At 44.4% G+C, this 41177-nt stretch carries 30 protein-coding genes and 4 pseudogenes; 11 read left to right on the forward strand and 23 right to left on the reverse strand.

Going from position 1 to position 41177, the window contains the following annotated elements; all coding sequences use genetic code 11:
• The 4 genes and pseudogenes from F6K37_RS45375 to F6K37_RS04550 form a co-directional block, all read left to right on the forward strand.
• Positions 1-127 (forward strand): annotated as a pseudogene (locus F6K37_RS45375) (SpoIID/LytB domain-containing protein); the annotation flags it as partial.
• Between the two features lie 952 nt (positions 128-1079).
• The gene (locus F6K37_RS04540; RefSeq protein ID WP_287248466.1) at positions 1080-3869 is read left to right on the forward strand and encodes an SLBB domain-containing protein; all 2790 of its coding nucleotides are present in this window, start codon (positions 1080-1082) and stop codon (positions 3867-3869) included.
• Between the two features lie 204 nt (positions 3870-4073).
• Complete coding sequence (locus tag F6K37_RS04545) at positions 4074-6326, forward strand: GumC family protein (RefSeq protein ID WP_287248468.1); 2253 nt, start codon at positions 4074-4076, stop codon at positions 6324-6326.
• Positions 6289-6417: a hypothetical protein gene (locus tag F6K37_RS04550; RefSeq protein WP_287248471.1), complete on the forward strand. Its 129-nt coding sequence runs from the start codon at positions 6289-6291 to the stop codon at positions 6415-6417. The genes F6K37_RS04545 and F6K37_RS04550 overlap by 38 nt, the downstream gene beginning before the upstream one ends.
• Positions 6418-6556: 139 nt before the next feature.
• Here F6K37_RS04550 and F6K37_RS04555 read toward each other — a convergent pair whose 3' ends face one another.
• Positions 6557-6742 (reverse strand): hypothetical protein, encoded by a 186-nt coding sequence (locus F6K37_RS04555; RefSeq protein ID WP_287248473.1) that lies wholly within the window; start codon positions 6740-6742, stop codon positions 6557-6559.
• Positions 6743-6805: 63 nt separating this feature from the next.
• Here F6K37_RS04555 and F6K37_RS04560 point away from each other — a divergent pair, with 63 nt between their 5' ends.
• The 4 genes and pseudogenes from F6K37_RS04560 (at position 6806) to F6K37_RS04575 (ending at position 11089) form a co-directional block, all read left to right on the forward strand.
• Positions 6806-8173 carry a metallophosphoesterase family protein gene (locus F6K37_RS04560; protein WP_287248475.1) on the forward strand — a complete coding sequence of 456 codons (1368 nt, stop codon included), beginning with the start codon at positions 6806-6808 and terminating at the stop codon, positions 8171-8173.
• 146 nt (positions 8174-8319) lie between these two features.
• Positions 8320-8500: pseudogene (locus F6K37_RS45380) on the forward strand (hypothetical protein); the annotation flags it as partial.
• A gap of 716 nt (positions 8501-9216) precedes the next feature.
• On the forward strand, positions 9217-9912 hold the full coding sequence (locus F6K37_RS04570; RefSeq protein WP_202799246.1) for a DUF4365 domain-containing protein: 696 nt from the start codon (positions 9217-9219) through the stop codon (positions 9910-9912).
• 622 nt (positions 9913-10534) lie between these two features.
• A complete protein-coding gene (locus F6K37_RS04575; protein ID WP_009149789.1) occupies positions 10535-11089 on the forward strand; it encodes a CAP domain-containing protein in 555 nt (184 codons plus the stop codon).
• Between the two features lie 269 nt (positions 11090-11358).
• Here the strand turns inward: F6K37_RS04575 and gcvP are convergent, their stop codons facing one another.
• From gcvP to F6K37_RS04645, 14 genes are all read right to left on the reverse strand, one after another.
• Entirely contained in the window at positions 11359-14328 is a 2970-nt protein-coding gene (gene gcvP / locus F6K37_RS04580; protein WP_009149788.1) for an aminomethyl-transferring glycine dehydrogenase, read from the reverse strand.
• Positions 14329-14807: 479 nt separating this feature from the next.
• The gene (locus F6K37_RS04585; RefSeq protein ID WP_287248481.1) at positions 14808-14978 is read right to left on the reverse strand and encodes a hypothetical protein; all 171 of its coding nucleotides are present in this window, start codon (positions 14976-14978) and stop codon (positions 14808-14810) included.
• Between the two features lie 3 nt (positions 14979-14981).
• Positions 14982-15389, reverse strand: coding sequence for a glycine cleavage system protein GcvH (gcvH, locus tag F6K37_RS04590; RefSeq protein WP_009149787.1), 408 nt, complete (start codon positions 15387-15389; stop codon positions 14982-14984).
• A 330-nt stretch (positions 15390-15719) separates the two neighbouring features.
• Positions 15720-15923, reverse strand: coding sequence for a hypothetical protein (locus F6K37_RS04595; RefSeq protein ID WP_044494522.1), 204 nt, complete (start codon positions 15921-15923; stop codon positions 15720-15722).
• Between the two features lie 451 nt (positions 15924-16374).
• Positions 16375-19614: a translation initiation factor IF-2 gene (gene infB / locus F6K37_RS04600; RefSeq protein ID WP_287248486.1), complete on the reverse strand. Its 3240-nt coding sequence runs from the start codon at positions 19612-19614 to the stop codon at positions 16375-16377.
• A 419-nt stretch (positions 19615-20033) separates the two neighbouring features.
• Complete coding sequence (locus F6K37_RS04605; RefSeq protein WP_044492698.1) at positions 20034-20309, reverse strand: YlxR family protein; 276 nt, start codon at positions 20307-20309, stop codon at positions 20034-20036.
• Positions 20310-20815: 506 nt separating this feature from the next.
• Positions 20816-22102, reverse strand: coding sequence for a transcription termination factor NusA (nusA, locus tag F6K37_RS04610; RefSeq protein ID WP_287248488.1), 1287 nt, complete (start codon positions 22100-22102; stop codon positions 20816-20818).
• A 170-nt stretch (positions 22103-22272) separates the two neighbouring features.
• The gene (gene rimP, locus F6K37_RS04615) at positions 22273-22734 is read right to left on the reverse strand and encodes a ribosome maturation factor RimP (RefSeq protein WP_008182529.1); all 462 of its coding nucleotides are present in this window, start codon (positions 22732-22734) and stop codon (positions 22273-22275) included.
• Between the two features lie 405 nt (positions 22735-23139).
• Positions 23140-23322, reverse strand: coding sequence for a hypothetical protein (locus F6K37_RS04620; RefSeq protein WP_131827260.1), 183 nt, complete (start codon positions 23320-23322; stop codon positions 23140-23142).
• Positions 23323-23964: 642 nt separating this feature from the next.
• Positions 23965-25479 (reverse strand): hypothetical protein, encoded by a 1515-nt coding sequence (locus tag F6K37_RS04625; RefSeq protein ID WP_008182523.1) that lies wholly within the window; start codon positions 25477-25479, stop codon positions 23965-23967.
• Between the two features lie 304 nt (positions 25480-25783).
• Positions 25784-27130: a glutathione-disulfide reductase gene (gor, locus tag F6K37_RS04630; RefSeq protein ID WP_008182520.1), complete on the reverse strand. Its 1347-nt coding sequence runs from the start codon at positions 27128-27130 to the stop codon at positions 25784-25786.
• A gap of 229 nt (positions 27131-27359) precedes the next feature.
• Positions 27360-27893 carry a peroxiredoxin gene (locus tag F6K37_RS04635; protein WP_287248494.1) on the reverse strand — a complete coding sequence of 178 codons (534 nt, stop codon included), beginning with the start codon at positions 27891-27893 and terminating at the stop codon, positions 27360-27362.
• Positions 27894-28022: 129 nt separating this feature from the next.
• Entirely contained in the window at positions 28023-28352 is a 330-nt protein-coding gene (locus tag F6K37_RS04640) for a YbjQ family protein (protein WP_044494012.1), read from the reverse strand.
• A gap of 85 nt (positions 28353-28437) precedes the next feature.
• Positions 28438-29829, reverse strand: coding sequence for an NAD-dependent malic enzyme (locus tag F6K37_RS04645; RefSeq protein ID WP_008186990.1), 1392 nt, complete (start codon positions 29827-29829; stop codon positions 28438-28440).
• A 187-nt stretch (positions 29830-30016) separates the two neighbouring features.
• Here F6K37_RS04645 and F6K37_RS04650 point away from each other — a divergent pair, with 187 nt between their 5' ends.
• Positions 30017-30751 (forward strand): hypothetical protein, encoded by a 735-nt coding sequence (locus tag F6K37_RS04650; protein ID WP_287248497.1) that lies wholly within the window; start codon positions 30017-30019, stop codon positions 30749-30751.
• Positions 30752-30776: 25 nt separating this feature from the next.
• On the opposite strand, the gene F6K37_RS04655 is transcribed toward F6K37_RS04650, so the two are convergent.
• Positions 30777-33575, reverse strand: coding sequence for a tetratricopeptide repeat protein (locus F6K37_RS04655; RefSeq protein WP_008186985.1), 2799 nt, complete (start codon positions 33573-33575; stop codon positions 30777-30779).
• Positions 33565-33957 (reverse strand): annotated as a pseudogene (locus tag F6K37_RS04660) (zinc ribbon domain-containing protein); the annotation flags it as partial. The pseudogene F6K37_RS04660 and the gene F6K37_RS04655, both read right to left, overlap by 11 nt.
• 35 nt (positions 33958-33992) lie before the next feature.
• Between F6K37_RS04660 and F6K37_RS04665 the strand changes: the two are divergent.
• Positions 33993-34169 carry a hypothetical protein gene (locus F6K37_RS04665; protein ID WP_154659857.1) on the forward strand — a complete coding sequence of 59 codons (177 nt, stop codon included), beginning with the start codon at positions 33993-33995 and terminating at the stop codon, positions 34167-34169.
• Between the two features lie 177 nt (positions 34170-34346).
• On the opposite strand, the gene F6K37_RS04670 is transcribed toward F6K37_RS04665, so the two are convergent.
• From F6K37_RS04670 to ppsA, 5 genes are all read right to left on the reverse strand, one after another.
• Entirely contained in the window at positions 34347-34610 is a 264-nt protein-coding gene (locus F6K37_RS04670; protein WP_131827261.1) for a hypothetical protein, read from the reverse strand.
• Between the two features lie 153 nt (positions 34611-34763).
• Complete coding sequence (locus tag F6K37_RS04675; RefSeq protein WP_287248501.1) at positions 34764-34967, reverse strand: hypothetical protein; 204 nt, start codon at positions 34965-34967, stop codon at positions 34764-34766.
• 299 nt (positions 34968-35266) lie between these two features.
• Positions 35267-35536, reverse strand: coding sequence for a hypothetical protein (locus F6K37_RS04680; RefSeq protein WP_008186977.1), 270 nt, complete (start codon positions 35534-35536; stop codon positions 35267-35269).
• 82 nt (positions 35537-35618) lie between these two features.
• Positions 35619-35876 carry a hypothetical protein gene (locus F6K37_RS04685; RefSeq protein WP_008186976.1) on the reverse strand — a complete coding sequence of 86 codons (258 nt, stop codon included), beginning with the start codon at positions 35874-35876 and terminating at the stop codon, positions 35619-35621.
• Positions 35877-36629: 753 nt separating this feature from the next.
• A complete protein-coding gene (gene ppsA / locus F6K37_RS04690) occupies positions 36630-39146 on the reverse strand; it encodes a phosphoenolpyruvate synthase (RefSeq protein ID WP_008186971.1) in 2517 nt (838 codons plus the stop codon).
• Between ppsA and F6K37_RS04695 the strand changes: the two genes are divergently transcribed.
• Complete coding sequence (locus F6K37_RS04695; RefSeq protein WP_008186969.1) at positions 39147-39284, forward strand: hypothetical protein; 138 nt, start codon at positions 39147-39149, stop codon at positions 39282-39284.
• A gap of 845 nt (positions 39285-40129) precedes the next feature.
• Here the strand turns inward: F6K37_RS04695 and F6K37_RS04700 are convergent.
• Positions 40130-40664: pseudogene (locus F6K37_RS04700) on the reverse strand (adenosine-specific kinase).
• Between the last annotated feature and the right edge of the window lie 513 nt (positions 40665-41177).

The raw sequence follows: 41177 nt of genomic DNA on the forward strand, positions 1-41177 counted from the left end.
TGGAGCTGGAGCACGCTATTCAACCGTAGCTGCTCAGAGCATTATTGCTCGCACCTACGCCTTGCGGAACCGACGCCGATTTAATGTTGACGGTTACGAACTCTGTGCCGATACTCACTGCCAGGTTAAGATGAAATTGATGTGTAGCGGTGTGAGCGCGAAGAATTGGTATTATATTTCTTGGCCAAGATTTAGAGACTATTTTAGAAATATAGCGTTTCTCATAGTAATCAGGTACACATAATTTTTTCCCTATTCCCTATTCCCTGTTCCCTATTCCCTGTTCCCTATTCCCTGTTCCCTATTCCCTGTTCCCTATTCCCTATTCCCATTAACCCAAGACGAAAGTACCTCACCCAAGGTCAAACTGCTATAATCAAGTATAATTACTTATTGACAAAAGAACCGTCACTTTAACGTCTTAGCAATGCTATCATCCGGGCAGGGTTCTCAATAGACTTCGCGGCAGTTGTCGGGAACAGGGAACAGCGGATCACCGGAACAGTGGACAAAAATTGACGCAAAGCGATGCAGAGGTGCGACCCGTGGCGAATTTAATTCGCCTACGGAAAACGCACCATTACGGTCTTGGGAAGGCAGCGCGGTCTTGGGGGTCTCCCCCATGAGCGACTGCCGTGGTTTCCCCCACTCGCTATTGCATCAAGAACACTATCAGAAAAATACTTTTGCAAGAGGTCTAATGATTGCAGCAAAAGAATCCTGTAGGGAATAATCCTGATAACTACACTAAGACCAGTATTAAGGATAGAGGTGCATTAACTTAGGTCCGTGACAGTTACCCTCAGCATCTCCCCGTAGTGACTCTTTAACTATATTTAGTTACTATAAGTAGTATTGAACTTTCAAAAGCTATTGGTAACAGCTCAACATTACTGCCAAGACAAAACTAACCCAAGTTAGATTAACAACGTTAGGTTAACAAATCCATAACTGGTTTTAGATAAATTTTTTTACTGTATAATCAGCAAATTTTCTGTTGCTGGATAAACCTTAGTGATCAAATTTTCGAGGTGCTTATTCCAAAAATTGGAGTTTGTTGAAGTCGATAAAATAATCTTATGCTTAGAGCCTTAGTACTGATTCCGATGTCAGCCGCCGCTAGCTATTCTTTAGGGTTTGGGCTGAGTAACAATTGGAATTACAACGATCATCCTATTGTCCAACTGATTTCTGGTGATCAATCAAGAAAGGTCAGTTACTCCAATCAAGGAAAAAACGATACCAATCTGCCAAAGTCACCAACCGTTACTTTACCACAAACGTTTGCTAAGCCAAAGTTTTCCCTTACCCAATCTCAGTTAAACCAAAGTAATTCACAGCCAACCCTACCAGGGCTCACCCGACAAACCGTTAGCCCAAAAAACTTTGCAAAGATTCAACCATCCCTTCCTCCTACAACCGTTATTCCGCCAGAGATAGTTAAAACACTACCGATTGATCGAATTGTTGCTCGCTCCGTTGGCGGTGATTTGCTCACAATGCGATTTGAAACAGTCGATGCAGCTCCAGTGAAAGTACCGAAAACACCGCAAGCTGAGATGATTTCCCCAATAGCTAAGGTGGAGAAACAAAAGAAATCGGAGTTAGGAGCAAATGCCAACAATACCAATAGACCTCTGGAGAAATTAACCTTTAGCTCAGAGGTGACTTGGGTTAATGGCTCGTTTTACCAGATGTCTAATCAAGCAGAGGATCATCCCGAGATTGTCTTTACAGTCGATGCAGCTCCAGTGAAGGTACCGAAAAAACCCCGAGCTCAGATGATTTCCACGTTTACCCCAGTTAGCCAAAGTTCCCTCCCTTTGCCAGGTGCTCCCACTCCAGAATTAGTGACAGCACAATCTGAAATACCAGCTCCAGGGATAGCTAAGGTGGAGAAACAAACGAAATCGGAGTTGGTAGCAAATGCCAACAATACCAATAGACCTCTGGGGAAATTAAGCTTTAGCTCAGACGTGACTTGGGTTAGTGGTTCATTAGACTTCTTTCAGAAGAGGGAACAGCGGATCTGGGAACAGGCAACAGTGAACAAGAATTCACGAAAAGCGATGCAGTCGGCCAAAGAGGGTTCCCAAGGGGTTTACAAGGTGCGGACGCAGGTGACCCACACAGCTCCTCCCCACTCGCTATTCCATCAAGAACAGTATCAGAAAAATACTTTTGCAAAAGGTCTATTGTCCCAGAGGTCTAATCAAGTAGAGGATCATCCTGAGATTATCCTTGCCGATGCCAACTTAGCTGCTTCTGGGAAGTTAGCTATGGTTACATTCAGGGAATTACTGCCTAATGGTGAACAGCTGAGGGAGATTCTACCTGCTCCGACTCTTGCTCAATCGACTATTGCTCAATCGACTATTGCTCAATCTACACCAACACCGTCCCAAGGTCAGTCGTCCCAAGGTCAGTCGTCCCAAGGTCAGTCCACAGAAACCCTACCTGTGCCCACCTTTGAGCAACCTACCCAGACACTACCATCGTCCCAAGGTCCCACAGAAATCGTACCTCTGCCGACCTTTGGTAAACCTACCCAGACACTACCATCCCCCTATCCTACTGATTTTACCACTCCTGTACCTGCTGTAGAGCCAGTTAGCCCCGTTATAGACCAGACTTATACCCTTGGTGCAGGTGATTTGATTCTAATTACTATTTTCAGGGTTCCGGAGTTTAGTGGCCAACAACAGGTTGGTGTGGATGGCTCTCTGAAGTTGCCCTTAGTTGGGAAACTGACCGTTGACGGCATGACCTTAGAAGAAGCCGAAATCGCGATCGCAGCTAAATATCAATCGGAATTGCGTTCTCCTGCGATCACGGTTAGTTTACTACAACCCCGCCCGTTACAAATCGCTATTTCTGGGGAAATTAAACAACCAGGCTCCTACGTTTTACCTTTAATCAATAATGCTCAGTTTCCCAGTCTCGCTCAAGCGGTGCAGCTTGCTGGAGGTATGACCCAATCGGCGGATTTAGAGCGAGTCGAAATTCGGCGTACTCAACCTTCTGGTATCACCGACACTATTACCGTCAATCTCTCACAACTGCTGCAAGCAGGTGATTTGAGTCAAAACCTGATTTTGCGGGATGGGGATGTAATTATGATTCCAACCACCACTGAGGTGGACTTAGCCAAAACCGCTCAACTCGCAGCGTCTAACCTGGCTAGCACTGAGGAAATATCTGATGTTGCTGTGGTAGGGGAAGTCTTTCGACCAGGCGCTTACCGCCTAGAAGGAGGACAAAACGGCACTAGTCGCCCCACAGTTAGTCAAGCGATTCAAACCGCCGGAGGCATTAAACCCTCAGCTAACGTGCGGGAAATTCAAGTGCGTCGCCCCACTCGCGATGGCACAGAACAGCTGATTAACATTAACCTCTGGAAATTATTACAAGATGGCGACCTCAGTCAAGATTTGGCCTTGCAAAAGGGAGACACAGTGATTATTCCTACTGCCACAGAAATTACCGCCGTAGAAGCTGCTCAAATTGCCTCGACTAACCTTTCTCCAGATGTAATTCGGGTCAATGTTGCTGGAGAAGTGAAACAACCAGGAACAGTCGAAATGCCATCTAATACCACTCTTAATGAAGCGTTGCTTTCTGTGGGTGGATTTAATGAGCGAGCAGAAAAAATTGTGGAGCTAATTCGTTTTAATCCTGATGGTAGCCTAACGCGAAGGGAAATCGAAGTCAATTTTAAACAAGGAATTGATCCCCAAACTAACCCTCTGCTATCCCAGAACGATATTATCATTGCTGGTCGCTCCAGTTATACCCAAATTACTGATACCATATCTAACATTTTAGAACCAATTTTAAAAATTTTTAATCCTTTACGTTCCTTGTTTTAAATTAGATCTATATAAATACCTTAAAAAGTATTGATAATAAAACCATTAAAAATTATTTATTATTAATCCTGAATCATGACTGCTGAATTATAAATTTTAGAGCTTTTAATTGAAGGTGCCATATCTCTGTATAACCGGTACCAACAAACTCTTGTGTAGTCAACTGTTCTAGCATCCCCTTGATTAAATTGGAAGCGAAACTCAATGGTTCATAACTTTTCTCCCTCTCCTCCCTCAGTTCCGAGTAGTAACGGTAGCTTTCCCCCTTTACCTCAAGGGTCACCGTGGTTAGAATCAGAAGACAGTGAGTGGGATTTGGGCCGTTGGTTTGCGGTGGCGCGACGGCGAGGAGTAGTCATTGTAGGGGTAACAGTGACAGGGATATCCTTCGTCATCCCGAGAACTTTAAATGAAGAGCCAAGTTACCAAAGCAAATTTCGGATTTTAGTAGAGCCTGTTAATGCTGAAAATGACTTAGGCAATTTAACGCCTGGTTTAGGGAACCAAAACATTAAATCTAGTTTAGACTACCAAACCCAAATTCAAGTCCTGCGTAGTCCTGAGCTAATGGAAGTAGTGCTCGCAGAAGTACAAAAAACCTATCCCGAAATTAGTTATAATTCCCTAATTGGCAATTTAAAAATTACTCGCTTAGGGAAAACTAAGATCTTGGAAATCAGCTACCAGGGAAACGATCCGGATCTGATCCTCACTATTTTAGAGCAATTAGCCAAAGTCTACCTGAACTACTCCCTGAACGAGCGCCAGACTAACTTACGCCAAGGGATTCAATTCATTGAAAACCAGTTACCATCTTTACAAGCCAGGGTAAATGAACTGCAAAACCAATTACAAGCCTTTCGAGAGCGATATCAGTTTACTAACCCAGACAGCCAAGCTGAACTAATCGCTTCTCAAATTACCGCCTTGAAGCAGGAAAACTTAGCCCTTGAACAACAATTAGCTAAAAGCCGCTTCAATCTTGGTTCTCTACAAGAAGAAACTGGGGCTGTGGCCGCTCTTAGCGAAGCTCGACTATATCAGCAAATTATTGGTCAGTTAAGAGAGGTGGAAACGCAAATTGCTGCGGAATTAACTCGCTTCCAACCACAAAGCACGGCGATTCGACTTCTGCAAAATCAACGGCAAAACCTCCTGCCGATCCTAGAGCAAGAAGCAGAGCGAATTTTAGGATCCAAGTTAGCAGAAGCTGTAACTGAAGTGCAAAGGCTTGAAACCCAACGTCAAACCTTATTAGTTGCCCAAAAACAGCTAAAACAACAGGCTAAACAAATGCCTGCTTTAACCAGACAATATACCGACTTAGAGCTAGAAATACAAATTGCTACTGAGGGGTTAAACCGTTTTCGGGCTACCTGGGAAACCTTGCAAATCGAAGCCGCCCAAACTGAGATTCCTTGGGAAGTAATTGAAGCCCCAGTTCGGCCAGTGGCTCCCATCTCTCCTAATATCCAACGTAGTCTAACCTTGGGAGCTGTAGCTAGTATTGCTGTAGGCATTGGTGTTGCTTTAATATTGGAAAAATTAGATCACGTTTATCACACTGCCCTGGAACTAAAACAGCAAAGCAAACTCCATTTGTTAGGGAATATCCCCATTAATAAACAAATAGCAGCAACGCCAAGTAATAACTCCCTAGCCAAAGTAGGAGGTTTATTGTCTAAACCTTTTACGTGGCTAATACCAGCTTTGAAGCCAAAATCAACGCCTTACATCTATTATGGGGACTCCCAATCCTCACACTTTTTGGAAGCCCTACGAGTACTCTATACCAATATTCAATTACTGAGTTCAGACCGCCCAATCCGTTCTCTGGCAATCAGTTCAGCTCTGCCTGGGGATGGTAAGTCAACCATTGCTATTTACCTGGCTCAAACAGCGGCAGCCATAGGGAAAAAGGTGTTATTAGTTGATGCCGATTTGCGTAAACCCCAAGTTCATCCAAGATTGCAATTATCCAACCAGTTGGGATTAAGTAATTTAATTCTCCAAACCCTATCCCCTGAAGACGTAATTGAGCAAAAGTTACCTGTAGCTGGCTTATCAGTCCTAACCTCAGGTCAACTTGTTCCAGATCCTACCAAGCTGATATATTCCCATAAAATGACACAATTGATGGCAGGTTTCCACGAAACCTTTGACCTCGTAATTTATGATACTCCCTCAGTTTTGGGATTAGCAGACGCTACCTTGCTTACTCCTCACACCGATGGGTTGATTCTGGTAACTCGCGTTGGGAAAACATATCGTTCTGCTCTGACCCAAGCTCTTGAGAATCTGAAACTGTCTCAAATTCAGGTTTTAGGCATTGTTGCTAATGGTGTTAAAGGTGACTCTCTTAGCCCTTACAAGTACTACAAATCCGGTTACAAAGGCAATCCTCAACAACAGGATATGGATGAGGAGGAGAACCTTACCCCGACATTGTTCAAGTAAAAGGGAATCGGGAATCGGGAATCGGGAATCGGGAATCGGGAATCGGGAATCGGGAGCAGTTGGGATTCAAGCTAAGTTATTGATTATTTAAAATGAAAAAATTGATTTTATAGTTGTTGTATATTTTTATTAATTAAATTATATTAAAAATGCTTTAAATAACCTCAAACAAACTATTTTATGTTATTTAAATACCTTTTTAAAACGTATTTTTACTGATACTATTGTCGTTAATTATTATCCACTACTCCCGACTCCCTCGGTGCGCTTTCCGCATTAAGAATTAAATTCGCCACGGGTCGCACCGCTCCCGACTCCCTCGGTGCGCTTTCCGCATTAAGAATTAAATTCGCCACGGGTCGCACCGCTCCCGACTCCCTCGGTGCGCTTTCCGCATTAAGAATTAAATTCGCCACGGGTCGCACCGCTCCCGACTCCCGATTCCCTAAAATCCCAAATCTACCTCACCTATTTTAAACATGCTATATGACCCACCTATTGCTACTAAAATCGCTACAATCAACCAGTGCTTATGCTGGCGTAATCCTGGGATTATCAAGGAGGGAATTGACCAAACTCAGTTAGTCCTTGATGATGGTCAAAATGAACGTCCAGAATTTTCATTTCTAGTCCTTGGGGATACGGATTCAGATACGAAATATGGAGAGAAGCTGCAAGCACAAATTGCTCAACAATTACGTGAGCACATGGATACTTGTTGCTTTACGTTACACACAGGGGATCTCGTTTATCCCTTTGGGTCGGGTGAGTTTTATCTGGAGAAATTTCTTAAATTCTACCGAGAGGTTTTTGGTATTAGGAGTCCTGTCAAAAAAACTGACACTACTCGACTAGTCTTTAATCACCCGATTTTCCCTGTACCAGGAAATCATGATTACTATGACCTGACGTTTCTGCCCAGATTATTTGCTCAGTTAAGTTTACCTCTACGCCGTTGGTTAAAATCTCAGTTAGGGTTGACGCTAGGTTGGGATAGTTCTAACCAAGGCAAAGCCTATGCTCAAGCTTTTCTTGATTGCTTGAGTCAACCTCACAAGCGCAGTAATTTAGCTGAGTACCTCAACCAACACTATACTGCCAAGACCGAAACGGGAAGATGCCTGCGCTACCAACCTGGTCACTTTACCCGTCTACCTAATCGCTACTATACCTTTAGATATGGTGGCATTGACTTTTTTGCCCTTGATTCCAATACGTTTTGTATTTCTGGCTCTTCGTCTAAACCTAAGGCTGATCCTGACCTAGAGCAACTAGACTGGTTACAGCAACGGTTAATTGATTCTTGGCATGATCCTCAGGTACGGGGACGAGTGATCTATCTTCATCACTCTCCCTATTCAACGGAAACAACCCGATGGGAGCAGCCAGATGCGATCGCAGTTCGTGGCCATTTACGCCAAGTATTCGCTCAGGTGGCTGCTGCTCTTGGTTCCCTACCGGAAAAACGCCCACTGGTAGATTTCATCTTAAGTGGACACGCCCATTGTTTTGAGCATTTGCGTACCCTTGATACTAAACATGCTGACTCCAATTTAAATTGGCTGGTCTGTGGCGGCAGTGGTGCTGGTTTGCGGCGTCAGCGCAAAGATGGGGTTGAACTGATGGAAATTAGTCGGGGAGGTTATGTTCAAATGGTGGCGCGATCGCTTTTATTTATCGGACGCAAAGGTAAAGGCAGAACAGTGCGCTCTCCTCATACTTTCCTACGGATTGATGTACATAACGGTGTTCCCCCTAAGTTTGTAATTCGGCCATTTGTAGTTGAGAAACTCCAGAATCAGTGGAGTAGTAGTGCCATCAAACCCTTTGTGATCCAGAATTTATAGTAGTTCTCAATGCTAGCTCCCCATCTCCCCATCTCCCCATCTCCCCACACTTCCCATACTTCCCACACTTCCCACACCTCCCACACCTCCCACACTTACCTGTCTTAATCTGGTACTATTTATATAGTCATAGGTCAAAACAACAAATGAGTAAACTGCGCAACATACTAATGGGTGCTGGTATAGCAGCAGTAGGTGCGGTCGGAACTAAAATGGCTGTGGATTATTTCCGCAACCGTGTTGGCGTTCATCTATACCGATGAGGGTCGTAAGATGGTGGCTAGCGTGGGATATACTCCTGATGCAACGGATTACAATATCAATTTAGCTTGCGGCAAAAGAAGCCCCATAACTGCGATCGTGTTACGTGAGTGTGGGGGACGAAACCTTGTAGACGGGAGCCAAACTAATCGGTAGGTTATGAGTAATAGTTTTAAGTTGTCTGAAATAAGGCTCCCGTCTACTTACGGTAATTCCAGGGATGAATTTTGCACAGGGTATGCATGGAATTGCTATAATATATTTACTGATAAACAAAGCCGTTCGCGTAGCGTGGCCTACGGCCTTAAATGCTGGTTTGTTAGCAAAACAGTCTTAAAAAAAAGACCAAGAAAATAGAGCGGCAGCGATGCAGAGGTGCGACCCGTGGCGAATTTAATTCGACGACTGTAAGCGCACCTAAGCGGTCTTGGGGGTTTCCCCCACTCGCTATTGCATCAAGAGAGGGCAGTCCGTTCTTAAAGCCCAGCGCCTCCTAAGCAATAGCTGGATTGGCGCTTGTTGCCTACACTGATTCTATAGAATCAGTGTAGGAGCTGTCACACAGCACACCCTTCGCTGTTGAAGTGAATGGGGAACAAATTACCTCCGGTCAAGATCAAACTGGCGGAGCTGATGAAGTGGATTTTGTCCTAGCTGGTAGTTAAATCGGATTTTTCATTGGATAATCTCTGAATAATAAAAGCGATCGCTTGTCTACGGTGATAAGCGATCGCTTTTATTTCAAGCTAAACTATGATGATCTATACCAATTGTCATCAGGAGTGAGGTACACAGGATTTTTTTCCACTCCCGACTCCCTCGGTGCGCTTACAGTCGTCGAATTAAATTCGCCACGGGTCGCACCGCTCCCGACTCCCGCGCAACCCAGAACGAAAGTACTGACCCAATTGAAAACTGCTGTAAGCTATAGAGTAAACCATTTTTATTCCTTCCGGTCAATGAATAAAAATAAACGACCGAGAGAACAAATTATTGCTGATCTCAGTATCAATTATGTGGAACGATATATATTCTTATGTGGTTACTCAGTAGAACGAGTTGAGCTTGAGTACACTTATGGTTTTGACCTGATTATCTTTACCTATGATGCCAATTGTGAACTTGAAAATGGTAAAATTTACGTCAAGCTAAAGGCAACGGATTTTCTGAGCATGCTAGCCGCCGACCAAGAAACCATAGGCTTTCCCCTAGGACGCTCAGACATAGAGCAATGGTTAAAAGAACCAATGCCATGTATCCTAATTGTATACGATGCTCAAATCGATCTAGCCTATTGGCTGTACTTGCAAGCCTACTTTGAAAACTGGGAAAACTTTGACCCATGGCAAATGGAAGGAACGATTACGGTTAATCTTCCTAAAAAGAATATTGTCAATCAAGATGCCATTAAAAAGTTCGCTCGATATAAAAATGATGTGCTGCGACAGTTACCGGGAGTAATTCGTCATCGTGCTTAGAAAAGTTATTTTTCAAGAGTGTCAGCAGTCAGCATTCAGCCTTCAGCTATCAGCGGTCAGCTATCAGCGGTCAGCTCTGAGCAGATCAAAAAAATGATTACCTGTTTTCTTGATGCAAAGCGCGAGTGGGGGAAACCCCCGCAGGTCGGCGCTGCATCGCTTGTTCAAAAGCATCTCAAGTAGCGTGGCACAGGCTTCTAGCCTGTGAATTAGCCCATAAGCTGAATGCTGATAACTGATAGATGATAACTGATAACTGATAACTGATAGATGATAACTGATAGATGATAACTGATAGATGATAACTGATAAATAATAGCTGATATAAATTTAACTATTAATAGTTATAAAAAGGCATGATAATCAAGGAATGAAAATGCGATCGCCTTTCGGCCACACTAAGCGATTGGCCTTTCGGCCACGCTACGCGAACGCACAAAACCATCCTCTGGGAAATTCCCATAAACCTCAAAATTAGGGAACCTTTTCAGGGGAGGCTTAGTCGATAGATAGAGCAATCCCCTTGAAAAGCTGAATCGGATTGCTATATATATCTAGCGCCATATTAATGGCTACCGGGTGCAATCAGATCTGTTGCAGATATTGACCCATGAGGTAATTTATGCATAGAATTCAATTTTGGGCAATTGCTCCGCTTAGTTTGCTCGGATTATTTGAAATAGCGCTTCAGTCTAGCTCAGTTCTGGCTAACCCTTACTCCAATAACACTCTCCAGAGAGGTTCTCAGGAGCAGATAACTGTGCTAACCAGTAGCTCATCCTTAGCTAAATTCAATACTGAGTTGCTTGGACTAACCAATGCTGAACGGCGAAAAGCTGGCTTGCCACCATTACAGCTTTCTGCTGAGCTAACTCAAGCCGCACAGCTACACGCTGAAGATATGGTGCGCAATGGTTTTTTCAGCCATACTGGTTCAGATGGTTCTAAAATAAGCGATCGCGCTAAAGCAGCAGGTTACCTCTATTCCTATGTTGGTGAAAACATCGCCGCAGGTTACTCGACTCCTGCTCAAACTATTAGGCAATGGATGAAAAGCACTGGTCATCGCCGTAATATACTCAAGCCTCAGTATCAAGAAATTGGCTTTGGTTATGTCAGCGACCCTTCCAGTCCCTATCGCCACTACTGGGTGCAGGTGTTTGGTTCCCCTCGTTAATACTCAGTCGGGAGTCGGGAGCGGTGCGACCCGTGGCGAATTTAATTCGACGACTGTAAGCGCACCGAGGGAGTCGGGAGCGGTGCGACCCGTGGCGAATTTAATTCGACGACTGTAAGCGCACCGAGGGAGTCGGAATCCTCGTAAACCCCCTTAATAAGTAAGGGAGTTATATCATGTCAGGATAATTACCCTTAATAAAAATCTCCCCATCTCCCCACACCTCCCACACCTCCCACACTCCCCACACTCCCCGCTTGACTCTGGGGTTAGATATATGCCTCCATCCCCTCACAAGAACAAACCAAATTCCTATCCCCAAAGGCATTATCAATGCGCCCTACCACAGGCCAAAACTTGTGTTCCCTTAACCAAGGTGCCGGGTATGCCGCTTCCTCACGGGTATAGGGATGGGACCATTCAATGACCATCAAGGCTTCTGCAGTATGGGGAGCATTCTTCAGCTGATTGTCGGTTTGGTCTACTTGACCCGATTCAATTGCTTCAATTTCCTGGCGGATGGCAATCATGGCATCACAGAAACGGTCGAGTTCCTCCTTCGACTCACTTTCAGTAGGTTCCACCATCATTGTCCCCGCTACAGGCCAGGATACCGTTGGAGCATGGAAACCATAATCCATCAGGCGTTTGGCAATATCATCCACTTCGATGCCCGCAGACTTTTTAAGCGATCGCAAATCCACAATACACTCATGAGCCACTAATCCATTGTTCCCCTTGTACAGAACAGGATAGTAAGGGTCTAACCGCTTAGCCATGTAATTAGCATTAAGAATAGCTACCTTAGTCGCCTCAGTTAACCCCCCACTCCCCATCATGGCAATATACATCCAGGAAATAGGTAGAATGCTGGCACTTCCCCAAGGTGCCGCAGAAATGGCACCAATAGATAAATTTGAAGGTTGAGGCTGTAAGGTTTTGGGCAGGAATGGTACTAAGTGAGGCATCACCCCAATTGGTCCCATACCAGGTCCACCCCCACCGTGGGGAATACAGAAGGTTTTGTGCAGGTTCAAGTGACACACATCTGCCCCAAAGTCCCCCGGACGGCACAGTCCCACTTGGGCATTCATATTCGCCCCATCCATATAAACCTGTCCCCCATGGTTGTGGACAATGGCACAGATCCCTTTAATCTCTTCTTCAAACACACCATGGGTAGAGGGATAAGTCACCATCAGAGCAGCTAGGTTTTGGCTATGGTGCTCGGCCTTATTCCTCAAATCATCTAAATCAATGTTGCCCATCTCATCACAAGCAACAGCCACCACCTTTAAACCAGCCATCACCGCACTGGCGGGATTGGTTCCATGGGCAGAAGTAGGAATTAGACAGATATTGCGATCGCTTTCTCCCCGGTTTTCATGGTACTTACAAATAGTGAGTAATCCTGCATATTCCCCTTGGGAACCAGCATTAGGTTGAAGAGAAATGCCAGCAAAGCCAGTAATTTCTGCTAACCATTCTTCCAGCAGCTGGAATAGAATTTGATATCCCTGAGTTTGGGAGACCGGAGCAAACGGATGAATCTTACCAAATTCCGGCCATGTCACTGGCATCATCTCAGCAGTGGCATTCAGCTTCATGGTACACGAGCCCAGAGGAATCATCGACGTGTTTAGAGCCAAATCCTTACTTTCCAGGCGGTGCAAATAGCGCAGTAACTCCGTTTCTGAGTGATAGCGGTTGAATACTGGGTTGGTTAAGTAGGTACTATGGCGAGCAAACGGTTCATTAAAATCAGCTGCCACCTTACGTGTTACCTCAGCCGCCAACTCTTCCACAGTAAAGAGTAGGGATGCACTGCTTGGTTCCCCTAAACTTGCAAAAATTTCCCACAAGTCTACTAAATCCCTAGCCGTCGTTGTCTCATCCAGGGAAATCCCGATAGTAGTTGAATCAATAATACGTAGATTAATTTGACGTGCTTCAGCTGCTTCGATAATTTCTGACACAGAGCGATCGCTTAATTCTACGCGCAAGGTATCAAAAAACGGTTCTGAGCTAATACTGTAACCTAAGCGTTTCAGTCCCTCCGCTAGGATAACCGTTAATTGATGAATTCTCTCGGCAATACGTTTGATGCCTTGTCGCCCATGATAAACTGCATACATTGAAGCTATCACGGCCAAAAGCACTTGCGCAGTACAAATATTGCTTGTGGCTTTGTCACGACGGATATGTTGTTCACGGGTTTGCAGTGCCAAGCGCAGTGCTGGTTTACCATTAGCATCTTTTGATACACCAACGATACGTCCTGGTACTTGCCGTTTATAAGCTGCCCGAGTAGCAAAATAAGCTGCATGAGGTCCCCCATATCCTAGGGGAACACCGAAGCGCTGGGTGCAACCTATGGCAATATCAGCCCCAAATTCTCCAGGGGGTGTAAGCAGGGCAAGGCTTATAATATCAGCTGCCACAGTTACTAAAGCTTTAGCACCATGAGCCTTATCAATAAATTCCCGATAATCGTATATGGTGCCATCCGTTGCTGGGTACTGAAGCAGAGCTCCAAAAATCTCTTGGTCAAATTCAAAGGTGCGGTGGTCACCAACAATCACCTCAATGCCCAAAGGTCTAGCCCTGGTTTTTACCACTGCGATAGTTTGGGGATGACAGGTTTGGGAAACAAAGAAATGTTTGGCTTTCGTTTTACACAGACCATAGCTCATGCTCATCGCTTCCGCTGCTGCTGTTCCTTCATCCAGCAAGGAAGCATTAGCAATTTCCAGACCAGTCAAGTCTATAATCATAGTCTGGAAGTTGAGTAGTGCTTCGAGTCGTCCCTGAGCAATCTCTGCTTGATAAGGGGTGTAAGCTGTGTACCAACCAGGATTTTCTAGGATATTCCGTTGAATTATAGGTGGGGTAATGCAGTCGGAATATCCCATGCCAATGAAAGACCGGAATACTTGATTCTTAGATGCAATTTCTTTTAGCTGAGCTAGGGCAGCATACTCGCTTTGGGCTGGTGGTAACTGCAGGGGTTGATTAAGCCAAATAGCGGCGGGTACAGTTTGCTCAATCAGGCTGTCTATACTGGATATACCCAGGACGTTGAGCATTTGCTCTATTGAATCTGGATTTGGACCTATGTGTCGATTGACAAAAGCATCGGTAGATGGTAATATTTGCGATGCGGAAAGAATAGGGTCAGATTTCAGCAACGACTGAGTATTTGCTCTATTTTTTTGATCCTGGATATCCAAATTCTGCATAGTAAACCCATTTGTGAATTAAGCAGCGAAGGAGGGGGTCACTTTTGAGGGCTGTGACCCCCTAAGTTGGTAAATCTATAGATACACAAAGCCCGGATGTATAACTAAAGAGATTTAGACCTAAAGCAATTTAGTTCTAAATATACACTATGAAAACCTAGGATACTACAACCTAGAGGTATTGCTAGATTGGTTCTAGATACACAACTTTATACAGCCGGGTTTAGTTATGACAACCCTACTGATCAGATTTTTACCAAAAAATTTGGGTCATTAGCCCCGTCCTTCCAGGACGGCTTTGTGCTAAGATAAAGACATAACAAAAAAATAGTATTCTAGATGAACATGATCTTAAATAAGTAGACAGTGTAAAAAACCTGTTTTGAGATAATCAGGTTGCACAATCAAGTCTAACGATTTGGAAGTCTATGAAAGTCTAAGATCCCTAAGAAAATGTTTATCTTAATATGTTAATTAGTTTAGGTACGGTGGGGCACACCGAAACCTAGGTTATAAACCAAATACGCTTGGGTCGAGGCGACCTCTATTTTTCCTGGCTCCGGCCTGGTTAAATAATTCACCCCATTGTTCGCGCAGCGTGGCCTACGGCCAAGCAAGAATCCCCGTCCTTTCAGGGCGGGGAGTGTCATAGTCTACTCTGCATCGACTTTGGCACGGTACTCCTCAGGAGAAAGGACACCCTCCAGTGGGTTATCAGGGTCATTCAGCCGCACTTTAATTAACCAACCTTCACCATAGGGGTCTTCTGCAATCTGTTCAGGAGCCTCAATCATCTCCTCATTTCGTTCTACCACCGTACCCGATACCGGTGAATATAGATCCGAAACTGCCTTGACAGATTCAATGGTACCAAAGTTTTTGTCATTTTCCTTGTTACCCTTCTCAATGGTGTCGTCAATGTCTGGGAGTTCCAGAAGAACTAAGTCACCCAGTTGGTCAATGGCAAAGGCGGTAATACCAATAGTGGCAATTTCGCCATCAAGCCGGACATATTCGTGGCTATCAAGGTATTTGAGGTCATCAGGATATTCAAAGGCCATGTCAACTCCAAAATCAGCAGCAATGCTAATTATCCTTCCTCATTTGTCTTTCGTCCAGCAGCTCTTTGACCACTGACCGTTGACTATTGACAGGGAACCGTAAGAAGTAGTAATGCACTCATGGTTAACTTATACCTACCTAAATCGTTAAAATACCATTACTAAAATATCACCACTAATTGGCAATCTATGGTATTATTCCTTTTATTCCGTCAAAAGGAATAATTTTAACCAAGACTGGCTATTGCTTTGCCTGTTTATGCCACAAATCACTAATAAATTAAAATCAAAATACATGATGTCAGATCGGAGCTGCTCCGATCTGGAAGTTCAGTAGGCAAGCATTTCTAGAGTTTCTCGTAAGTAACGACGTACGCGGCTATCAAGACTATAGTCCTGAAATTGTTCACCCAAGGGATGTTCCATTTGCCAGCGTTGAAATCCTGAACTAGCTGCTATGGCTTGTTTGAGACTGTCCCAAACTTGAGTGTCGTGATTTAATTGTCCGGATTCGGATTTAACGAAGCTTGCCATATGCACCTTACCAAAATTTAATACAGATGAATCTAGTTGGGTAATGCTTAAGTGGTGACATACTCCCACACTTAATCAAAGATTACAGTGTGGGCTTCTTACCAACTCCACCTAACGGTTTGGATACTCGGTAAGCTTTATTAACGACACGGGATGCCCCTCCGCGCCGGAACAATACAATAATCCGGAACAATACAATAAGTTCTATTTTTTAGGCACGTAGGTGGCGGTTAGCTCTTAATTTATTTTCCCTACTACATCTAGTATAGACGATATTCAATTGTAATTGTTTCCTTATTCCATGCAATAAGAGCGCAAAATTAATCCCACATCTCAATGGGCATTGAGATGTGGGATTAATTTTGCTAGAAGCTAAATAACCTTTAACCTTCAACCTTAAACAAAACAACCTTCCCAGCAAGGGACCCCTGGGTAAGAACACCCCTCAGCCCTACTTCAGGGAGAGAGTCCGTCGCTTGGTTACCATCTGATAGGTTTCAATGATATCTTTTTCCGTCCAGTCGTTGAATTTATCAACACCCATACCACATTCGTAGCCAGCATTGACTTCCTTGACATCATCCTTAACACGCTTGAGGGAATCCAAAACTCCTTCGTAGATAACTTTGCCACCACGCCGCACTCGTAAACGGCAATTGCGCACGGCTTTGCCTGAGAGTACATAGCAACCCGCCACGGCACCACGACCCACTGGGAAGACAGCTCGAACTTCTACTTCACCCAATGGTTCTTCTACCTCTTCTGGCTCTAACAGACCTTCCATCGCACCTTGAACATCATCCAGGAGTTTGTAGATGATGTTGTATTCCCGCACATCTACCCCTTCCTGTTCAGCTGCTGGTCGAGCACCAGGAGCTAAGGTAGTGTTAAAGCCAACAATAACTGCACCACTAGCAGCCGCTAAGTCCACATCCGTTTCGGTGACTTCCCCAGGGGCAGCCAGTAGAACTCGAATTTGCACTTCACTTTGGGGCAGCTGTTCGAGGGATCCCAGAATAGCTTCCACCGAGCCTTGAACGTCTGCCTTCAAAATCAAGTTGAGTTCTTTGAGTTCACCTTCTTGAGCCTGGGCTGATAATTCAGTGAGGGTAACTCGCCGTGATTTCATGCGAGTTTGCAGGCGAGATTGACGTTGCTGTTGAGCTCTTTCACCAGCAACTGCCCGGGCTTCTTTTTCGCTCTCAAAGACTTCAAACTCATCACCAGCAGCTGGAACATCACTCAAGCCAAGGACTTCCACAGCAAACGAGGGAGTCGCTTGTGCGACTCGCTGTCCTCGGTCATCAAGCATGGCTCTGACCTTACCGAAAACTGAACCAACAACCAGGCTATCACCGATCCGCAAAGTACCGTTTTGCACTAAGAAGGTGGCAACAGGACCTCTGGCTTTATCTAGGTGAGCTTCAATCACCGTACCTTTTGCTGGTCGATCCGGATTAGCAGAGAGTTCTTCTAGCTCTGAGACCAATAGAATCATCTCCAGCAGTGAATCCAAGTTTTCCCTTTGGATAGCACTCACTGGTACCATGATCGTTTCACCACCCCATTCTTCTGGAACCAAGCCCCGTTCTGATAATTCTTGCTTAACCCGATCAGGTTGAGATCCGGCTTTATCAATTTTGTTAATAGCAACTACCATGGGAACTTCAGCAGCTCTAGCATGACTAATGGCTTCAAGGGTCTGAGGTTGCACCCCATCATCAGCGGCTACTACTAGCACAGCGATATCAGTTACTTTTGTTCCCCTTGCCCGCATGGCTGTAAAGGCTTCGTGACCGGGGGTGTCTAGGAAGACAACCTGTTGAATTTTATCCTCATGCTCAACATCTACGTGGTATGCGCCAATATGCTGGGTAATTCCACCGGCTTCTCCTTGAGCCACTTTTGCTTCACGAATGGCATCGAGTAGAGTCGTTTTACCGTGGTCAACATGACCCATAATTGTCACCACAGGTGGACGCCGCTCGAGGTTTTCCAGGTCTTGGACATCCAGCATTTCCACCTTAGTCGCAGCAGAGGCTTCTTCTTCCATCTCGACCTTGACTCCCACTTCCTCAGCTACCATTGTGGCAGTAGGAACATCCAAAGTCTGGGTAACACTCACAGCTATGCCTTTGAAGAAGAGCATTTTAACAATGTCAGTTTCTGCAATAGCCAGTTCATTAGCCAGGTCTCTAATGGTGAGTGAGTCTCTCAAAACAATTTGTTCTGGGCGTTTGGGCTGACTTTTCTGTGTACGACGGCGATCGCGATGATCGGACTTGTTGCTACTACTGGTTTTAGCAGGCTTCTTCTTGTGGCTAACACTCGCAGTATTTGCTTGGCTTTGCTGTTTTTGCAGAGACTTTGGTTTGGGAGGACGAGCCAGAGAAAGACTAACTGAAAATGAACCATCGATTTTGTTATCGATTTGATCTGATCCTGTTTCGAGATCATCTTCATCATCCAGAATCATTTTAGGTCGCCGCTTGAGTTTGGCGGATTTAGCCTTCTGGGCTTTGTCTTCGTCTTCTCCATTTTCTGCCTCCCACTCTTTCTTCTTAGCAGGTCGGGGGACAGATGGTCGCCGGAGCTTGACCTCCTTGAGCAGTTCCTCGGATTCATTGACTAAGGTGTTGGTGTCTTGATCAGAGACATCATCTGTCAGACCCGTTGAGTCAGCATCAATTGCTGAATTTTCTTTCTCAAGACCTGGTTTGCTCCTTTTTGGAGGTCGCTGGAGTTCAGGAACGGGTGGTCTTGGTGAACTAGAACGCTTTGGTGGTGATGTTTCCGAGGGCGTTGACTGTTTATTGATAACAGGGGATTTGTTAGGAGTTGGACTCTTTACTGACTTTGAACCGGAAGAACCCTTTTGGTTTGATTTTATCGGTCGCTCAACCTTAGCAGGCTGAGTTTTTGGTTGTGATACTCTTACCGGGGGTCCAGTTAATTTGGGTTTTTGTGTACTCTCCTGTGAAATGTTCTGGACTGGTTTAGTGGCTAGTTCTGGTTTAGCGGCTGGTTCTGGTTTAGCGGCTAGTTCTGGTTTAGCGGCTAGTTCTGGTTTAGCGGCTGGTTCTGGTTTAGCGGCTGGTTCTGGTTTAGCGGCTAGTTCTGGTTTAGCGGCTAGTTCTGGTTTAGCGGCTAGTTCTGATTTAGCGGCTGGTTCTGGTTTAGCGGCTAGTTCTGGTTTAGCGGCTAGTTCTGATTTAGCGGCTGGTTCTGGTTTAGTATCCTGCTTAATCTTGGTCTCCTGTTCAGTGACCTGCTTAGGTCGATTGAGAGTGCTAGGCTGACGTGGGGGTATAGCAGTCGGCTTGATGGGAGGTTGGGGTGGGATTGCCATTTGATTACTTCTCTGGCTAGAAGTATTGCCAGAACTGCGTTTGTGCTTACGAAGCTCCACAATTTGCTGCTTCCGCTCCCCTTTGGGACGTCGAACTAATTTACCAGAGCTTAACTTAGAACCTTTATTTGCCGATGACTCACCTTCGCTATTGCTTACAGCTGCTAGTTGGTCAGAATATTTTTCGGCTGTCGTGCGAATCCGTTGGGCATCCGATTCTGTAATCGTGCTACTGTGACTTTTAACTGCAATATTGAGTCCTTCACAGATGCTCAAAATTTCCTTGTTGTCCAAATTCAATTCCCGTGATAATTCGTAAATTCTGACTTTGCCGCTGTTCATGCACTATTCCCCTGTCGTACCTACTTGTTGTTAAACCATACTCAACTACTCGAATGACTTTTTACTTGATCAAGCTTTATTGGAAAGCTTAAACGATAAGATAAGCGATGCTCAACAGATAATCAACCATCCATGCTTTTTCGTTGGTGTGTTCACCTCAACGGTAGTTTGATAAGTTTATCTATTATCGCGTGCTTCTTTCCTGTGAAAAAAGCCAAGCAGCATTCAACATTGACGGTTCGGTTAAACCGCCTAATCAGCGCGTATGCCTTTAAAGGTAGCTAGCGTATAATCAAAGTAAATTCACCTCCTTAAGAAACCAGAGCATCAATAGAACTAATGACTTCCTTTCTATCCTAACGATTACTTATGTTCGCCGGACGAACATACATGGAAGCTTTTTCGGCTAGATTCACCCTTTAATTACCTAAATTGGGTTTGGTTGGCATGGTAGCTAAACGCTGCCATAAAGTTTCGTACAGATTTTTTGGCACCGATGCACGCAGTGATCGCCCCAGTCGGTTTTTCTTTTGAGCCGCCGCTAGGCAACTCAGTTGAGGACATAAGTAAGCCGAACGACCCATACCCTGATCTAATTGTACCTTTCGTGACGGATAGACTCGGACAATACGCCAAAACTCCTGTTTTGGTGCTACTTTCCGGCAGCTAAGACAACGTCGATAGTTGGGTTTCATACGGGTTTTCGGTTTGGAAAATATCAAAAGTCCTCCTTCTTTAAAGGGTACGGTAGATGGAGGCTTGTAGGGCGTTTGCGATTGGGCAAACACCCTGTTTACGTGATTGACTTACCCAAATGAAACCAAAAATCAATGCCAGAGGGCGGTAAAAAGGGTGTGGGCTAACCGGTGGTGTGAAACCGGTGCTGTGAGCAGAAGATGAAAAACTATAGTAGAGATAGTCACACCCTTGAGAGAAGGAGGAATAACACAAGAAGAAAATCACCACACCCACCGGGAGTAAGGGGTAGAATGGGATAGGGGGTAGAGTAACCCAGCAGAAGTGGAAGGATTGAATAAGTCATTGGTTTGGAAGAAAACTGTCAAAGAATTCTTGACCACAGCCGAGACCCTGCACCCCACTACCATTCTAAACCGACAAGCTTAGGGGTATCATTTTATACCATTCCCATTCTCAACCTTGGCCAAACTTTCCTCACCTCAGGGTTAACCCCTAAAATTACTTATTCTTCTTGAGTACTCAAATCAAGCACTGGCTCAGCATCAAGCACATTTTCTGGTGTTTCTACTCCTTCTTGGTAATCTTCCTGTAACTCACTGCTATCGACATCATCTTCTTCTAGGGTCTCCTGTTTAGAAATGTCTGTAGTGTCTTTTTTGTATTCCGCAGCATCTTTAATGTCAATCTTCCAACCCGTAAGGCGGGCAGCAAGGCGAACATTTTGTCCTTCTTTGCCTATAGCTAAACTCAGCTGGTCTTCTGCTACTAAAACATGAGCTTGACGTTCTTCTGGATTGACTAGTAGCACCTGATCAACTTGGGCTGGGCTAAGAGCGTTAGCAATATAGGTAGATGGGTCAGGAGACCAACGAATTACGTCGATTTTCTCACCTCGTAATTCATTCACCACAACTTGAATGCGGGAACCTCTAGCACCAATGCAAGCTCCCACCGGATCAACATCTCGCTCCAGGGTATCTACAGCAATTTTAGTCCTTGGTCCGACATGACGAGAAGGAGGATTAGCTTCCCGTGCTACTGCAACAATCCTTACCACCTCATCGTCTATTTCTGGGACTTCGTTGCTAAACAGATCGACCACTAATCCAGCCGCCGCTCTGGATACCACCAGCTGAGGACCACGGTGAGGGCCTTCCCGGACTTTTTTGAGATAAACCTTAAAGGTGGAGTTAATCCGATAGTTATCATTGGGTAGCTGTTCCCGTTTGGGCAGTTCGGCTTCTACCTCTGGCCGACCAAAACCACTGCTGAGCGCCATAATCACAGACTGCTGCTCAAACCGTAGCGATCGAGATTGCAGAACGGTTCCTTCTAGGTCTTGAAACTCTTCCTTAATCAGCTTACGCTGCTGGTCTCGGAGTTTTTGAGAGAGCACCTGTTTGGTTTGAATCGCTGCCATGCGACCAAACTCTCCTTGGTCTGGAGTCACATCCAAAACCACTGAGTCTCCCAATTGTGCTTCAGAGGCAACTTCCTGGACTTCTTTGAGAGAAATTTGATGGTCACTATTTTGTACCTGTTCGACAATGGTTTTGGTAGACAAAACGCGGAAGCCTTCTTCTTCAATATCAAGATCGACTTCAAAGTTGTCAAAATATTCTTCGTCAAAATGAAATCGTTGGTCTAGCCGTTGAGAACGGCGATAGCGCTCATACCCTTTTAGCAGTGCTTCTCTTAATGCCTGTTGAACTGCAGACCTAGGTAAATTGTGGCTTTGACTAATTTCTTCTATCATTGCCTTAAGTCCAGGCAAACTAACTATTGACATCAGCAAATCTCCGTCTTAAATCTATCCATGGCAATTGTCTTGGGATTTAAAGTAAATCAAGTTCAACTTCAATCCTGAGCCTTGAAGCTTGTACGGGAGAAGCACTTGTAGATCATAGTCAAGCCATTGTCTTTACAAGTACTGCACGCCTACCAACCTTCAAGCAAAATTTAACCCCCATCATCGAGTTTTACTCTGGACACGAGCTGACGGGGAATGGCAAACGCACGACCCTTGAGATTGAGATAAACTCCGCTCTCATCCCGGCGAATTAACTGCCCACGCCACTCTTGCTGCCCCTGATAGGGTTCAAATGTCTGAACAATCACACCAAACCCTTTGAAAGAAATGAATTCTCGGTCTGTGGTTAAGTCCTGTGTGATCCCAGGACTGGAAATTTCCAAAACGTAGGTGTCTAAAATGATTTCCTTAGCATCTAACTGAGCTTCTAAAGCACGACTCATGCGTTCACAGTCATCCAAGCTAGTGTCACGGATGGGGTTGCGGATATAGACACGCAGCACGGGTGGGCGTCTGTTGGTCTGGAAGAGAGCCTCTACAATCTCTAATCCTAAATCTTGAGCCAATGGCGTTGCCAAATCGATTAGTTGTGGAATCAGGGGATGAGTCATGGCACCAATCCAATAAAAAAAGTGGGGTCAACCCACTTCATGGCAAAATCTTTTCCAAGAAGTCTAACCGCCCAAAAGCTTCTGCACATCTAGTTAGCACAAGCCCAATCTCTAGTTACTGGTCTTGAGCTATTGGTCACAAGGTCATGGGCTCGAAGACTCTAAACCCTAGGACAAACCGGAAACTTCCCGCAGAATCATTGATTAGGAGTTACCAGCTTGCCGTTGCTATGTTTGAGTGTGACAGCTCCCACACTGACTCGTTGAGTTCAGTGTAGGCAACAAGCGCCAATCCAGCTATTGCTTTCGGCAAAGCCGACGCTACGCGAAGGTCGCCGCTGGGCTTTAAGAACGGACTGCCCTCTCTTGATGCAAAGCGCGAGTGGGGGAAACCACGCCAGTTGCTCATGGTGGGAACCCCCAAGACCGCACTGGCTCCCCAAGACCGCTTAGGTGCCCTTGACCTAGGCGAATTAAATTCGCCACGGGTCGCACCTCGGCATCGCTGCCGCTCTGTTTTCTTGGTCTTTTTTTTAAAACTGTTGTGCTGACAAACCAGCATTTTTGGCTTTGTTTATCAGTACCCATATTATAGCAATTCCATGCATACCCTGTGCAAAATTAATCCCACACTCATGGCGTAGCATTGAGATGTGGGGCTTCTTTTGCCGGAAGCTAACGCAATTAGCAGCTCAAATGCTTGCCTGATCAAAACTTGAACATGGGGAGTGTTGACGTCTAATCCCTGCTTGGTGTCTGGTGCGTCGGCACTTTCCCACTCCAGAGCCTTAACCTCAGAGCAAGCTGACCCTAGAAGTCAACTTGGTTTTTGTTGACCCATAAGTATTTTAGCTTATGGGCATTATTCGGTCAAACTGTATGATGATCTCTGACTATTTACAATAATTAAAAAAAATGTTTATTTTTTGAATTTCTATATTTTTTGGCTCTACCGAAATTGCTATCTAAAACTTTTAATAAATAATTATTATAATCCTTATGGGGCTGGAGTTTTATTTGTTGATATAATTTTTTTAAAAAAATACTGCCCAATCATCTTTAATGGTAAATAAGCGCGTTTTTATGCATACTAGGTTCGGTAGAGCATATTTTTTTATTTTTAATTATCCATTTAATGGTTTTACTGTCAAGCAAAATAGTTGATAGATCCGCATAGAATTTAAAAAAAATAATTATTGGACTAATATTAACTTGATTTTAATACTGTTATTACTGAAATCTTTGACGAATTGCTCTGGTTTCATCTAAGATTTTATCTAAGTCTTCTTCAGATAAGCGCCGGACATAATTTATTTTGAATTCCTCTAACCAAGCTGTGATCAAATACTGAATATCCTGTAATCTATCCTTGGTCTTAATTTCTGCCCCTAAGGCTTCCCTTAAATTTTTCAGTAGGTGTTGCAGGAGTTCGTCGGCAACTGGGTCTTCTTGTATGAGAGTATTAATCCCATCATAGAGTGCCTGAAAAATGTTTTTCACCAATTCCTCTGTTAGTTGCTTCTGGAATTGTCCCAGTCCTGGTACATTCTGAAGTCCCTGATAAAGTGTGGACTGTTTAAGCCCCATGTCCACATAGTGTTTCATGAGAGCCTCTAGATCAGGACGAATTTTGGGTAAGACTTGATCAACCGTCATCTTTACCATGATGGTGGTGAGTTCTGACACTTCATCAATGTCATTAAGGTCAATGTAGGGGCGGACTTCCTGTTGAGACAACCATTTGGTAATTTCACCCCGGCTAATGGAGCCCTGAACTTCGTTAATAACTTGAATGACGACCACTTCTGTCATCTCTTGAGCAATACTGGCAACAAATCCGGAGCGGATTTCTCTGCTAATGGCACTCAGGTCTATTAATTTAGCTTGACCTAAGCGAATGGTAACAGGAATAATTCGTAACCACCGCCATAAGGGTATTAGTAAAAATATGTCATACCAGCGCCACAGCATGGCATCTTGCCACTTGAGTCCAGAATGACGGCGACTGATCAACCAGGTACGAGCCAAAAACTCGGTACTAAATAAAATAAAAAATGGGAAGTCAATCAGTCCGAATAGGTCTATAAATTCGCCATTTTCTCCAATTGGACGGTAATAGTTAGTTTCTATTAAGGGTTTAATCTCGGTGTTAAAAAATACCAAACCTTCCTCTTGACTATGACTTGCTAAGTACTTTTGAGTCCAGAACTGCATAAATGACTCTTTTGCTGAATCCTCAGGATTTGGTATCTGCTTACGCATCTTATTTTTAATCTTTTCCAAGTTTCCGGTTTTATTGGCTACTTGAAAAGGATTGGTGCCAATCATTTCTGAGCTAAGTTCGCGCAGCTCCTTGAGTTTTTTTTCTACTTCTATAGATTCTTCTATAGAAGATAATCCTATCTTGTTAATCTGGTTTTCCAGTTGATCAACTTTGTCCAAATATTTTTTGGTATCTCGGTTGTCTTCAATACCTTTAACTGGGTCGTAGAGCGGAGTGATATCAGGAATGGGAATCGAGACGGGAAAGCCTTTGGATTTGAGCGGACCAATGGTAAAGCTAAATACCTGAATTTTCTGATTTAGCCAGAAATCCCTTAAGGGGATATAGCTGAGGTCAAACAACACCAACAGCAGATTAATCAAGGCGATGATCGCCATTAATCTTTCAAACCAAAGAATGCGGCGAGTTTGAGCTTTATTAGGTATTTTGACGAATTTTTCTAATTTTTGTAAAGATGACATCGGGAAACTTGGGCTTTATACCACTAGATGGTGATGTTTAACTCAGATGCATTGAGTTTCTTGGCGCAGCCATTCCTTCCTGATAATACAGTTCTAGCGGCTTTTTTAGGATTTATTCTGATTCAGTAGTGTTGATCTTGAGAACTTAAAGTATTTAAGCACTTAGTAACAATACCGGGTTTGCAGCATTCGTGAATTGAATTGCTATAAATTTTCACATCTGATTTTAAAGCGCTATAGTACGAAACTAGGGCGTGTGTTCACGCCCTAGTTACAACTGTATTTAAAAAACTTTTTGAGTCCCTTAGCGCATTGTGACAAACTCTTCTGCAGAACTGGGATGAATTCCAACAGTAGCATCAAAGTTAGCTTTGGTAGCTCCGGTTTTCAATGCGATCGCAATTCCTTGAATAATCTCTGCTGCATGGTCTCCTACCATATGAGCACCCAAGACTTTGTCAGTGTTTTGGTCAACCACTAACTTCATCAGGGTTTTTTCATCCCGACCGGGTAGGGTGTAGTACATCGGTCTGAACCGAGAACGATAGACTTTTACCGCATCCCCATATTTATCTCGTGCTTCGGCCTCACTTAGACCAACAGTAGCTGCTTCGGGTGTGGTAAAAATTGCGGTTGGAACATTCTCGTAGCTCATGATCCGGGATTTGCCACCAAATACGGTATCGGCAAAGGCACGACCTTCATTAATCGCAACAGGAGTTAAGTTCATGCGGTTAGTACAATCCCCTACGGCAAAGATATGATCTTCTGTGGTAAGACTGTACTTATCGACTGCGATCGCACCATTTTCAATTGCTACTCCAGTATTCTCTAAACCTAGATTCTGGATATTGGGTATACGACCTGTAGCAGCTAAACTGACAGCATCAGCAATTATACTTGTTTGTGATTCTCCTTGTACCGTTACATTCAGACCAGCTGATGTCTTTTCAATAGCGATGATCCTACTGTTATTTAGCACCCGGATCCCATGCTTCTCCATGGCTTGTTGAATCTCAGAACCGATTTCAGCATCAAATCCCCGTAAAATCTGATCACGACGAATAACCACTGTCACTTCAGAGCCTAAACCATTGAGAATACAGGCAAACTCGACACCAATATAGCCACCCCCAAGAATCACGATCCGCTTCGGTTGTTCCTTGAGGTGGAAAATATCATCAGAGGTAATCGCGTGTTCAATGCCAGGAATATCGGGCTTGACCGGATGTGCTCCCACTGCAATCAAGATTTTGTGTGCAGTTACTTTGCGTCCGCCAATGTCTATGGTGTGGGAATCCGCGAACTTAGCATAACCCTGAAACAGTTCCACTTTGGACTTATCCAACATACGTTGGTAAATGCTATTGAGGCGTTCTGTTTCCTGATTGACTGCTGTGATCATTGTTGTCCAGTCGAGGGTACTGTGTACCTTACTCCAGCCATATCCCTGTGCCTCTTCAAATTGATCAGGAAAATGGGAGGCATAAACCATCAGCTTCTTAGGAATGCAGCCACGATTTACGCAAGTTCCACCTAAACGGTCAAATTCTGCAATGCCTACTTTTGCCCCATATTCTGCGGCTCGTCTAGCTGTAGCAATTCCTCCGGAACCTGCACCAATAACGAATAAATCAAAATCGTAGCTCATGACTCTCCCAAACTTCTGAATTACTATTCGGTTGAAAGATTACTGATTCTTGGTATATAAAAGCAATAGCTGTCGGAGGGAAAATTTTACTGATCGCCCAAGGTAATTATTGTTGTATCACTCTCAAGTCAATCCACGATGATCAGGACTTACACACCAAACTGAAAACAGTAGAGGCATTGCCGGTAACGCCTCTACTGATAAAGCTTTAAGTAAGGTCGGAGGGATGTTACTTTTTAGCTGACTTCAAGTATGCCAGCATTGTATCTGCATCTGAGACCTCGAAGGGATCGGTAGGGCAGTTATCTGCATAGCCTGGTTCTACAAACATTTTTTCAATCTTGCCGTCATCTACCACCATAGAGTAGCGCCAAGAACGCATACCAAAACCGAGATTATCTTTTTCTACCAACATCCCCATTTTGCGGGTGAATTCCCCATTACCATCGGGTAGCAAGAAGATATTCTGAACCCCTTGCTGTTTGCCCCACTGGAACATCACGAAGGCATCGTTGACCGATAAGCAGATCACTTGATCAACCCCTTGTGCTTTGATCTCATCATAGAGTTCTTCATAGCGGGGTAAGTGGGTTGATGAACAGGTGGGTGTGAAGGCACCAGGAAGGGAAAATAGCACGATACGCTTACCGCCAAAAATTTCCTGTGTAGTCCGGTCTTGCCAGCGGAAGGGATTGGGTCCAGGAACTGACTCATCTCTGACTCTGGTCTTAAATACTACGTCGGGTACTTGATTGATAACCATCTTGTCTTACTCATTCCTTTATGATTGTTACTATTTAATCGTAGTCGTAACGAGTATGAGTTGTCAAGGAAATTTAGCAGATTTAGTTAAACAACAGTTGACGGGTACCCGTCAACTGTCAAGCAACCCTTAATTCCTTAATTTGATGGCTGTGCCAGTGGCGGTAATGAGTAGCAGCACCCCCTTTTCATCAACGTTAATTGTTCCAGTATCCATACCAATGCCAATCACAGCATCTGCTCCTAGTTGTGAGGCACGTTGTTTCAATTCTTGGAGGGCTTCTTGGTGTCCTCTTTCAAAGACTTTTTCATAACTGCCAGTACGTCCCCCAATTAAATCTCGAATACCGGCAAAGAAATCCCGCAGTGCATTGGTGCCGTAAACCACCTCAGCAGTGACAATGCCCAAATACTCTTCAACAATCGCACCTTGAATAACATCAGTAGTGGTTACAATCATCAGTCCTGCCTCAAAAAATGGATCAAATGCCACCAGAATAGCTAATTTCTACGGCTAAATCATGGAATTATCTAAATATAATTACTTAATGGCATGCTACACCATCCTGACGTGCTGCCCTTTGCACCGCCGCAGCAACCGCAGGAGCAACTCGCTCATCAAATACTGAAGGAATGATATGTTCTCGATCTAAATCACTGGGATTAATCAGGGATGCGATCGCAAAAGCTGCTTCGAGACACATATTCACGGTAATGGTTGACGCCCGACAATCTATAGCGCCACGAAAAACCCCTGGAAAAGCCAGAACATTATTAATCTGATTCGGATAGTCACTACGACCTGTAGCCATTACTGCTACATCATCTACTACCAATTCTGGCTGAATTTCCGGGATAGGATTAGCCATAGCCATGACAATGGGCTTGTTTGCCATCGACCTGACCATGTCTGGGGTGAGAACCCCAGGTACACTCACCCCAATAAACACATCAGCATTGCCAATGGCACCAGCCAGAGTACCCGAAGCATCCACAGCAAATTCTTGCTTTTGCTCAGTCAAGTTAGGGCGTTTAGTGGAAATAATGCCTTGGGAGTCGCATATCCAAATTACACCTGCACCAGCTTTACGGAGTAACCGGGCAATTGCCATACCGGCAGCGCCCGCTCCATTAATAACAATTCTTACCTCTTCTAGGGATTTCTTGACTAGCTTGAGGGCATTGGTCAAGGCAGCAAGGGTGACAATAGCGGTACCATTCTGGTCATCGTGAAAGACTGGAATATCTAACTCCTGCCGCAGTCTGGCTTCAATATCAAAGCAACGGGGAGCACTGATATCTTCTAAGTTAATACCACCAAAAACCGGCGCGATAGTTTTAACGGTTTCTACGATCTGATCCGTATCTTGGGTAGCTAGGCAGATAGGAAAAGCATCAATACCAGCAAACTCTTTGAACAGCATTGCTTTACCTTCCATCACTGGCAAAGCGGCTTCTGGCCCTAAGTTACCCAACCCCAACACTGCACTGCCATCGGTGACCACAGCAACCATGTTGCTTTTAATGGTAAGGGAGTAGACCTGTTGTGGGTCAGATGCGATCGCTTTACAAATCCGACCCACACCAGGAGTGTAAGCCATAGCCAATTCAGATTGATGCTTAAGGGGGATTTTGCTGTTTACACTGATTTTGCCACCACGATGGAGGTTGAAGGTACGGTCATAGACATTTAGGATTTGGACATCGGGCACTTCCTTAACCGCTTGTACAATCTGTTCAGCCTGTTCAGTGCTAGCTGCATCTACGGTAATCTCGCGAGTAGCAATTTTCCGAGTTTTCTCCACCACCATAATTTCTCCCAAGTGACCGCCAACAGACGCGATCGCTTGAGTTACGCTGGCTAACATCCCGGCACGGTTGGGGTATGTTAAGCAAATAGTCAAACTGAAACTAGGATTTGGGGTCAGGTCTACCATGCTGTATGATCTGGGATTCTAGAAATATCTTGGCGCAAGCTGATTTCCTGCTATTTCAATCTAGACTAAACTAGACTTTAGTTCATAGTTGATCGCAAGCATGGGATAGGAATAATTTAGGGACCTCCAAAAAATCAACTATGCCATCCCTAGTAATGATAATCATTTAAGATGGAAAAACTGTCAATTGATTATTAATAAACCACTACTGACTGCAAGCTTTCTTGCCATCGGTGCTATTCTGGCAACGATTGCCAGTTTCGTTTTCGGCGTGCCCTGGCTGGTGCCAATTTTAGGAGCAGCAGTACCCTATCCGATCTTTTTGTTTCACGTTCGTCACCGTCAATACATGAGGGCCCTAGGGTGGATGCTGCTTTGGGCATTGTTTCAAAGTCTTGCGGTTGGGATTGGAACCGCATTGGCTCCAGAAACCGCAGCTCAGGTAATCCTAAATGGCTCTGACTACATCGAAGAGCAGCTTCTTTGGATTCGTACAGGAGAAGGAACAGAAGGATCCCTACGTTTGTTTCTGCCAGATCATGTCCAACAGTACACAGTTTTTTGCTTTCTATCCCTAGTGACTTTTGGAAGTGCAGCGCTAGTGCTGGGAACTTACTTGCTCAATTACATGAATTTCTACGTAGCACAGCTAGTACAGATCAGTGTCAATCCGTGGCTAGCTGCCCTAGTGGGATGGCCGCCCTGGTCTGTGCTGCGAGTGGTGGGATTTATCTGTACCGGAGTGGCTCTAACTGCTTTGGGACTTAATCTCGTTGCTAAAATCACCAGATCAAATTCCCAGCATCCCTTTCCTCAACGCTATCTCCTGATTGGTATTGGCTTTGTGGTTGCAGATATAATAGTCAAGGCAACTCTAGCACCGATTTGGCAGCAGCTTCTATCGTTTGCTCTTCTGGGCTAAGGTGACCCAGGAGAGCAAAAGCATTCTAGCCTCCAATCAACTGCCAGAAGCGATCATCGTCTGAAATAGCCTCAAAATCCGGATCATTACTGGCTTCTTCCCGATACCTTGGATTTAGCTCAATCGCCTGCTCTAGGTTTTCCACAGCTAAGGTTACTCGACCCTGGGAAGAATAAACTATTGCTTTGTTATAATAACCAGCAGCATACTCAGGTTGAATCTCCAAAGCCCGATTAATGCTTTCCAATGCCTGATCATTCTGTTCTAGCTTGACTAAGGTAGAACCTCTGTAATTCCAGGCTTTATGGGAGTCGGAATTTAATTCAATAGCCTTGTCAAAAGAGGCAACAGCTTCTTGGTATCTTTCTAATACATCTAGAGCCATGCCTCGATTCAACCAGGCTACTGTATTATCTGGCTGAACTTGAACAGCTTGGTCGAAGGAGCCAAAGGCCTCTTCATGCTTTTGTAGCATTCCCAGTGCGACTCCTCGGTCAACCCAAGCTTGATGATAATTTGGCTGAATTTCTAGGGCTTTGTCATAGGAAGCGATCGCATCTTCGTAGCGTCTCAACCGTCTTAGGGTCATGCCCCGGTTTAACCAGGCTTTGTAGTGGTCTGGTTTGAATTTAACCACCTTATTAAAAGCAACCACTGCTCCTTCATACCGCCGCAGTTCCATTAAAGCCAGGCCTCTTTGATACCAGCTATCTGGGTCATCTGGCTTGATTTCAATTACTTTGTCATAGGAAGCGATCGCATCTTGATACTGCTGTAGTTCCCATAATGCCATACCTCGCTGGTACCAAATATCAGGGTTATTCGGTTGAAGGTCAAGAACTTGATCATAGGAAGCGATCGCATCTTGATACTGCCCTTGAGAGAATAGAGTATTGCCCTGATTCACATAGTCATCTGGATTCAAGAACAACTTAGGATGGTTAGATTTGAGGCGTTCTAATTGTTCTGTCAGAGTTTGAGTGTTTTGCAGCACTTCAGACAGAGCAGCTTCTGCAATGGATGTTGGGGAAATCTCTGCTAGTTGTTGTAGAATCTTATCCTTCTCGGTTTGAGCATCAGATTCGACCTCAGACAGCTGAGCAGCCAAGGTTGTTTCCAATTTGTCCAGATTTTGAAGGATTATATCTTTTCGATTTTGAATGTCCGACTGTAAATCATAAAGTTGAGTTTTAGCCTCTGTTTCTAATTTTTCCAGACTCTGAATGGTCTGAGCCTTCTGGGTTTTAATTCCTGATTGAGAGTCATAAACTTCAGTGTTTAAGTTAGCCTCTAGCTCTTTCAGATGCTGGAGATTCTTATCAATTTGCACTTCAATCTTCGACTGGGATTTTGAAAGTTGTTCAGTAATGTCATTTCCTAATTGCTCTAGCTTCTGAAGAGCTAAATCGATTTTATGTTGAGCTTTTTGTTCAGCATCCACCTTAATGTCAGATAGCTGAGGAGTAAACTCTGTCTCTAGCTTTTTTAGATTTTCTAGTATTAAATCCCGTTGCTGTTGAGCCTTGGCTTCAAGTTCAGACAATTTTGAGGCAAACTCTGTCTCTGATTGGTTCAGTTTATCCAATACTTTATCTTGATGCCCTTGGACATTGGCTTTGAGTAAAGATAGTTGAGGAGCAAAATCAGAGGTGAGTTTTTCTAGATTCTTGAGGTAACTGTTCCTTTCTTGATCAGCCTTTGCCTTAAGCTCAGACAGTTCAACAGCAAACTCAGACTCTGATTGATTTAGTTGCTGCAGGACTTTATCCTTATGTTCTTGTACATTCCCCTGAAGTTCAGATAGTTGAGGAGCAAAGTCAGCACTTGATTTTTCTATGGTTTGCAGGTAATCTTTGCTTTGTTTTTGAGTCTTGGCTTTCAAGTCAGACAGTTCGGAGCCAAACTCAGTCTCTGATTGGTTCAGTTTCTTCAGTATTATCTCTTTCTGGGCTTGCACATCCGCCTGGATTTTCGATAATTCAGGAGTAAATTCAGCCCCTAATTTTTCTAAATCTTTTAAAGTTAAGTCCTTTTGGTTTGCCGCAGTTTCCTTAAGAGCAGACAGTTCGGAGCCAAACTCAGTCTCTAATTGATTCAGTTTCTTCAGTATTGTCTCTTTCTGGGCTTGCACATCCCCCTTGAGTTCAGATAATTGGGGGGCAAACTCAGCGCTTAAGTTTTCTAGATACTTCAGAAAACTATCCCGTTGCTTTGTAGCGTCTTGCTCGAGTTTAGACAGTCTTGATGCCAAGTCAGTCTCTAATTGTTCTAGCTCTTGTTGAGTATCGGTTTTTTGCGTCTTGATTGTCGTTAATGCCTGTTGCTGGGACTGAGACAATTTCGATAGCAGCTTAGATAGATTTTCTCGTTTAAAACTTAGGTCTTGTTTAAACTCTGCCGCCTGCTGATCTAGCTCCAAGGCAATCTCTTCAGTTTTTTCTAGGATACTTTGAACATTTTTATTAGCACTGGCAATCCTATCTTCCAAGTCAGTCATTTCATTGAGGTGAGCTCTCACGATTTGCGCAACCTCACGAATCACAGACCTTCTTAGCAGCCACAACGCTGCGATCGCGGCCACCAGTAGCAGTACCAGAGTCACCAGCACAATCAGCAAAACATTAGACAGGAGCGTCACCCGCTTAAAGCTAAGATTAGCGTCAGTTTGAACTGGCTTTTGACTTGAGCCCTGAGCGACTATCTGTTTTGGTGGGTCAGGTTCGATGGATTGGGCACTGCCAAGGCCAACAGGCAACAGGAAAAATGACAAAACAATAGTGCTTCGCCACACCAGTGCTAACATGTCTTGATTTTTACGCTTCATCAGAACGTCCTTTCTCTGTTGTTGACACTCCCCGGGCCTTAAGGCGCGGGAATTCTTTCTTCCCAGGGATTCCGACGAACTTGCCCTCAGAAAGCATCTTGACCGTGTGTCCCACGGCTGCAAGCCCACGTAGGCAGACTACTTGAGCGGCTGCCACATCTCTATCTGTGGTATAACCGCAATTTTCACAATGATGGACACGCTCAGCCAAGGTCTTTTTGCCAGTTTCAGTTAAACAATTGGGGCAAATTTGGCTAGTCTTTTTAGAGTCTACTTTTTGGAAGTAAACTCCACGTTTAAAGCAGCACTGCTCTAGTATTTGGAAAAACTGACCCCATCCTGCATCTAAACAGTGCTTACCCAGCATACCCCTGGCCAATCCTTTTGGTTTTACTGTCCCTCCACAGGCTCAGAACCGTGTCCCACAGTCCTAAACTCAACTCGCCACTCTCACCTTGGTATGACAACAATGGTCAACCAGCTGGGGCAAGAGTCTTCCCTGAACTCTGCTCTTTTTGTACCAAGCGTCTTACCGCTACGAACGGTGATCTGTTCCGAGACAGTCAGGCGGGTCAACAACCAATACTAAATTAGTGCCAAATAACACGCTTTGACAACTCTTGAGGGGGAGTATCCATCCCCACCTTTTTGAAGAATGGGGAATTTCGTCCCAGAGACGAAACCACTCTTGCCTCCCCGGATTTGTTAAATCCATTTCTTCTAGTTTGCCACCTCCTGACACTGGCTTCACTAATTTAATTCATCACCTGTTTAATCAGAAGCGATAGAGCCTGAAGCTGGCTCGCACCCCAGGGTATCGTGACCTTGATAGCGTTTACCATTTGCGGTGCGACCCCGGTCGGGTTTCCCGACAAGCGTGAAAGCGTACCAACAGAGGTGAGCTTGACCAATCTGAAGACTCAGTAAAAACCAGATTTGATCAAGTTTGCTGAGATTTAGTAATTGGTCCATGACTGAAAGGGTTAATGCCGTTTGATCGCAGTTTTCAAATCCGTAGACCAATCCGTAGACCACAGTTAACACACTGTTGGTTAAACCAACAGCTCCTTCTCAGCTTACCGCCTAATCAGCTATGGCGCTATCCAAGCTATAGCAAGTCTTCAAAGTAGCACTACAGATGCAGATGGCCAGATCGGGAGATGGCCAGATCTGACAAGGGTAGGTTTTTTACTTTGGAGATAGGTAATAGGTAATAGGTAATAGGTAATAGGTAATAGGTAATAGGTAATGGGTAATGGCTAATCGGTAATGGGTAATGGCTAATCGGTAATGGGTAATCTGTATTTCGGACCGGTCCATTACCCCGACCAGTCGGGGAATATGGGGAGATGGGTCGGTAATCGGTGGAAATTCTGGTAGAAAATCCCACATATTTTGCGAAATTTATTCCCAATGCCAGTACGTACTCGCCCTGCTAGGTAAAAAACCTACCCAAGTGAGGATGGCCAGATCGGGAGATGGCCAGATGAAATTGATGTGCAATTCATCCACCAATTAACGAGAATCCCTACCTTCAGAAGGCAGGGATTCTCGTTAATTGGTTTAATGTAGTATACTGTCAAGGAAACTTAGTACTAGTACAGGGGACACGGAAATAAGCGTGTAGGACCAGCTCCGACCTTTGTAGATGAAAGTGGTGACTTATTTCTGCCAGCCTGGACTAGGTGGAATCAGTACAATCTACGTTCTTCCCACAAGAAGCAGTAGTACGGTACACTCCCCAAGCCAGCATTAGTCAAAATTGATACCTTTATGACTGGGTTGGGTTCACAATTGTCTTCCTCAGATATCACATCTAGGTTGGCCTGGTTAAAGAAGATGCCTGAAACCAGGCTTTTGATAGCTTGGAAATTATGGGCAATCCCAACGAGCACAGATAACAGCGTTTGCCAGACTACGGCAAAGGTTGGTTTGATGGTTTCGTTAATTGTTGTTAGCATGTCAACACCCTTTATAGTATAGATTGAAAAAAAAATTGTCTAAAAATGCACCCTTTAATACCCATGGCCTACTTGCACTGGTTCAACCTTTCCAAAAGAAGCAGTAGTACGGCACACTGCCCAAGCCAGCATTAGTCAACATTGATACCTTTATGACTGGGTTGGGTTCACAATTGTCTTCCTCAGATATCACATCTAGGTTGACCTCATTAAAAAAGATGCCTGAAAACCTGGTTTTTATAGCTTGGAGATTATGGGCAATCCCAACGAGCACAGATGAGAGCGTTTGCCAGACTACGGCAAAGGTTGGTTTGATGGTTTCGTTAATTGTTGTTAGCATGTCAACACCCTTTATAGTATGGTTCGAAAAAAAATTGTCTAAAAATGCACCCTTTTATACCTATGGCCTACTTGCACTAGTTCAACTGCTGTCTGTGGATCCTGTTTACCCTAGGCTGTGCCATTGAAGACAGCCTGATTAGCCATACCACAAGGGGTGGTTTCTCCCATAGTTGTGGCTAGCATGGTTTTATCCTTGAGCTGACAGCAATAAAACTAGTGATTTCAGCTCATCTACATTTGATAAATTTTGAAAAATCAAAAATGGTGGAATTTGTTCTATTTAATTACCCATTCTTGATTTATTTTCTAATCTTTAGATTTTATTTATATTTCTCTGGAGCTATCATCCCCAATTCCTCCTATTTTATATTTCTTAAACAAACAACTCTTGATGAAACGTCAAGTTTATGGTTAGCCAAGGGTTTTCTATGGTTTCGGACCAGTTAATCACCCTCGCCCCTGGCGTATCTTAAAGTTTTGTAATGTAATTTTTGATTTGAAATTACATGAGAATTTCTTGCTATTAACTCATCCTTCCTCCAAGATGATCTGGGATTGTTGATCAAGAACTCGGCGACATCAAGCACCAAACTCGGCATCGTTGGCGTTTTGAACCTAGAAGCTAGCTGCAACTTGCCCCTAAATGCGACAAGATTCCAGTCATCTCTATGGGGGAAAAGATTGAGGTATTTGGTTAGGTGTAATGTAGATTTCTTAATACCTAACACTCTTAACACCTAACACCGGGACACTAATTTACTCCTTCTACCTTGGCGATATCCAGAAGTGTCTTGAGTACCGAGTCAGGGTTCAAGCTGATCGAATCAATTCCTAACTCCACTAGGAAGCAGGCAAATTCGGGATAGTCACTTGGTGCTTGACCACAGATACCAATCTTGCGACCATTTTTCTTGGCTTTTTCTATCACCATCCGCACCATCTGTTTCACTGCTTCGTTGCGTTCGTCAAAGATATGGGCAACTAACGCAGAGTCACGGTCTAAGCCTAGGGTTAATTGAGTCAGGTCATTAGAACCAATGGAGAAGCCGTCAAAGATTTGGCTATACTCGTCGGCTAGGATGACGTTACTGGGGATTTCACACATCACATAGACTTGTAACCCATTGTCTCCTCGCTTCAAGCCATGTTTTTCCATTTCCGCCAGCACCCGGCGACCTTCATCAGGGGTGCGACAGAAGGGAATCATGGGGATAACGTTTGTGAGTCCCATCTCATCCCGTACCCGTTTGAGTGCCTTACATTCCAAACCATAGGCTTCCCGGTAGATTTCATCACAGTAACGAGACGCCCCTCGCCATCCTAGCATCGGGTTCTCTTCCCTGGGTTCAAACTGTTGACCCCCCAAGAGATTGGCGTATTCGTTACTCTTGAAATCTGACATCCTGACGATAACTGGTTTGGGATAGAAAGCAGCAGCAATGATGCTAATCCCGTTGGCTAGTTTATCCACAAAGAAGTCAGGTTTATGCTCATACAATGCTGTCAGCTGAGCAATTTCTTCCTTGACCGATGGATCTTCGAGTTTATCGAAGTGAATCAACGCCATCGGGTGTGCCTTAATGTGATTGGCAATGATGAACTCAAACCGGGCTAACCCCACCCCATCGCAGGGAAGAAAAGACAGACTAAAGGCTTTCTCTGGGTTCCCCACATTCATCATGATTTTGGTGCGGGTGCGCGGTAGGTTGTCAAGGGGGGTTTCTTGCACCTCAAAGGGCAGCAACCCTTGATAAACCTTGCCTTCATCTCCTTCTGCACAGGAAACTGTCACTGGTTGGCCTGTCTTCAATTGGTTAGTGGCATTGCCACAACCCACAATCGCGGGGATACCCATCTCACGGGCAATGATGGCAGCGTGACAAGTGCGACCTCCTTGGTTAGTTACGATAGCACTCGCTCTCTTCATGATAGGTTCCCAATCCGGATCTGTCTTGTCCGTGACCAAGACCTCTTTGGCTTGGAAACGGTCAATCTTGTTAACATCCAGAATTACCCTTGCTTTGCCTTGACCAATCATTTCACCGACAGCGCGACCGGTGGCTAGCACAGGCGTTGCTTGCAATGTCTCTACATCGCCTTTGAGTTGATAATGACAAATAACATTGGCAGATTTCTGGGATTGTACAGTTTCCGGACGGGCTTGAACAATAAAGAGTTCACCGGTTTTCCCGTCTTTAGCCCACTCAATGTCCATGGGGGTGTAGCTACCCCGCACCTGGGAATAGTGGTCTTCAATGATGCTAGCCCACTTGGTTAGGGTGAGAATTTCCTCATCATTGATCGCGTATTTTCCCCGTTCTGATGGCGGAACTGAGATATTTTTCGTCAGTTTACCGCCGTCATCATAGACCATTTTGACTTCTTTGCTGCCTAGACGTTTGTCTAGGATAGGGCGATACCCCTCTTGGAGAGTCGGCTTGAACACCAGGTATTCATCAGGATTGACTGCTCCTTGGACAACGTTTTCACCCAAACCGTAAGCCGCCGTTACTAAAGCCGCATTTTTAAATCCGGTTTCGGTGTCAATGGAGAACATCACACCAGATGACGCTAGGTCTGAGCGCACCATTTTCTGCACACCGACAGAGATAGCGACATCAAAATGGTCAAAACCTTTAACAGTTCGATAGGAGATGGCGCGGTTGGTAAAAAGGGAAGCAAAGCATTTGTGACAGGCTTCTAAAACCCCTTTTACTCCGTGGACGTTGAGATAGGTTTCCTGTTGACCAGCAAAGCTAGCATCAGGTAAGTCCTCAGCGGTGGCACTGGAACGAACTGCTACATCTGTATTGTAATTTGACTGTAGGCAAGTGTCCCGATCCTCTGGCTCAAACTGCTCACAGAATTCCTGGGGATCATTCCCATAGCGTTGGCATAGTTGTTGGTAGCCTTGCGCGATCGCATTGGCTAGTTCTTCTGGGAATGGGGTATTGAGAATTAAGCTTCTCGCTTGTATCCCCCGTTGCCGCAAGTTATTGACATCTTCCACATCCAGATCCAAGAATGCCTGGCGTAGCTTAGCTTCTAACCCAGCTTTCTCAATAAAATATCGATAGGCATAGGCTGTGGTAGCGAAGCCACTGGGTACTCTAACTCCTACTGGTGTAAGTTGTCGGATCATTTCCCCCAAAGAGGCATTTTTTCCCCCCACTAGGGGGATATCGGCAATCCCAACTTGCTCAAACCAGAGGACGAAGGCTTTGTCTTTGGCAGATGTTGGGGCTTTTTCTGGAGCAGTGGTGACCATATGATCCTTCTCCTGAGGTTGACTTCCAAGGGGAGTAGTAATGGTTTTCTGCCTCAATGGGATTGTGAAAAGTCCGATGAAGCACCTGAAGTTGTGGCAGTTTCTGAACTAGCATTACCTCAAGGCTTAGCCTCTTAGGCAGACAACTTCACCTACTCTCAACGTTACCTAATGATAACGTTCACGAATATGCCATTGTCTTAACTCTAGCCTAGCCATTGATTGCTCCCCTTCATTGAGCTATCTACTCTATCGGGGCTGATACTACTAGTTTAGACAATTTTCCTCTTAGGAGGTCATCTTTCTTAACTTTATTTTATATACAACACAGAGGTTTTTTAAACATAAATCAGAAATGATTAAGTATAAGCCAGAAATGATTGATTTTTTTTATAGATATAAAAAAGGGGATGAGTTTTTGTTAATTTTCATGATTTGGGTTAGCTCCCCATAATTTTGTATTTTATTTTACATAAATTATCTGGCAGTTGTATTTTAGTTTACATAATTTTTCTGGCAGTTGCTATAGGCTAGAAAAGCTGGGTAAAATAGTCATATATTTATCTATACTAATATTTCCCTTCTCTGCTGCAACGGGCAAGGAAATAACTGATCGCTACAAATCACCCCCTCACCCCTTTACACCCTCATCTTCAAAAGAACTGGTCACAAATTTATGGTCAGGTGTACTAATTACGGGTAATGTAAGGGGTCGTTATCGTTTCTAATCTAGTTGAGAATCATCCGTCACCCATTCCCTTATTACCCATATTATAGCGCTTTTTAAGCTAGTAAGGTACAATTTTTTGGGTTTTAGGGAGCAGGGAGCAGGGAGCAGGGAGTAGGGAGCAGTAAAGTCAGAAGAGGGAAAAGGTAAAAAAATATGTGTACCTCATGAGGCTAAAAACCGCTATATCGATTCTCAACAATACAGGGACTATTTTGGCAGTAATTAATTTGACAGTAATTAATTGGACTTGGTACTAGAGCTTGTTGCCGATCTGGCTCAGGAAATCCTTGGGTGTCTTGACCTGCTCAGCACCTTTTACTCCTTGTGGTCAAAACCCATCCATAACCCCTTTGATGCTACGCCCTTGTTCGGTTTCAGCTACAATTTCCTTTACCGGATTGGGGGGGTGGAAGAATGGATAGGGCAGACTTCTGGGCACTGCTGGATAGGATTCAATAAGTTGATTGGGTATGCTTCTTTGAGTACAATCAGGAAGCTATGTCCAGATGCGCTCCCACAGCGTGAGCAAAGCTCAATCGCACAGGGTGAACTTTGCTCAATCCCTTGAGGATTATGAGTTGGATTAGATTTAAGGGTCGGATCATTTCCTGTAGCTCGGATCAAGTATGAGCCAGATGCTTCACAGAAGGTGATGGCAAATTTTAGCTGGGTCGAAGTTCCGACCATGACCTGATATAAGTCAAGGACGGTTTTAATAAAGTGGGCGTTAACAATGATGATGTTACTCCCCCTGACGAAATTTCCATGCTAACCACTTTCAGTTCGATTCCCACCGACCTCTCTGCCTTAGTTAAACACTAAAAACCCTAAATTAAACGGTAAACTTATATAATATTCCCAGCCGAAGTAAAATAACTGCCAAAATGCCAAATATATCCCCGCATCATAGATACTTCTTCTGATGGCAAGTGGCCTTCTGTAGATCTAATTATGACCTTAGCCTTGACAAAAATGCCTAAGTATGAATATAGAAAAGGGAACAGGGAACTTCGGATCAAAATTCTCACAATTCCTACACGGATTGCTATACAAGCAAACTAACATCAACAAGCCACAGTTGTTGCGAAATTCCCGGCAAAATAACTCCCACAACTTACACAAAACTGGACTCCAAAACCTATAACTAGTAGGGTGCGTTATTAACGCACCCTACTGGACTGACACAGCTAATTTGGTGCATTAGAATCTGCCATCTCTTCCTCTTCAAACACTGGATAAAGATGTTTAAGTTTGACTCTGGCATCCGGGGTTGAAAAATGCCAAATTACTTGACTGGCTGT

The sequence above is a fragment of the Moorena sp. SIO4E2 genome, assembly GCF_010671945.1.
GTDB classification, from domain to species: Bacteria; Cyanobacteriota; Cyanobacteriia; order Cyanobacteriales; family Coleofasciculaceae; genus Moorena; species Moorena producens.

Coding starts and splice junctions, on each gene's coding strand:
- F6K37_RS04540 (WP_287248466.1), top strand. CDS start 1,080: ATGCTTAGAGCCTTAGTACTGATTCCGATGTCAGCCGCCGCTAGCTAT.
- F6K37_RS04545 (WP_287248468.1), top strand. CDS start 4,074: ATGGTTCATAACTTTTCTCCCTCTCCTCCCTCAGTTCCGAGTAGTAAC.
- F6K37_RS04550 (WP_287248471.1), top strand. CDS start 6,289: ATGAGGAGGAGAACCTTACCCCGACATTGTTCAAGTAAAAGGGAATCG.
- F6K37_RS04560 (WP_287248475.1), top strand. CDS start 6,806: ATGCTATATGACCCACCTATTGCTACTAAAATCGCTACAATCAACCAG.
- F6K37_RS04575 (WP_009149789.1), top strand. CDS start 10,535: ATGCATAGAATTCAATTTTGGGCAATTGCTCCGCTTAGTTTGCTCGGA.
- gcvP (WP_009149788.1), bottom strand. CDS start 14,328: ATGCAGAATTTGGATATCCAGGATCAAAAAAATAGAGCAAATACTCAG.
- F6K37_RS04585 (WP_287248481.1), bottom strand. CDS start 14,978: ATGACACTCCCCGCCCTGAAAGGACGGGGATTCTTGCTTGGCCGTAGG.
- gcvH (WP_009149787.1), bottom strand. CDS start 15,389: ATGGCCTTTGAATATCCTGATGACCTCAAATACCTTGATAGCCACGAA.
- F6K37_RS04595 (WP_044494522.1), bottom strand. CDS start 15,923: ATGGCAAGCTTCGTTAAATCCGAATCCGGACAATTAAATCACGACACT.
- infB (WP_287248486.1), bottom strand. CDS start 19,614: ATGAACAGCGGCAAAGTCAGAATTTACGAATTATCACGGGAATTGAAT.
- F6K37_RS04605 (WP_044492698.1), bottom strand. CDS start 20,309: ATGAAACCCAACTATCGACGTTGTCTTAGCTGCCGGAAAGTAGCACCA.
- nusA (WP_287248488.1), bottom strand. CDS start 22,102: ATGTCAATAGTTAGTTTGCCTGGACTTAAGGCAATGATAGAAGAAATT.
- rimP (WP_008182529.1), bottom strand. CDS start 22,734: ATGACTCATCCCCTGATTCCACAACTAATCGATTTGGCAACGCCATTG.
- F6K37_RS04620 (WP_131827260.1), bottom strand. CDS start 23,322: ATGGGTACTGATAAACAAAGCCAAAAATGCTGGTTTGTCAGCACAACA.
- F6K37_RS04625 (WP_008182523.1), bottom strand. CDS start 25,479: ATGTCATCTTTACAAAAATTAGAAAAATTCGTCAAAATACCTAATAAA.
- gor (WP_008182520.1), bottom strand. CDS start 27,130: ATGAGCTACGATTTTGATTTATTCGTTATTGGTGCAGGTTCCGGAGGA.
- F6K37_RS04635 (WP_287248494.1), bottom strand. CDS start 27,893: ATGGTTATCAATCAAGTACCCGACGTAGTATTTAAGACCAGAGTCAGA.
- F6K37_RS04640 (WP_044494012.1), bottom strand. CDS start 28,352: ATGATTGTAACCACTACTGATGTTATTCAAGGTGCGATTGTTGAAGAG.
- F6K37_RS04645 (WP_008186990.1), bottom strand. CDS start 29,829: ATGGTAGACCTGACCCCAAATCCTAGTTTCAGTTTGACTATTTGCTTA.
- F6K37_RS04655 (WP_008186985.1), bottom strand. CDS start 33,575: ATGAAGCGTAAAAATCAAGACATGTTAGCACTGGTGTGGCGAAGCACT.
- F6K37_RS04675 (WP_287248501.1), bottom strand. CDS start 34,967: ATGTGGGATTTTCTACCAGAATTTCCACCGATTACCGACCCATCTCCC.
- F6K37_RS04680 (WP_008186977.1), bottom strand. CDS start 35,536: ATGCTAACAACAATTAACGAAACCATCAAACCAACCTTTGCCGTAGTC.
- F6K37_RS04685 (WP_008186976.1), bottom strand. CDS start 35,876: ATGCTAACAACAATTAACGAAACCATCAAACCAACCTTTGCCGTAGTC.
- ppsA (WP_008186971.1), bottom strand. CDS start 39,146: ATGGTCACCACTGCTCCAGAAAAAGCCCCAACATCTGCCAAAGACAAA.
- F6K37_RS04695 (WP_008186969.1), top strand. CDS start 39,147: ATGATCCTTCTCCTGAGGTTGACTTCCAAGGGGAGTAGTAATGGTTTT.